Below are 57,671 nucleotides of genomic sequence, written 5' to 3' on the forward strand. Positions count from 1 at the left end.
GAGCTGCTCGTGGCGGCCTGGACCGCCGACCTGCGCCGCACCATGACGCGGCTGCTCGGCCTCGGCGTCGACTCGGTCACCACCAACCGCCTCGACGTCCTGCGCGGACTCCTCGACGGCCCGCCAGGGTCACCGGAGGTCGGGATCACAGGCCGACGATCAGATTCCACCGGTTCTCGAACTCCGGGCGCTCCTCAGGCGTGATGTCGCGGGCCACCACGAGCCGCTTGCGCATCTCGTCGTCCGGGAAGATCAGCGGGTCCTCGGCCAGGGCGGCGGTGTCCTCGTCCTTGGAGGAGGCGAGCACCTCGCGGGCGGCCGGCACCGGGCAGACGTAGTTGACGTAGGCGGCGAGTTCGGCAGCGACCTCGGGGTCGTAGTAGTAGTCGACGAGCGCCTCGGCGTTGCTCTTGTGCTCGGCCAGGTTCGGGATCATCAGGCTCTCGGCCCACAGTTCCGCGCCCTCCTGGGGCACCACGAACTCGATGTCCGGGTTGTCGGACTGCAGCTGGACGACATCGCCCGAGTACGCCTGGCAGGCCAGCACATCGCCGGACGACAGGTCCTTGGTGTAGTCGTTGCCGGTGAAGCGCCGGATCTGCTTGCTGCGCACCAGGGAGGCCACCTGGTCCGTCATCCGGTGGAAGTCGTCCGCCGTCCACTTGGCGACGTCGACGCCCTGTCCCTGCATGAGCAGCGCGAACGCCTCGTCCATCCCGGACAGCAGGGTCACCTTCCCCTTGAGGTCCGGGGCCCACAGGTCCGACACGTGCTTGATCTCGCGGCCCAGCGCCTTCTTGTTGTAGGCGATGCCGGTGATCCCGGACTGCCACGGCACGGCGGACCTGCGGCCCCGGTCGAAGGCGGGGTTCCGCAGCAGCGGGTCGAGGTACTTGGTGACATTGGGCTGCCGGGAGCGGTCCATCTCCTGCACCCAGCCCAGCCGTACGTACCGCGCGGCCATCCAGTCGCTGACGACGATCAGGTCGCGGCCGATGTCCTGGTGGTTCATCAGGGCGGGGCTGATCTTCCCGAAGAACTCGTCGTTGTCGTTGATCTCCTCGGTGTACTGGACCTTGATCCCGCTGTGCGCGGTGAACGCGTCGAGGGTCGGACGCTTCTGCGCGTTCTTCTCGTCGACGTCGATGTAGAGCGGCCAGTTCGCGAAGTTCAGCTTCTTGTCCTGCGCCGAGCGGTCGCGGGCCGCCCGGTCCGCCGCGTCTATGTGTGCCGGCGGTACACCGCATGCCGAGGCGGCTGCCAGCAGCCCTGCCAGCCCGAATCCACGCAGCACCGAACGACGGGAGAGATCACTCATGCGGCACACCCTCCCTTCCACCGGATGCCCGGGGCAACGAGCGATCCGTCAGCCGTACCCCCCAACTGCCTGACACTGTGTCTCGCGGCCGGGACGTGCGACGGCCCCGGACGCGGCGTGCGCGTCCGGGGCCGGGGGCCGCTGGGGCCGGGGGCGGGTCAGCCGTCCAGGGACGTCATGACGTGCTTGATGCGGGTGTAGTCCTCGAAGCCGTAGGCGGAGAGGTCCTTGCCGTAGCCGGACTTCTTGAAGCCGCCGTGCGGCATCTCGGCGACCAGCGGGATGTGGGTGTTGATCCACACGCAGCCGAAGTCGAGACGCTTGGACATCCGCATCGCGCGGCCGTGGTCCTTGGTCCACACCGAGGACGCGAGGGCGAAGTCGACGCCGTTGGCGTACTCGACGGCCTGCTCCTCGTCGGTGAAGGGCTGGATGGTGATGACCGGTCCGAAGACCTCGTTCTGGATGATCTCGTCGTCCTGCTTGAGGCCGGAGACGACGGTCGGGGCGTAGAAGTAGCCCTTGTCGCCGACGCGGTGGCCGCCCGCCTCGACCTTGGCGTGCGCCGGCAGCCGCTCGATGAAGCCGCTGACCTGGGCGAGCTGGTTGGCGTTGTTCAGCGGGCCGTAGAGCACGTCCTCGTCGTCCGCGGCGCCGGTCTTGGTGTCGGCGGCGGCCTTGGCGAGCGCGGTGGTGAACTCGTCGTGGATCGACTCGTGGACGAGCACGCGGGTGGCGGCCGTACAGTCCTGGCCGGCGTTGAAGAAGCCCGCGACCGAGATGTCCTCGACGGCCTTGGCGATGTCGGCGTCGCCGAAGACCACGACGGGCGCCTTGCCGCCGAGCTCCAGGTGGACGCGCTTGACGTCCTTGGCGGCGCTCTCGGCGACCTGCATGCCGGCCCGGACGGAACCGGTGATGGAGGCCATCGCCGGGACCTTGTGCTCGACCATGGCGCGGCCGGTCTCGCGGTCGCCGCAGACGACGTTGAAGACGCCCTTGGGCAGCACCTCGCCGAGGATCTCGGCGAGCAGCACCGTCGAGGCGGGGGTGGTGTCCGACGGCTTGAGGACGACGGTGTTGCCCGCGGCGATCGCCGGGGCGAACTTCCAGACGGCCATCATCATCGGGTAGTTCCACGGCGCGACCTGCGCGCAGACGCCGACCGGCTCGCGGCGGACGATGGAGGTCATGCCCTCCATGTACTCGCCGGCGGAGCGGCCTTCGAGCAGCCGGGCCGCACCCGCGAAGAAGCGGATCTGGTCGACCATCGGCGGCAGTTCCTCGCTGGCGGTGAGGCCGAGCGGCTTGCCGGTGTTCTCGCTCTCCACGGCGACCAGTTCGTCCGCCCGTGCCTCGATCGCGTCGGCGACCTTCAGCAGGGCCCGCTGGCGTACCGAGGGAGTGGCGTCGCGCCAGGCCGGGAACGCCGCCTCGGCGGCGGCCATCGCGGCGTCGACGTCGGCGGCGGCGGACAGCGGCGCGGTGGCGTAGACCTCACCGGTGGCCGGATTGACCACGTCCGTGGTCCGCCCGTCGGCGGCGTCGCGGAACTCTCCATTGATGTAGTTGCGCAGACGCTTGAGCTCGCTCACTGCACCTCTCCTGTCCTGTGTCCGATGGGTGAGACGCTTCCAGAGTAATCGAGCCTAGTCGTATCACTGCCGTGTTCGACATACCCAGATCCCCAGAACGATGGAATCAGTGAGATTCGAGCACCAGAACTACGAATTTCATCGTTCAGGGGTTGCGGGACCGTCGACCTCTCCTGCACAGTGGTGCCCGTGGCCACTCGTAGTACGGATCCGAAGAGCACCAACGGCTCCGGAGTGCTCGACTCCGTCTCCAAGGCGATCATCGAGCAGCTCCAGGAGGACGGGCGCAGGCCCTACGCCGCGATCGGCAAGGCCGTAGGCCTCTCCGAGGCGGCCGTGCGGCAGCGCGTCCAGAAACTGCAGGACCAGGGCGTCATGCAGATCGTCGCCGTGACCGACCCGCTCACCGTCGGATTCCGTCGGCAGGCGATGGTCGGCATCAACGTCGAGGGCGACATAGAGCCGGTCGCCGACGCCCTCGCGGAGATGGGCGAGGTCGAGTACGTCGTCATCACGGCGGGTTCCTTCGATCTGCTGATCGAGATCGTCTGCGAGGACGACGACCACCTGCTGGAAATGATCAACAAGCGGATCCGCGCGCTGCCCGGCGTGCGGACCACCGAGAGTTTCGTTTACCTGAAGCTCCGGAAGCAGACCTACACCTGGGGAACCAGATAGCCATGAACGCGGACCTCTCGAAGACCGCGTACGACCACCTGTGGATGCACTTCACCCGCATGTCGTCGTACGAGAACGCCCCTGTGCCGACCATCGTGCGCGGCGAGGGCACGTACATCTACGACGACAAGGGCAAGAAGTACCTCGACGGCCTCTCCGGGCTGTTCGTGGTCAACGCCGGTCACGGCCGCCACGAGCTCGCCGAGACCGCGTACAAGCAGGCGCAGGAACTGGCCTTCTTCCCCATCTGGTCGTACGCCCACCCCAAGGCCGTGGAACTGGCCGAGCGGCTGGCGAACTACGCCCCCGGCGACCTGAACAAGGTCTTCTTCACCACGGGTGGCGGTGAGGCGGTCGAGACCGCCTGGAAGCTCGCCAAGCAGTACTTCAAGCTCACGGGTGAGCCGACCAAGTACAAGGTCATCTCCCGCGCGGTCGCCTACCACGGCACCCCGCAGGGCGCCCTGTCGATCACCGGCCTGCCGGCCCTCAAGGCTCCCTTCGAGCCGCTGGTCCCCGGTGCGCACAAGGTGGTCAACACCAACATCTACCGCTCCCCGATCTTCGGCGACGACCCGGAGGCCTACGGCCGGTACTGCGCCGACCAGATCGAGCAGGAGATCCTGTTCGAGGGCCCGGAGACCGTCGCCTGTGTCTTCCTGGAGCCGGTACAGAACGCCGGCGGCTGTTTCCCGCCGCCGCCCGGGTACTTCCAGCGGGTCCGCGAGATCTGCGACAAGTACAACGTGCTGCTCGTCTCCGACGAGGTCATCTGCGCCTTCGGCCGCCTCGGCACCATGTTCGCGTGCGACAAGTTCGACTACATCCCGGACATGATCACCTGCGCCAAGGGCATGACCTCGGGTTACTCCCCGATCGGCGCCTGCATCATCTCCGACAAGCTGGCGGAGCCGTTCTACAAGGGTGACAACACCTTCCTGCACGGCTACACGTTCGGCGGCCACCCGGTCTCCGCGGCGGTCGGCATCGCGAACCTCGACATCTTCGAGCGCGAGGGCCTCAACCAGCACGTGCTCGACAACGAGGACGCGTTCTTCAACACGCTGAAGAAGCTGCACGACCTGCCGATCGTCGGTGACGTCCGCGGCAACGGCTTCTTCTACGGCATCGAGCTCGTCAAGGACAAGGTCACCAAGGAGTCCTTCACGGACGAGGAGACCGAGCGCGTCCTGTACGGCTTCCTGTCGAAGGCGCTCTTCGAGAACGGTCTGTACTGCCGGGCCGACGACCGGGGCGACCCGGTCGTGCAGCTCGCTCCGCCGCTGATCTCCACCCAGGAGACCTTCGACGAGATCGAGGGCATCCTCCGCGCCGTCCTCACCGAGGCGTGGACCAAGCTCTGACCGCTTCGCGGTGATCCACCCCCGGCGCGCCGGGCGGCCCTTGCGGGGGTCCGCCCGGCGCGCCGCGGCGTTTCCGGGGCCGGGCTCCTGGGATGAGACGTCATATGCGGCCGTTCGGGCGACCCGGGCGCCGTGGCTCACCCGATCGGGTCCGGGAAATCCTTAGCCTGCCAACGCAGTGACCGGTCTCCCCCGCATTCGTTGACCGAGCCAGGGGGAACGACTCGCGGAGGTAATCGGCAATGGTGGCCCCGCCCGACAACGATGTGCTCTGGGCCCGCGCCCTGCGCCACTCCTTCCAGGGCTCTCCCGCGCTGCTCGGCGTCTCGCTGGGTGTGCGCGAGGGCGAGATCCTCGGTCTGCTGGGGCCGCGCGGCTCCGGCAAGACCACCCTGCTGCGCTGCCTGGCCGGGCAGTTGCTGCCCGACCAGGGCGAGGTGTGGTTCAACAGCGCACCGGTGCACACCCTCCCGCTGGCCGCGCGCGAGCGGCTGCGCCGCGAACGCTTCGGCTGGATCGGCGGCACCCCGCAGCTGCTGCCGGAACTCACCGCCCGGGAGAACGCCGCCCTGCCGCTGCTGCTCTGCGGCGCTCCGCACCGCACGGCCAAGACCACCGCGCAGGAGTGGCTGGACCGGCTCGACGTCGGCTCGGTGGCCCGCAAACGGCCCGCCGAGCTGCTCCAGGCGCAGCGCCAGCGGGTGGCCATCGCCCGCGCCCTGGTCACCCTCCCCGAGGTGGTCTTCGCCGACGAGCCCACCGCGCCGCTGCACCGCGCGGACCGCGCCCAGGTCCTGCGGATGCTGACCAGCGCCGCGCGTTCGCACGGCATCACCGTGGTGCTCGCCACCATCGATCCCGAGGTAGCGGCCGCGGCCGACCGGGTCATCACCCTGGTCGACGGGCGGCCGGCGGCCGCCATGCCCGCCCAGGACCGGGAGGGTGCCGCGTCGTGCTCAGCCTCCGTGTAGCCCGCGGATCCGCCCCCACGGTCCTGCTCCGCCGGCTCCTGGTCGCCGCCGCGTCCGCGGGCACCGGCTTTCTGCTGCTGGCCGCGCTCGGCTACGCCATGGGGCACCCCGGGAACCCGCCGGCGGCCGGCGCCCGGCTCGCCTGGTGCGTGGTCCCGTTCGCCGCCGCCCTGCAGCTCTCGGTGGCCGTCAGCCGGTCCGAGCCCAGCGGGCGGCTGCACTCGGGGCTCGCCGCGGCCGGGCTCGGCCGTGGCGGGGTGCCGCTGCTGGCCGCCGCGACCACCGCGCTGACGTGCGCGCTGGGCAGCGTCGTCGCCCTGCTGGTCTTCCTTCAGGTGCGCGGCGGAACCGCGCTCGGCTCGGACCGCCCGCTGCCCGTCGCGGGCGCGCTGACGCTGCTCGCAGCCGTACCGCTGCTCGCCGCGGCGGCCAGCGCCGCCAGTCTGTGGCCGCGCCGGGCCGCCCCCGCGGCTCCGGCGTCGGCCGACGCGGACGACCCGGGCGCGCTCTCCGCGGTGACCGCCCCCGCCGGCCTGCCGTGGGGCGCCGCGCTCACCGCCATCGGCCTTGCCATCGAGGTGACCGCCGACAACCTGAGCCGCTCGACCGCGACGGACCTGCTGCCGCTGCCCGGCGGCCTCGGCAGCGCCGCCCCGACCGTGCTGGCCGGCTGGGCGCTGACCGCGGCCGGCATGGTCCTGGCCGGTCCCGGCCTGGTCCACGCCTGCGGCCGCCTGCTGAGCCTCCACCGCCCCGGCGCCCTGCGGCTGCTCGCGGGCCGCACCCTCCAGGAGGAGTCGCGCCGGATCGGCCGCCCGATCGGCGTGCTGTGCGCCGTCACGGCCGGAGCGCTGGCCGCGCTGGAGCTCTACGGCACCGGCGACCGTGAACTCGGCCCGCTCACCGGCTTCGCCGCCGCCCTGATCACGGTCTGCGCGCTCGGGACCGTGCTCACCGCCGCGCTCGAAGCCCGCCGCACCCGCGAGCACTCCACCACCGCCCTCGTCCAGCTCGGCGTCCCCGCGAGCCTGCTGCGCGCCGCCGCCGGACTGCGCTGTGCGGTGGTGCTGGTGGTCGTCATCCCGCTGACCGTCCTCATCGCGCAGCTCGCGTCGTCCCCACTGGCGGCCTAGGTCGGGTCGTCGAACTCCCGTCCGCCCTTCCAGCACCCGTCGCACGTGCGGTCCCTGCCGCTAGGGTGCAGCGGTGCTGACCGACTCCACGCCGCACAGCGGCGCCCCTGACCACGAGATCGAATCGCCCGCGGAGTTCGACCGGGTGGCCGCCACCGGTTCGCTCGCCGGATACCGCCTGCAGGCCGTCGATCTGACGGACCGTACGGCCACGCTGTTGGAACTGGACGCGGCGGGGGCGGTGTTCCTGGGCTGCCCCATGGAGCCCGCCGCGCTCGCGCACGTCCGGGCGCACGGGGCGATGGTGTTCCCGCCGGTCCCGTACCTTCCCTTCGATCCGTACCGGGGCACCCTGTACACACCCGAGGCGCTCTACGAAGGGCTGCCCGCGGGGTATGAGACGACTCCGGACGCCCGCGCCTACGAGTGGTTCCAGCGGACCCGGGCCGACGGCGACATACTCGCGTCGATGCTGCGCAGCATCCACGACGACGCCGTCTCGGACGCGCTCGACGAACTGCTCGCCGGCGAGCGGGTGGTCGGCGTCATGGGCGGCCACGCGATGGAGCGCGGCAAGGACGCGTACGCGGGCGCCGCACTCCTCGGCCGGACGCTGGCCCGCTCGGGGCTGACCGTCGCCACCGGGGGCGGCCCGGGCGCCATGGAGGCGGCGAACCTGGGCGCCTACACGGCCCCGTTCGGGGACGAGGTGCTCGGCGAGGCGCTGCGGACGGTGGCGAGGGCGCCGTTGTTCACCCCGTCGATCGGCGACTGGGCGTCGGCCGCGTTCGCCGTCCGGGAGCGCTGGCCGGACGGCGGCCCGTCCGTCGGCATCCCGACCTGGTTCTACGGCCATGAGCCGCCGAACGCCTTCGCCTCGCACATCGCCAAGTACTTCGCCAACGCGGTGCGCGAGGACGGACTGCTGGCCCGCTGCACCGCCGGCGTGATCTTCCTTCCGGGCGCGGCCGGCACCGTCCAGGAGATCTTCGACAACGCGACGCCGAACTACTACGGGTCCCGGGGCGTCCCTACCCCGATGGTGCTGGTGAACCGCGAGCACTGGACTCGCGACCTGCCCACCTGGCCGCTGCTCGAAGCACTGGCGAAGGACCGCCCCATGGCGGCCCGTATCGCCCTGGTCGACTCCGTCGACGAGGCGCCGGAGGCGCTGGCCCGGCTCACCGCCTCCGCCACCGGTCGGTGAACTCGACTAGACGCTGAGGACCACGACGTCCTGGGCGGTGAAGGCGACGCCCACCTCGGTGCCGGCCTCCGGCGCGTCCCGCAGCGAGCAGGCCGCCTCCAGCGGCGGCCCGTCCGCCGGGCGCAGCAGCAGGGTGACCAGGTCGCCGCGGAACGTCCTGGCCGTCACCGTGCAGGGCAGCCCGTCGCGGACGCCGGTCAGCCGCACCCCGGCGGGGCGGACCAGCAGCCGGCACGGCCCCTGGGGCGTGCCGGGCTGCACCGGCACCTTGCCCCACGGGGTGTCGGCCGCCTCGCCGTGCACGGTCGCCTCGACGACGTTGTCGAAGCCGAGGAAGCGGGCCACGAACTCGGAGGCGGGCCGCTGCCACACCTCGAGGGGGGTGCCGGTCTGCGCGATCAGACCGTCGCGCATGACCACGACCCGGTCGGCGAGCGCGAACGCCTCGCCCTGGTCGTGGGTGACGGCCAGCACCGTCGTGCCGAGCCGGCCGAACAGCTGGCGCAGTTCGACGACGAGCCGCTCCCGCAGACCGCGGTCGAGCTGACCGAGCGGCTCGTCCAGCATCAGCAGCTTCGGCTCGGGGGCCAGCGCGCGGGCCAGCGCGACGCGCTGCTGCTCACCGCCGGACAGCGCGGCGATGGCCCGCCGCTGCGCGCCGGGCAGGCCCACCATGTCGAGCAGTCCGGCGACCGTGCGGTCCGCCTCGTCGCGGCGGGTCCCGCGCATCCGCAGTCCGAAGGCGACGTTGCCGCCGACGTCCCGCTGCGGGAAGAGCTGGTGGTCCTGGAACATCAGGCCGAGACCGCGCCGGTGGGTGGGAACGCCCGCCTGGTCGCGGCCGTCCAGCAGCACCCGCCCGGCGTCCACCGCCTGCAGCCCGGCCACCGCGCGCAGCAGGGTGGACTTGCCGCTGCCGCTGGGGCCCAGGACGCACACCGTTTCGTGCGCGGCGACCTCCAGGTCCACGGCGTCGAGCGCCGCGCGCTCCCCGAAGCGGACCGTCACACCGTCGAGCCGCAGCAGCGGGGTGGAGGACTGCGTCATCTAGAACTCTCCTGAACGGTCGGTGCGCAGCCGCTCCAGTGCCAGCAGCGCGCCCGCGCACACCAGCATCAGAACGGTGCTCAGGGCCATCGCCTGCCCGTAGTTGAGCTCCCCGGCGCGCCCGAGGAGCCGGGCCACCGCCACCGGCAGGGTCGGGTTGTCGGGCCGCGCGATGAAGACGGTCGCGCCGAACTCGCCGAGCGAGACGGCGAACGCGAAGCCCGCCGCGATCAGCAGCGCGCGCCGCACCAGCGGCAGGTCCACCTCGCGCCAGGCCCGCCACGGCGAGGCGCCGAGCACCGCCGCCGCCTCCCGCAGCCGTTCGTCGACGGCGCGCAGCACGGGCAGCATCGTGCGGACCACGAACGGCACACCGACCAGCGCCTGCGCCAGCGGCACCAGCAGCCACGTCGACCGCAGATCCAGCGGGGGCTCGTCGAGGGTGATGAGGAAGCCGAAGCCGACGGTCACCGCCGAGGTGCCCAGCGGCAGCATCAGCAGCGCGTCGAAGCCCCGCACCAGCCTGCCGGCGCGCCGGGTCAGCGCGGCGGCGGCGAGGCCGCCCACCAGCAGCGCGATGAGCGTGGCCACCGCCGCGTACTGCAGGGAGTTCCAGACCGCCTCGATGGGCGCGACGACGAAGGTGCCGCCGGTCTCCGGGACCGAGAGCAGCGCCCGGTAGAAGGTGAGCCCGTAGCCGTCGGGCCCGTCCAGCGAACGCGCCACCAGGACGCCGAGCGGCACCAGGATCAGCAGGACGATCACGGCCAGCACCGCCCACAGCAGCGCCCACTGGGCCGCGCCCCGCGGCCGCCGCGAGGTGTGCGCGGCATCGACGAGCTTCAGGGTGCTCTCCCGGCGGCGCACCGTCCACGCGTGCAGCGCGAGGATCGAGGCGACCGCCGCGAACTGCACGAGGGTGAGCACGGCGGCCGTCGGCAGGTCGAGGAACTGCGCGGTCTGCTGGTAGATCTCCACTTCCAGCGTGGAGTACTTCGGCCCGCCGAGGATCTGGATCACGCCGAAGGACGTGAAGGTGAAGAGGAAGACCATCAGCGCGGCGGCGGCCACGGCCGGCCCCAGCGCCGGCAGCGTCACCCGGCGCCACGCCTCGAAGCGGCCGGCGCCCAGCACCCGGGCGGCCTCCTCCTGGCGCGGGTCGAGCTGCGACCAGAGCCCGCCGACGGACCGGACGACGACACCGAAGTTGAAGAAGACGTGCGCGAGCAGGATCGCCCACACGGTGGTGTCCAGCCGGACGCCCCACAGGTCGTCGAGCATGCCGCCGCGGCCCAGCAGCGCCAGGAACGCCGAGCCGACCACCACCGTGGGCAGCACGAACGGCACCGCCACCACCGCCCGCAGCAGCCGCTTGCCGGGGAACTCGAAGCGGGCGAAGACATACGCCGCCGGGAGGGCGATCAGCAGCGTCAGCCCGGTCGAGACGACCGCCTGCCACGCGGTGAACCACAGCACCCGCAGGATCTCCGGGTCGGTCAGCACCTCGCCGATCCGGCCGAACCGCCACCGGCCGCCCTCGCGCAGCCCCCGGGTGACGATGGCGGCCACCGGATAGGCGAAGAAGACCGCGAAGAACGCGGTGGGCACGGCCATCAGACCGAGCCGCACCGCGGCGGCCCGCGGGGCGCGCCGCCGGCCCCTCACCGGGGTCCCGCGGCGCGGCTCCCCGGGAGCCGCTTCCGGAGTCCCTACTTCAGGACGAGCGAGGACCATGTCTTGACCCACTGGTCACGGTTCTTGGCGATCTCGTCGGGCGCCACGGTCGGCGGGGTGTCGATCTTCACGCCGTACTTGGTGAACTCGGCGGGCAGCGCCGCGTCCTGGCGGGCCGGGTTCACGAACATCTGCAGCGGCATGTCCTGCTGGAACGTCTTGCTCAGCAGGAAGTCCAGCAGCGCCTTGCCGCCCGCGTCGTTCTTGCCGCCCTTGAGCAGCCCGGCGAACTCGATCTGCCGGAAGCACGTACCGGTCGCGACGCCGGTCGGCCCCTGCGCCGGCTGCGGCTTGACACCCAGCACCTCGGCGGGCGGGCTGGAGGCGTACGAGACGACGAGCGGCTTGTCGCCCTTGCCCTTGCCGCCGGCCGAGCCGGAGAAGCGGTCGTTGTACGCCTGCTCCCAGCCGTCGACGACCTCGACGCCGTTGGCCTTGAGCTTCTTCCAGTAGTCCTGCCACCCTCCCCCAGAGGCTCCGCCCTGGGAGGTGCCCCCATCGCCGTACTTCGCGATCGTGCCGAGCTGGAAGGCCAGGCCCGGCGAGGACGTCGCGGAGTTCTCGGTGACCAGCAGGTTCTTGTACTCCGGCTTGATCAGGTCGTCGAAGGTCGCCGGAACGGCCAGTTTGTGCGCGTCGAAGTACTTGCGGTCGTAGTTGACGCAGACGTCGCCGGAGTCGATCGGGGTGACCCGGTGCTTGTCCTTGTCGAGCTGCAGCGCCGCCGGGACCTGGTCCAGGCCCTTGGCCTCGTACGGCGTGAACAGGTCGTTGTCGAGGGCCCGCGACAGCAGCGTGTTGTCGACGCCGAAGAAGACATCGCCCTGCGGGTGCCCCTTCGACAGGATCGCCTGGTTCACGGCCGCGCCCGCGTCACCTCCGGCCAGCACCTTGACGGTGTAGCCGGTCTCCTTGGTGAACTCCTTCAGCACCGCCGGCGAGGCGGCGAAGGAGTCATGGCTGACGAGGGTGACGGTCTTCGACGGCGTCGCCGTCTTCGAGCCGTCGGCCTTGTCGCCGGAGCCGCCACAGGCGGCCAGCGCCGTGGCGCCGAGTGCGGTGGCCACGACCGCTGTCGCGGCGCGCCGAAGGTTGGTGTTCATGAGCGGTTGACTCCCTACGCCGGCATTACCCGGATCAGGTCCGAGGGTCTGCGGCCGCACCGGCTTCGCCGGTGGCCGCACTCTCAGCGCTGGTGCGCTCCCCTGTCGGAAATGTTCATTTGTACGAATCTACGAGCCACGATAGCAGCGGGCCCGCCGACACCCGGCAGGCGTCTCAGCCTTCGGAGGCCGCCAGCTGCCCGCACGCTCCATCGATCTCGCTGCCCCGCGTGTCACGGACGGTCACCGGCACCCCGTGCGACTCCAGCATCCGCACGAACGCCCGCTCGTCCTCCGGCCGCGAGGCCGTCCACTTGGAACCCGGGGTGGGGTTGAGCGGGATGAGGTTCACATGCACGCGCTTGCCCTTGAGCAGCCGCCCGAGCAGGTCCGCCCGCCACGCCTGGTCGTTGATGTCCTTGATCAGCGCGTACTCGATGGAGATCCGGCGGCCGGACACCTCCGCGTAGTGCCACGCGGCGTCCAGCACCTCGCGCACCTTCCAGCGGGTGTTGACCGGCACCAGGGTGTCGCGCAGCTCGTCGTCCGGCGCGTGCAGCGACACCGCGAGCCGGCACTTGAAGCCCTCGTCGGCGAACCGCAGCATCGCCGGCACCAGCCCGACCGTCGACACGGTGATCCCGCGCTGCGACAGTCCGAGCCCGTCCGGCTCCGGGTCCGTCAGCCGGCGGATCGAGCCGATGACACGGTTGTAGTTGGCCAGCGGCTCGCCCATGCCCATGAACACGATGTTGCTCAGCCGGGCCGGCCCACCGGGGATCTCGCCGTCCCGCAGCGACTTCATCCCGGCCACGATCTGGTGCACGATCTCGGCGGTCGACAGATTCCGGTCGAGACCCGCCTGCCCCGTCGCACAGAACGGGCAGTTCATCCCGCACCCGGCCTGCGAACTGATGCACATGGTGACCCGGTCCGGATACCGCATCAGCACCGACTCGACGAGCGTCCCGTCGAACAGCCGCCACAGTGTCTTGCGCGTCGTGTCGTCGTCACAGCTGATGTGCCGCACGACCGACATCATCTCGGGCAGCAGCCCGTCCGCGAGCTTGTCGCGCGACGCCGCCGGAATATCCGTCCAGGCGGCCCGGTCGTCGTCGTACCGCGCGAAGTAGTGCTGCGACAGCTGCTTGGCACGGAACGGCTTCTCGCCCAGCTCGACAACCGCCTCCCGTCGCTCGGCAGGGGTCAGGTCGGCGAGGTGCCGCGGGGGCTTCTTGGCCCCACGCGGCACGGCAAAGGTGAGTTCTCCGGGTACAGGCATGGTGCTACCAGTGTCGCAGACGCGCGGAGGTCAGCCGGTCCCGACGAAGACGACCAGGAGCAGCCAGACCATCGGGGCGGTGGGGAGGAGGGAGTCGAGGCGGTCCATGATGCCGCCGTGACCGGGGAGGAGGGTGCCCATGTCCTTGATGCCGAGGTCGCGCTTGATCATGGATTCGCCGAGGTCGCCGAGGGTGGCGCTGACCGCCGCGACCAGGCCCAGGATCAGGCCCTGCCACCATTTGCCGTCGTCGATCAGGTACTGCATCGACAGGGCGCCGGCCGTCATGGCGAAGGCGATGGCGCCGAAGAGGCCGGCGCGGGTCTTGCCGGGGCTGATGCGCGGGGCGAGGAGGCGGCGGCCGAAGCGCCAGCCGACGGCGTAGGCGCCTGTGTCGCTGATCACGGTGAGCAGCAGGAAGACGAGGACCCGCCAGGGCCCGTCGTCCGCGGCGAGCATCATCGACACGAAGGTGGCGAGGAAGGGCACGTAGAAGGCGGCGAAGATGCCGGCGGTGACGTCCCGCAGGTAGTTCTCCGGCGGCTCGGTCATCCGCCAGACGAGGATGGCGAGCGAGGTGAGGGCCATGGCGATCCAGGCGCCCTCGGCGCCGCGCGCGTAGCCCGCGACGACCATGGCGACCCCGCCGACCGCGAGCGGTACGAGCGGGATGCGGATGGACTTCTTCTCCGCGAGCCGGGAGGTGAGCTCCCACAGGCCGACGACGACGGCGAGCGCCACCACACCGACGAAGGCGGCCTTGACGATGAACAGCGAGGCGACGATGACCGCGCCCATGCCGACGCCGACCCCTATCGCGGCCCGCAGGTTGCGACCTGCGGACTTCTTCACGGGCGGGACGGGTTCCGGTGACGGCTCAGGCGGCATACGACGAGTCTGCGCTGCGTCGAGCGCATCCTGCGCGAAACCCGCCGAGCCGTCGCCCGGTCCCCCGCCGGCGTTTCCCAGTGGCCGGAGCGCGGCGTGGCACTCCAGGAGGAGTCGTTCACTGAGTTTCGCCTCGCGTTGTTGTTCCGGACCAGGCGTCCGGCCTGGTGTTCTGGCGGGGGGTGCGGGGGTCACCCCCCGGGAGAACGAACGGTCGTACCGCCGTGTGGCAGCGGTCCGTCAGACCTCGAGCAGCTCGGCTTCCTTGTGCTTGAGCAGCTCGTCGATCTGGGCCGTGTACTTGCTCGTCGTGTCGTCGAGCTCCTTCTCGGCGCGACGCACGTCGTCCTCACCGGACTCGCCGTCCTTGACCAGCTTGTCCAGGGTCTCCTTGGCCTTGCGGCGGATCGCGCGGATCGAGATCTTCGCGTCCTCCGACTTGCTGCGGGCGACCTTGATGTAGTCCTTGCGGCGCTCCTCGGTCAGCTGCGGGAACACCACCCGGATGATGCGGCCGTCGTTGCTCGGGTTGACGCCGAGGTCCGAGTTGCGGATCGCCTCTTCGATGTTGCGCAGCGCGCTGACGTCGAACGGGGAGACCACGGCCATCCGGGGCTCGGGCACCGAGAAGGAGGCGAGCTGGTTGATGGGCGTGATGGCGCCGTAGTACTCGGCCACGATCTTATTGAACATCGCGGGGTGCGCACGGCCGGTGCGGATCGCGGCGAAGTCGTCCTTCGCGACGATGACGGCCTTCTCCATCTTCTCCTCGGCCTCGAGGAGGGTCTCTTCAATCACCATGTGCTCCTGGTTTTCAGAAGGCAGAGCCTGGCCCCTGCGCGCGTCTTTCCTGCACGGTGTCCGACCGGCAGCCTGTTGTCCATCCCCGGGTGCGGGCGGTTAGCCCCGCGTGCCCTGGTCGTTGACGAGCGTGCCGATCTTCTCACCCTTTACGGCTCGCGAGATGTTTCCCTCGGCGAGCAGCTCGAAGACGAGGATCGGCAGCTTGTTGTCACGGCACAGGGTGATCGCGGTGGCGTCGGCGACCTTGAGGTCCCGCGAGATGACCTCGCTGTACTCCAAGGCGTCGTACTTGACCGCGTCCGGGTTGTGCTTGGGGTCGGAGTCGTAGACCCCGTCGACCCCGTTCTTGCCCATGAGCAGCGCCTGGGCGTCGATCTCCAGGGCGCGCTGGGCGGCGGTGGTGTCGGTGGAGAAGTACGGCATGCCCATGCCGGCGCCGAAGATGACGACGCGGCCCTTCTCCAGGTGCCGCACCGCGCGCAGCGGGATGTACGGCTCGGCGACCTGGCCCATCGTGATGGCGGTCTGCACGCGGGTCTCGATGCCTTCCTTCTCCAGGAAGTCCTGGAGGGCGAGGCAGTTCATGACGGTGCCGAGCATGCCCATGTAGTCCGAGCGGGCCCGGTCCATGCCGCGCTGCTGGAGCTCCGCGCCACGGAAGAAGTTGCCGCCGCCGATGACGATGGCGATCTCGTAGCCCTCTTGGACGACGGCTGCGATCTCGCGGGCGATCGCGTGGACGACGTCCGGGTCGACGCCCAGTCCGCCGCCTCCGGCGAAGGCCTCGCCGGACAGCTTCAGCAGGTACCGGCTCCGCGGAACCCCGGTGCCGGACGTGGTGCCGGTTCCGGAGTCGCTGGCCTTGTCGGCGGCCTTGTCGGCGCCCTCATCCATGGAGATCTCCTCATGCGCGTACGAAGAAGGCCATTGCCGTGGGTCCACGTGGGTTCCCTCTACGGCAATGGCCTCCTCGTCACTACTGCGGTCGGCCGGCGGGCGGCCGACCGCGTCCGACCCTAGCGGGGTCGTCGGTCATTCGCTGGCTGGCTCAGACACCGACGCGGAAGCGCGCGAAACGCTTCAGCGTGACACCGGCCTCGTCCAGAACCTTCTGGACGGTCTTCTTGCTGTCCTTCGCGAAGGACTGCTCGAGAACGGAGTTCTCCTTGACGTAGCCCGTCACACGGCCCTCGACGATACGGGCGAGCGCGGCCTCCGGCTTGCCCTCCTCGCGCGCGGTGGCCTCGGCCACGCGGCGCTCGTTCTCGAGCACCTCGGCGGGGATGTCCTCGCGGGACAGGAAGAGCGGCGAGAACGCGGCGATGTGCTGCGCGACGTCCTTCGCGACCTCGGCGTTCTCCTTGTCCAGCTCGACCAGCACGCCGACCTGCGGGGGCAGGTCCGGGCTGGTGCGGTGCAGGTAGGAGGCGACGTAGCCGTCGGTGAACTGCGCGAAGCGGCTCAGCACGATCTTCTCGCCGAGGGTGGCGTTGGCCTCGTCGACGAACGCCTGGACGGTCTGGCCGTCCTTGATCTCGGAGGCGAGCAGCGCCTCGACGTCGGCGGGCTTGCTGGCGGCGACGTGCGCGGCCAGCGCGTCGGCGACGGTGACGAACTTGTCACCCTTCGCGACGAAGTCGGTCTCGCAGTTGAGCTCGAGGAGTACGCCCTCGGAAGCGCCCTCGGCGATCAGGGAGACGACGGCACCGTTGGAGGCCGAACGGCCTTCGCGCTTGGTGACGCCCTTCTGGCCCTTGACACGGAGGATCTCGACGGCCTTGTCCAGGTCGCCTTCGGCCTCTACGAGAGCGTTCTTGCAGTCCATCATGCCGGCGGCGGTCAGCTCGCGGAGCTTCTTGACGTCAGCGGCGGTGTAGTTCGCCATGGTCGTTGCGTCTCTTCCCGATGAGAGTCGGTTGATCTACGGCTGGACGGCGGGGGCCGGAGCCCCCGCCGTCGTCACACGTACTGGAAGGCGGAGCCTCAGGCCTTGTCAGCCTCAGCGTCGGCGGCCGGGGCCTCGACGGTCTCGGCGGCGTCGGCCACCGGGGCCTCGGCGTCGGCGACGGCCTCGACGACGGTCTCGGCGGCGGCGTCGGCGACGGCCTCGGTCTCAGCACCGGTCTCGACCGGAGCCTCGGTCTCGTCCTTGGCCTTCTCGCCCTCGAGGAGCTCGCGCTCCCACTCGGCGAGCGGCTCGGCGGCGCCTTCGGCCTTCTTGTCACCGGTGGCGGCACCGGAGCGGGCGATGAGGCCCTCGGCGACGGCGTCGGCGATCACACGGGTGAGCAGGGTGACGGAGCGGATCGCGTCGTCGTTGCCCGGGATCTTGTAGTCGACCTCGTCGGGGTCGCAGTTGGTGTCGAGGATCGCGACGACCGGGATGCGCAGCTTGCGCGCCTCACCGACGGCGATGTGCTCCTTCTTGGTGTCCACGATCCAGACGGCGCTGGGCACCTTCTGCATCTCGCGGATACCACCGAGGGTCTTCTCGAGCTTGTCCTTCTCGCGGGAGAGGACCAGGAGCTCCTTCTTGGTGAGGCCGGAGGCGGCCACATCCGTGAAGTCGATCTCCTCGAGCTCCTTCAGGCGCTGCAGGCGCTTGTAGACGGTCGAGAAGTTCGTGAGCATGCCGCCGAGCCACCGCTGGTTGACGTAGGGCATGCCGACGCGCGAGGCCTGCTCGGCGATGGCTTCCTGCGCCTGCTTCTTGGTGCCGATGAACATGATGGAGCCGCCGTGGGCGACGGTCTCGCGGACGAACTCGTAGGCGCGGTCGATGTACGACAGCGACTGGAGCAGGTCGATGATGTAGATGCCGTTGCGCTCCGTGAAGATGAAACGCTTCATCTTCGGGTTCCAACGACGGGTCTGGTGACCGAAGTGGACGCCGCTTTCCAGCAGCTCCCGCATCGTGACGACGGCCATGGCCGCGCTCCTTGAGGACTCGGTTATCGCGGCGGCCGGACGGCCGTCGCGCCTGACGCCCCGACGCGCCGTGCCACGAGGGACCGAGGGGCGCGGCCACCCTTCACGAGGAAGTCGGTGGCGGGGCGTGCGAAGTCGACCCGGTGACCCGGATCGCCAGAGAAAGTGTACGTGACCGGCGGAGTGCGGAACGACAGCTTCTTCGGCCACCGGGTTATCCACAGGCCGCATTCATGATCGTCTTTCGGGACCGGAATACGGGACCGTCGGAGCATGGTCGCTTCCCCGGTTCTTCCCCTCGTTCTGCCCCTGTGGTTCTCCCTCCTCGCCGCGCTGGCCTTCGCCGTACCGCTGCCGGTCGCGGGCTACCGCGGGCCCGCGGGGGCGCCTTCGAACGCGGCGTCCGGGGTGCCTTCGCCCGGGGTGCCTTCACCTGGAGTGCCTTCACCCGGCCCCCGGAGCTGGCCGGTCGGCGGCGGCGCGGGTGGGGCTGGAGGTGGGGCCGGGGATGGGGCTGGAGGTGGGGCTGGGAGTGGGACGACGGGTGGGACGTCGGGTGGGCGGCCGGTGGTGGAGCGTGGTTTTGAGCCACCCGCGACTCCGTGGGGCCGCGGGCACCGAGGAGTGGATCTCCGGGCCGGACCGGGCACTCCGGTGCGGTCGGCCGCGCCGGGGAGGGTGTCCTTCGCCGGCCGGGTGGCCGGTGTCGATGTGGTCTCGGTCCTGCTGCCGGACGGGCTGCGCACCACCTATGAACCGGTACGGGCCCAGGTCGCGGTGGGTGACGAGGTGGCCGCGGGCGAGGTGGTGGGGGTGCTGGAGCGCGGGCCGTGGCACTGCCCCGCGGGCTGTCTGCACTGGGGGCTGCTGCGCGGGGACGTCTACCTCGACCCGCTGACCCTGCTGCCCGACTGGATGAAGCACGGCGGCCGGTCCCGGCTGCTGCCGGTGTTCGGCGTTCCCGAGCCGGCGGCCGGAACTGGAACTACGGCTGTTCGACGAGCGGGGCCGGGTCCGAATCCAATACCGGGTCCGGGGCCGAATCCGATACCGGGTCCGGGGCTGGGGTCGAAGCCGATACCGGGGTCGAGTCCAGGTCCGGGTCCGGGGCCGCGGTGGTGGCCGGGCTCTGCACTCCGCGCAGGGCCATGGCCACCGCGGCGTCGACGATCCGCTCCGGGACCTCGGCGGCGCCCAGCTCGATCCGGCGCACCGCGGCGTCCACGACGCCCTGCAGCAGCATGGCCGTCAGCCGCGGCTCCTCGTGCCCGAGGTCGGCCAGCGCCTCGACCACCATGGCGACCAGGCCGCCGTGCGCCGCGCGGATCTTCTCGCGGGCCCCGGCGTCCAGCTCGCCCGCCGAGATCGCCACCACGGCCCGGTGCCGGCGGTCGCCGACCAGGGTGAGCTGACTGCGCACATAGGCCTCGATCTTGGCGGCGGCGCCGTCGGCGGCCTCCATCGCAGCCTCGACCTCGGCGGCCCACACCGGGAAGTCGAACGAGCACAGTTCCTCGACGACGGCCGCCCGGGAGCGGAAGTACTCATAGACGGACGACCGCGCGAGGCCGGTGCGTTCGGCCAGGGCGGGGAAGGTCAGCGCCTCCGTGCCGCCCTCGGTCAGGAGGGATCGGGCGGCGTCCAGCAGGGCGTCGCGCTGCATCGTCCGGTGCTCGGCCACCGAGGCCGCTCGAATCCTGGGCACCCGTCCACTGTAGGCGGTGACCGGCGTCAGCGGCCGACGTCCGCCAGCTTCGCGCGCAACTGCAGCACCGATTTGGTGTGGATCTGGCTGACCCGGCTCTCGGTGACACCGAGCACCTGGCCGATCTCGGCGAGCGTGAGCCCCTCGTAGTAGTAGAGCGTCACCACGGTCTTCTCGCGCTCCGGGAGGGTGTTCACCGCGCGGGCCAGCAGCCGGCGCAACTCGCGGTCCTCCGCGACCTCGACCGGGTTGTCGGCGCCGGTGTCCTCCAGGGTGTCGACCAGGCTGAGCCGGTCGCCGCTGTCACCGCCGACGTGCAGCAGTTCCTCCAGCGCCACCACGTTGGCCAGCGACAGGGCGCTGAACACACCGTGCAGTTCCTCCAGGCCGACGCCCATCTCGGCGGCGACCTCGGACTCGCTGGGGGTGCGCCGGAGCGAGGCCTCCAGGGTGGCGTAGGCGCGCTCCACCGCGCGCGCCTTCTGCCGTACGGAGCGCGGGATCCAGTCCAGCGCCCGCAGCTCGTCGATCATGGCGCCGCGGATCCGGGTGATCGCGTACGTCTCGAACTTGATCGCCCGTTCCGGGTCGAACTTCTCGATGGCGTCGATGAGCCCGAAGACCCCCGAGGACACGAAGTCCGCCTGCTCGACGTTGGCCGGCAGGCCGACGCTGACCCGTCCCGCCACGTACTTCACCAGCGGTGAGTAGTGCAGGATGAGCTGCTCCCGGAGCTTCGCGTCCGCCGTGGACTTGTAGGTCCGCCACAGCGCGTCGAGCGAGGTGGGGGCGGCGGGACGGGGGGCACTGCGCGCGGCGGTGGCCGCCGTGGCCCGGTCCGGCCCGGGGGTGTGCTGGGGCATGCGTCGTCTTGTGCCGTTCTGCCGAGACGTGGGCTGAAAATGGGGTCAATGGGAGCGTAGCGTGACCATAGTGTCGCTTATTGCTACGACTTCCGTGTGGGGCATGCGCAGATACGTTCCGCTGAGGGGTTCGGGGCTGCGAGTCCACCGCGAGTCTCCCGCGAGGGAATGTTGAGCAATCATGCATTCCCCACGCCGACTCCAAACCTCTTCACCCGATTGCCCCAGGTCAACCACCTTCCCCCGAGGTGCTCCGTGTTGACCGGGTCACTCTGCCCGGGGAACCGTCCCGTCCTGGGTGAATCGGGTCAACTTCCATCGTTCGCCGTCCCGTTCCACGAAGCCGAGTGCCTGCAATTCGTAGAGGCGTCCGAGCGTGTCGTCCTTTCCGGTGGCCGAGGCGCGGGCGATCTGCTCGACGCCGGCGCCGCCTTGGGCGGGCAGCGCCTCCAGCACCCGCGTGGCGGCGGCCTCCAGCAGATCCCTGGGCAGTACCGGACCGCGTCGCTCGGGCGCCAGGTCCCCGCCGATCCGGCCGACCATCTCGACGACCTCCGCCGCGTCGGTGACCAGCGCCGCCTCATTGCGCAGCAGTTCATGCACACCGGCCGACAGGCCCGAGGTGCACGGGCCCGGCACGCCCATCGTCAGCCGCCCCAGTTCCCGGGCGCACCGCGCGGTGATCAGCGAGCCGCTGCGGTGCTGTGCCTCGACCACCACGGTGCCGCGCGTGAGGGCGGCGATGACGCGGTTGCGGAGCACGAACCTGCTGCGGGTCGGATGGGAGCCCGGTGGCAACTCGCCGATGACGAGGCCCTGTTCCGCGATCCGGGAGATCAAGTCGGCGTGCCCCGGCGGATAGGGCACGTCCGCTCCGCAGGCCAGCACCGCGATGGTCGCCCCGGCCGCCGACAGCGCGCCCCGGTGGGCCGCGCCGTCCACGCCGTACGCCGCGCCCGAGACCACCACCCAGCCGGCTTCGGCCAGCCCCGCGCCCAGCCGGGCCGCCATATGGGCGCCGTAGTCGGTACAGGCCCGGGCGCCCACCACGGCGACCGACCGCAGGGCCCACATCCGCAGCTTCGGCCGCCCCCGCACCCACAGGCCGTAGGGCCGTGCGGCGCCGAGATCGTCCAGCTGCGCGGGCCAGTCGGCGTCGCCCGGGCAGACGAAGCGCCCGCCGAGCGCCGCCACCGCGGCCAGATCCGCGGCGGGGTCCAGCGCTCCGGCGCGTATCCGGTAGCCGGCCATCCGCCGCTCGCTCGCCCCCGGCAGCGGCGCACCGGCCAGGATCCCCCGCACCACGTCCCGTGGATCGCGCTCCCGCAGCCATCCGCCGACGGTCTCGTCACCGGGATCGGCGATCCGGGTCAGCGCGGCGCGGGCGAGCCGCTCCTCCTCACCGACGTCCATCAGCCACCGCCCACGACGGCCGGTACACCGCGGGCGATGCCGGTGCGCAGTTGCAGGGCCTCCGCCATCTCCTGCGGACCGGGCCGTTCGACCCCGGCGAGATCGGCGATCGTCCAGGCCACTCGCAGGACGCGGTCCAGGCCCCGGGCGGTGAGCAGGCCGCGCTCCATGTCTCTTTCGGCCTCCCGCAGTCCGGTCGGGCCCACCTGCCAGCGGGTGCGCAGCTCATGGCCGGGCACCTCGCTGTTGGTCCGCCACGGGGTCTCCGCGTACCGGACCGCCGACCGTTCCCTCGCCAGCCGCACCCGGTCCGCGACCCGCGCGCTGGGCTCGGCGCCCGAGGCGCCCTCGATCAGTTCCGTACGGGTCACCGCCTCGACCTGGACGCGGAGGTCCACCCGGTCCAGGAGCGGCCCGGACAGTCTCGCCTGGTACCGGCGGACCGCGGCCGATGAGCAGTCGCACCCCAGCCCCAGCAGCGAATGCCGTCCGCACGGACAGGGGTTCGCGGCGAGGACGAGCAGGAAGCGCGCGGGCAGCCGCATCACTCCCGCGGAACGGGCCACCACGACATGCCCGGACTCCAGGGGCTGGCGCATCGCGTCAAGCACCCGGCCGCTGAACTCCGGTGCCTCGTCCAGGAAGAGCACACCGCGATGGGCCAGGGAGACCGCGCCCGGCCTGGGCAGACCGCTGCCGCCACCGATGATGGAGGGCATGGTCGCCGAGTGGTGCGGGGAGCAGTACGGCGGGGTGTCGATCAGCGGTTTGCCGGGAGGGAGGATCCCGGCGACCGAGTGCACCGCGGTGACCTCCAGGGACTCCTGTGCGGTGAGCCGCGGCAGCAGCCCGGCCAGCCGCTCGGCCAGCATCGTCTTTCCGGCGCCCGGCGGGCCCTTCAAGTACAGGTGATGGCCGCCGGCCGCGGAGATCTCCAGGGCGCGCCGGGCGGTGTGCTGGCCCGCGACGTCCGCGAGGTCGGGGAGCACCTCCCGGTCGGAGACTCCGGTGCCCATGCCGGCCCCGGGCACCGCGAGCCCGGCGAGCAGCGGGTCGGGGCGCCCCTCGTCCCGGTCCTCCTCCTCTTCCGGGACCGTCTCGTCGTTGAGGATCGCGACGAGCTGGCGCAGGGTGCGGATGCCGAGCACCGAGACTCCCGGGACGAGCGAGGCCTCGGCCGCGGTGCGTTCCGGAACGACGACGTGCCGGTACCCGGCGTCGGCCGCGGCCAGGACGGCGGGCAGCACACCGCGGACCGGCCGCACCCGGCCGTCGAGGCCCAGCTCGCCGATCATCATCAGATCGGCGATGGCCCGGGGCGCGATCCGTTCGTTGGCGGCGAGGACCGCGCACGCGACCCCGAGGTCGAAGCCGCTGCCGCTCTTGGGGACCGAGGCGGGGCTGAGCCCCACGGTGAGCTTCTTCTGCGGCCAGGTCTCGCCGCTGTTCACGATCGCCGCGCGGACGCGGTCGCGGCTCTCGCTCAGGCTCTTGTCGGGCAGTCCGACGAGGGTGAAGGCGGCGAGCCCCGGTTCGAGGTCGGCCTGGACCTCGACGACCACGCCCTCCACCCCGACCAGGGCCACCGAGCAGGTGCGGGCGAAGCCCATCAGGCCACCCCCCGGACATGCTCGACCCGGGCCGCGCCGCGGCCGGGCAGGACGACCCCGACCAGGTCGATCCGCACCCCGCCGGAGGGCGGGCCGCCGTGCTCGCTGAGCCAGTACTCGGCGAGCAGCCGCAGCCGCTCCGCCTTGCGCGGGGTGACGGCGGCCATGGGGTGCTCGTAGTCACCGCCGGTGCGGGTCTTGACCTCGCACATCACCAGCGCGTCGCCCTCGGACGCGACGATGTCCACCTCGCCGCCGCGGCACCGCCAGTTCCGTTCCAGCACTCTCAGGCCGGCCGTGGCCAGCCAGCGGGCCGCCAGTTCCTCGCCATACCTGCCACGGGCTGCTCGTGCGTTCACGCACACCACCTCCGCCACTCACTGTGACGGAGGTGGTGCACTAGAGATGATCTTGAACTCAGCTGTGGATAACCCGGTCGGAGAGGCCGGTCGGCGGGCCGTCATCCCCACCCGGGGTCAGCTGTTGAAGCCCGCTTCGTCGGACGCCAGATCGAGATCGGCCTTGTTCAGCTCTTCGATGTTCACGTCCTTGAATGTGAGGACCCTGACCTGCTTCACGAAGCGGGCCGGCCGGTACATGTCCCACACCCAGGCGTCAGCCATGGACACCTCGAAGAAAACCTCACCCTGAACCGAGTGCACCTGCATCTCGTAATCGTTGGTGAGGTAGAAACGCCGCTCGGTCTCGATCACATATTTGAACAACCCGACGACATCGCGGTACTCCCGGTAGAGCTTCAGCTCCATCTCGGTCTCGTACTTCTCGAGGTCCTCGGCGCTCATCGCATGTTCCCCTTCAGCCGTACGTCCCCCCATTGTGCGTCAGTCACGCTCCGTCCCCAGCGGGATCGGGAATTGTGGGGGTCCTTCGTCGAGCAGCGTACGCAGCAGCCCGGCGAGCCTGATCGGGTACACCGTCTCACGAGAGGACAGAAGTTCCTCGCAGGTCCACCACCGGAGCCCGGCGACGCTGCGCCGCTCCAGTTCGGTGTGCCCACCGGTGTCGAAGTCCGTGGTCCTGGTGCGTGCCAGGTAGTACCACTCGTCCTGCTCCCACTGGCGCCCGTCGAACGCGAACGAACACGTCCGCTCCCACAGCACCGGCCCCAGTTCCACCGAGGTCATCCCGGTCTCCTCGGCCAGTTCCCGGCGGGCCGCCGCGTCCAGGCTCTCGCCCTCCTCGACCCCGCCGCCCGGGGTGAACCACCAGGTCGTCGAAGGGTCGGCCGGTTCGAAGCCGTGCAGCAGCAGGATGCGGTCCGCTGGATCCAGCAGGACGACCCGGGCCGCGCGGCGCCTGATCACCGGCGGCGGCGCAGTCTGCGGGCGATCGGTCCGTACGCGGCGCCGCCGAGGATCAGCACCGCTCCGGCGAACACCGCGACGGTGATCCAGCGCAGTGGTCCCGGCTGGGAGACCCCGCCGGGCAGCGCGGTGAAGTTCTTGGCCCGGTCCACCATGCCGAGCCGCCCGAGCGGCCACGCCACGGCGTCCACCCGGGCCCGGACCGCGCCGCGCGGCACCGTACCGGTCTCGCCGCCGGTCATGTGCACACGGGAGTCCAGCGACTCGGCCCGGTTGTCGCCGAGGAGGAAGAGCTGCCCCTTGGGAACCGTGGTCTTGAAGGGCGTGATCGACGCCGGTCCCTCGTGCAGCAGATAGCTCTCCTCGACCGGCTTGCCGTTGACGAGCATCCGGCCCTGCTGGTCGCAGCAGGTGATGACGTCACCGTCCACCCCGACGACACGCTTGACCAGCGTCGCGCTGCCCCACAGCTGATCCTGGAAGACCACGATGTCGCCGCGCCGGACCTCCGACCCGTCGACCCGCTGCGCCAGGATCCGGTCCCCCGGCTCCACGGTCGGCTGCATGGACTGGCTCGGCACGGTGTAGGGCCGGTAGGTCACCGCTCCCCAGGCGAAGCCGCCCAGGAACAGCACACACCCCATGGCTACGGCCAGCCCGGACAGTACGTGTCCGAGCCGGCCGTCTTCCCTACGTATCGCACTGCTGCTCGTGGAACTGCTGCTCATGGATCCGCACCCTACCCGGCGGTACCCGCCGAGGTCAGCAGTCCCCGGCAGGCATTTGCGGCCGGTCAGCTCCCGGAGCCCCCGGCGGCATCCTTGCCCTTACGGGTCAGCCGGCGCCGGCGCATCAGCACCAGCGGAACCGCGCCCACCAGCCCCGCGGTGGCCGGCAGCGCGGCACCCGCGGCGTTGATCCCCGGCTGCTCGAAGGTGTCGGGGATGGGCAGCATGCCCCAGCGGGTGACGGGCCAGGCCTTCACGAAGGCACGGCCGACCACGTCGTCGAGCGGGACGTACCCGTTGCCCGGCTGGTCCATGTGGTACCGGGAGTCCAGCGAGTTCTGGCGGTGGTCGCCCATCACCCAGATGTGGTCCTTGGGCACCGTCACCTTGAACGGCTTGTCCATCGTGCACGGAGTGTTGTCCGGGTAGACGTACGGCTCGACGAGCGCCTTGCCGTTCACCTTCAGCGGACCGGTGCCGTTGCATTCGACGGTGTCCCCGCCCACGCCGATGACCCGCTTGATCAGGTCCTTCTCCTGCGCGGAGGGCATCAGACCGATGAAGCTGAGGGCCGACTGCAGCCCCCGCGACACCGCGTTGCCGCTGGGCGGCGGGTTCTCGGGCAGCCAGCCGCCCGGGTCGTGGAAGACGACGACCTCGCCGCGGTCGGGCTCGGAGCCGAACCACGGGGTCAGCTTGTCCACCAGGACCCGGTCGCCCTCCTGCAGGGTGTTCTGCATCGAGTCCGACGGGATGGAGAACGCCTGCACCATGAATGTCTTGATCAGCAGCGCCAGTACCAGCGCGATGGCGATGAGCAGGGGCAGTTCCTTCCAGAACGACCGCTGCTTGCGCTCCGGCTTACGGCGCCGGCCCGCCGCCCCGCCGTCCTCGCCGCCGGCCGCACCGGGTTCCGGCGCGGGTTCGTGCCCGGACTCGTTCTCGTGCCCCGCATCGGGGGCCGAGCCGCCGTCCGCCGTCTTCTGGACAGAGCCCGCCGGGATGTCCCCGTCTTCGGGCTCGCCGGATCCGGATCGTGCGCCGACCACCAGGTCCCCCACGTTCACTCCTCATTCCGCGCTGCCGCCTGCGCCATGACTGACGCAGGCCCACCACTCCGATAACGAGCGGGAGTTCCGCAGGAGTCGGGAGGGGGTTCGTTCCTTGCTCATTGTTGGCCGTGCCCACCTTAGTCGGCGGTTCCAGTGCACTTGCGCCGGTCGACCGCGCGTCGGGCACCGAGGCATAAGTCCCCGGCTCCTCCAGTTTGCGCCAATGACCCAGCGGCCACGCGATGACGAACGCCCGGCCCACCACCAGATCCAGCGGCACCGTCCCCTGACCAGCCTGGTCCATGTGGAAACGGGAGTCGGCCGAGTTGGAGCGGTGGTCCCCCATCACCCACACCCGCCCCATGGGCACCTTCACACTGAACTGCGACTGCGAGGGGATGTCACCCGGATTGATGTACGGCTCGATCAACGGTGTGCCGTTGACGGTGATCCGGCCGTCCTTGTCGCAGCACTTCACGGTGTCACCGCCGACCGCGACCACCCGCTTGATCAGATCCTGTTCGCCCGAGGCCGGCAGCAGCCCGATGAAGGTGAAGAACTCCTTCACCTGCTTGACCACCACCGGATCCGGCTTGGGCTTGGGCTCGTTCGCCAACCAGCCGCCCGGGTCCTTGAAGACCACGACATCGCCGCGCTGCGGCGTGCTGCCGAACCACGGAGTCAACTTGTCGACCAGCACCCGGTCGCTGATCCTGATGGTCTGCTCCATCGAACCGGACGGGATGACGAAGGCCTGCAGCAGGAACGTCTTGAGCACCAGGGCGATCAGCAGCGCGACGACGAGCAGCAGCGGCACCTCCCGCGCCGCCGACCGGCGCCGCTTGCGCTTGACCCTGCGGGCCAGCTTGCGCCGTTCCGCCCGGGTGGGGCCGCCGCGCGGCACGGAGCCGTAGCCGAAGCCGTCACCATCGCCGCCATCGCCGTTGCCGGAGCCGCCATCGCCGTTGGCGGAATCGCGCCCCGGGCCCGTCCCGGCGTCCGAGCCGGCATGCGTACCCGCGCGGGCGGGCCGGACCGCGCCCGGCCGGTGGTGCCCGTACCGCGGCCTGCCGCGGTTACCCACGGCCCCGGCCCGGTTCGGGTATGGCGGCGAAGACGGCCGGACGGTCCAGGGAGCGCATCCGCCCGATCGGCCAGCCGATCCAGTCGGCCCGCCCGATCACCTCGTCCAGCGGGACGGTGCCGCCGCCGGGCTCGCCGAGATGATCCCGGGAATCCCGGGAGTCGCCACGGTGGTCACCCATCACCCACAGCCTCCCTGCCGGCACTTGGATGTCGAACGGTACCTGGGAGGGTGTATCGCCCGGATACAGATAGCCCTCGTCCAGCGGATGGCCGTTCACCATGAGCCGGCCCAGCGGATCGCAACAGGTGACCCGGTCCCCGCCGATACCGATCACCCGCTTCACATAGTCGGTCCCGCCGGTCCGGAGGAACGATCCGTCACCGTCGAAGACGACGATGTCGCCCCGCTCCGGCTCCCGGCCGAAACGGTACGCCAGCTTGTTCACCAGCACCCGGTCCCCGATCTGCAGCGTTCCCTCCATCGACCCGCTCGGAACGAGGAACGGCTGCACCAGGAAGGCGTTCGCCAGGAAGAGGGCGGCCACGCAGGCGACGGCGGGCAGCGCCGTACGCCACCAGCGGGCCACGGACCACCACGGGGGCACGGACGACGGGGACACAGCGAAGCGCGACCGCCGCTTCCCCTGCTGTCCAGCGGGGGAAGAGCGATCGCGCTCCGGGAGTTCTGCGTCCGTGTCCATCGAGCGGAGAGCCTATACGGCCCCGCGATGGGCTCAGTTGTCGCGCTTCTCCTTGATCTTCGCGGCCTTGCCGCGCAGCTCACGGAGGTAGTACAGCTTGGCGCGACGGACGTCACCGCGGGTCACGATCTCGATCTTCTCGAAGATCGGGCTGTGCACCGGGAAGGTACGCTCGACGCCGACGCTGAAGCTGACCTTGCGGACCGTGAAGGTCTCGCGGACGCCGGCGCCCTGGCGGCGGACGACTACGCCCTTGAACTGCTGCACACGCGAGCGGGTGCCTTCGATGACACGCACGTGGACGTTGATGGTGTCACCGGGGCGGAACGCCGGGACGTCGTCACGCTTGGACGCGTTGTCGACGGAGTCGAGAATATGCATGAAGATCTTCTGCTTCCTTCGCCCATGCCACAGGTCATCGGCGGAACTGTCGTGATGATGATTCGGAATGCCGCTCCGTCGGGCGAACGTCGGTCCCCCTGTGGCAGGGGCGCCGCCGGACGTACAGCAGGCGGCTATTCTTCCACGGCGGAGGCCGAGCGCCCAAATCGGCCGTCCGGCATCTCTTCCCAGCCCAGCTCCGCCAGGAGTTTTCGGTCCAGCTTGTCGAGTGCGGCCGGGTCGCAGCGCTCGATCAGGTCCGGCCGGTTGGCGGTGGTGCGGCGGAACGCCTCGTCGCGACGGAAGCGGGCGACCTTGCCGTGGTGGCCGCTCAGCAGCACCTCGGGCACCTCGCGCTCCCGCCACACCGGGGGCTTCGTGTAGACCGGCCCCTCCAGGAGGTCGGCCATCGCGCCGGGCGCGAAGGAGTCGTCGCGGTGCGACTCGGCGTTGCCGAGCACGCCGGGCAGCAGCCGGGCCACCGCCTCGACGATCACCAGGACCGGGGCCTCACCGCCGGCGAGCACGTAGTCGCCGATGGAGACCTCACGGACGTCGAAACGGTCGCCGTACTCCTCGATGACGCGGCGGTCGATGCCCTCGTAGCGGGCGGGCGTGAAGACCAGCCAGGGCCGCTCGGACAGTTCGACCGCCAGTTCCTGGGTGAACGGCAGACCGCTGGGCGTCGGGACGACCAGCACCGGCCGCTGCTCCGCGGCTTCCGCGGTCACCGCGTCCAGCGCCTCGCCCCACGGTTCCGGCTTCATCACCATGCCGGGGCCGCCGCCGAACGGACTGTCGTCCACGGTGTTGTGCCGGTCGTGGGTCCAGTCGCGCAGGTTGTGGATCCGCACATCGAGCTGCCCGCGGGCCCGCGCCTTGCCGACCAGCGACACGTTCAGCGGTTCCAGGTACTCAGGGAAGATCGTGATGACGTCGATGCGCATCAGGCGGTGCCGTCAGCGCCGTCAACGCCGTCGTCGGAGGGGGTGCGGGTGCTGGCGATCTCGGCCTCGGCCTCGTTGAGCAGGCCGGGCGGCGGGTCGATCACCGCGCGCTGGTTCTCCAGGTCGATCTCCGGGACGATCTCGCTGACGAACGGGATCATCACCTCGGTGCCGTCCGGGCGCTCGACGATCAACAGGTCCTGGCCCGGCAGGTGCGAGATCTCCAGGATGCGGCCGACCTCCGTGCCGTCCACCGTCACCACGTCGAGGTCCACCAGCTGGTGGTCGTAGAACTCCTCGGGGTCCTCGGGCAGCTCCGCCGGGTCCACCTCGGCGATCAGCAGGACGTTGCGCAGCGCCTCGGCGCCGGTGCGGTCCCGGACGCCCTCGAAGCGCAGCAGCAGGCGGCCGCTGTGCACCTTGCCGGACTCGATGGTCAGCGGGCCGGCGGTGGCCGGGTCCGTGGCCAGTACCGCGCCCGGTCCGAGCCGCACCTCCGGCTCGTCGGTGCGCACCTCGACGGTGACCTCGCCCTTGATGCCGTGGGCGCGCCCGATCCGGCCGACTACCAGCTGCACTCTGCTTGCCCTTCGCTAAGAATCTGCCACTGCGAATCTGTCACTGCGAATCAGTCACTGCGAATCTGTTCGCCGGGAAGGCCGGGGATCCGTCCCGGAACACGACAACGGGCCGGGGCCGGCAATCGCCGCCCCCGGCCCGTGCCGGTACTGCATTGGTCTCAGCGGACCTGATCCACGTCGACGAGGTCGACACGGATGCCACGGCCACCGAGGGCGCCCACGACAGTACGCAAAGCGCGTGCGGTGCGGCCGTTGCGGCCGATCACCTTGCCGAGGTCGTCCGGGTGTACCCGGACTTCGAGGACGCTCCCGCGGCGCAGGGTCTTCGCAGACACCTGCACATCATCGGGATTGTCGACGATGCCTCTCACGAGGTGCTCGAGAGCCTCCTCGAGCATGCTCAGGCCTCGGTGGACTCGGCCGGGGCCTCAACAGCGGCCTCGACAGCGTCATCGGCCTTCTTCTCGGCCTTCTCCGCCTTCTTGGCCTTCGGGGTGATGGCCTCACCCTTGGGCTCGTTGCCGGCGTCCTTGGCAGCGGCCTCGAAGAGGATCCGCTTGTCGGCCTTCGGCTCGGCGACGAGCATCGGAGCCGGGGCCGGCAGGCCCTTGAACTTCTGCCAGTCGCCGGTGACCTTGAGGATGGCCATCACGGGCTCGGTCGGCTGTGCGCCGACACCCAGCCAGTACTGGACACGCTCGGTGTCGACCTCGATGCGCGACGGGTTCTGCACCGGGTGGTACAGGCCGATCTCCTCGATGGCCCGGCCGTCACGGCGGGTACGGGAGTCGGCGATGACGATGCGGTAGTGAGGCGAACGGATCTTGCCCAGACGCTTCAGCTTGATCTTGACTGCCACGGGAGTGGGTTCTCCTGGAATTGACGAGGTTGGGCACAGCGGACACCCACGTGGGGTTGTGGGATTCGTGCGCCCAGCGGACGCGTCAGCCGAAGGAGAGAGGGTTCCTGCACGGCTGTCGAGTTCTCAGCTGGCTATTCTGCCACACGGTGACACGCCCGGCTAATCCGAGCGGCCCAGCGGCTTCGGCTCACCTCACCCGACGCCGGCGCCGACGACCTCCGGGATCCGAAACGCCTGTCCGCAGGCACCGCACATGATCGGCGCCTGGGCGAGGACCGACGGTACGACGCGGACGTTGCGCCCGCAGTCGCAGACGGCCTTGACCCGCACTCCCCCACCGGACGAGCCGTGCCGCGCCGCCGGACCACGGAAACTGCGTGCCGTGTCCGCGGTGGTCGCGACGCTGTGTGCCTTCAGGGCCCGGTGCAGCCGGTCCATGGTGGCTCGATAGCGCTTCTTGGTGTCGGGGCGCAGACCGACCAGGGAGAAGCCGCTGCTGGGATGCGGCTCCTCGGCATGGTCGAGGCCCAATTCATCGGCGATCGCCAGAAAACGGCGGTTGTGGTAGCGGCCGGCTCGCGACGTGTCACGGACGCCGCGTGCTGCGGCGACTCCGTGCACGGCCTCGTGGAGCAGCCTTTCGAAGGAGAGCTCGGTCCCGCAGGCGGACGAGGACTCTCCGATAAGGGACTCTGGCGCGGCCAGATCCGGCAGTTCGGGGTGGTGCCGTTGAATGTCGGCCCACGCGACTGCCAGCTCGGCGGCGAGAACTGGTGGTGTCGTGCTCACGCCGTGACAACGAGCCGGGGTGGCCCAGTGTTCCGATTCCGGGCCACCCCAAATAATTTGCACTCATCGGTCAGTTCCGGAGGATGCGTCCGGCGCGGGGCGGGAGCGGAGGATAGTGGAGAATCCGAACACCCGCCCCGAAGTCGGGACGTATCACCGAAAAATTACGACCGTTTCCGGCCAGCTACCTTCGGCTACCGCCGGAGAACCGTCAGCGACCAGCGGTCATGGCCCAGCCCGCGAGCGCCGCACGGAACTCCGTACAGAGCTCAGTACGTGGGATCGGTGCGCAGGACTCAGTACGCGCGGGCTACGACCGCGATCGTGCCCGGGGCGTCGTCGGAGTCCGGCACGGTGCCGTCCTCGGCGATCAGGCAGCGCACCGAGACGCTCTGCTCGGCCAGCTTGGCCTCGCCCTCCGGGCCGAGGTCGGCCCACGGGATGCGGGCCCAGCCGGTGGCGGCGGCCTCGGCCGCCTCCCCGATGGTCGCCACGTCCACGGTGCGCGACTCGCGGCGCTCCAGGCTCTCGCGCAGCAGCTGCGCCTGGTCCTCCTCGAGGATCCTGGGGATCAGGGCCTCCAGCGCGTCGAGCGCCACCGGCTCCTTGCCCCCGGGGATCCGGCGGGCCAGCATCGCGGTGCCGTTCTCCAGGTCGCGCGGGCCGACCTCGACCCGCACCGGAACGCCCTTGAGCTCCCAGTCCACGGCCCGGCGGCCGAACGGGGTGTCGGTGCGGGCGTCCACCTGGACGCGGATCCCGGCCGCCTTGAGGCGGGCGCCGATCTCGTGCACCTTGGCGATGACGGTGTCGTCGCCCTTGATGGCCAGCACGACCACCTGGACCGCGGCGAGCCGCGGCGGGACGCGCAGGCCGTTGTCGTCGCCGTGCGACATGATCAGGCCGCCGACCATGCGGGTCGAGACGCCCCACGAGGTCTGCCAGACGTGCTCCTGCTTGCCCTCGCCCGACAGGTACGAGGTGTTGAACGCCTTCGCGAAGTTCTGGCCCAGCTCATGGCTGGTGCCCATCTGCAGGGCCTTGCCGTCGCCCATCATGCCCTCGAGGGTGAGGGTGTTGATCGCGCCGGCGAAGCGCTCCTTGACGGTCTTACGGCCGAGCACCACATCGATGCCGAGGACGTTCACCATGAAATCGGCGTACACGTCCTGGTGGATCCGCGCGGCGTAGGCACGCGCGTCCTCGTAGGTGGCGTGGGCGGTGTGGCCCTCCTGCCAGAGGAACTCGGTGGTGCGCAGGAAGATGCGCGGACGCATCTCCCAGCGGACGACGTTCGCCCACTGGTTGATCAGCAGGGGCAGGTCCCGGTAGCTCTGCACCCACTTGGAGAAGTACTCGTTGATGATCGTCTCGGAGGTGGGGCGGACGACGATCGGCTCGTCCAGCTCCTTGCCGCCGCCGTGCGTGACGACCGCCAGCTCGGGGGCGAAGCCCTCCACGTGCTCGGCTTCGCGCGTCAGGTACGACTGCGGGATGAAGAGCGGGAAGTAGGCGTTCTGGGCACCCGCGTCCTTGATGCGCGCGTCCATCTCCTGCTGCATCCGCTCCCAGAGGGCGTATCCGTAGGGCCGGATCACCATCGTGCCGCGTACCGGGCCGTTGTCGGCCAGTTCGGCCTTGTTGACCAGGTCCTGGTACCAGCGGGGGAAGTCGACCGCCTGAGGCGTGAGAACGGGGGGCTTTGCCATGCCGCAGATGTTACGGGGCGATGACCGCCGGACGTGAATCGGGCCGCCCTCTGGACGCGAGCCCAAAACCGGAGTTGTCTGGCTTTCGGGGACATGCACAAAGCACCGGGGGGCACACGAGGACGGCGACTCGGCTGATTGGGGCGGCTCCGATGACACCCACGCTCGTTCGCGGATCCAGGACACGCGCCGATACCAGGGCGCGGGACTGGGCCGAGATCCAGGAGCGGATGCTGGTACCGCTCTACGAGGCCGTGTACGACCGGCTCGACGTCGGCCCGGCGACCCGGCTGCTCGGGCTCGGCTGCGGATCCGGCCTCGCACTGCTGATGGCCTCCGCCCGCGGCGCGGCCGTCACCGGCTGCGATCCCGACGAACGCCGGCTCGCGCTCGCCCGTGAGCGGCTGCTCCCCGAACCGCAGTGGGGTGCGCCGGCCCGGCGCAGGGCCCGCGCGGAGTTACGTTGCGGCGGTCCCGTACGCCCGGCGGACCGGGAGGGCACGCCGTTCACCATGGTGACGGCGCTGGATCCGGCGTCGCCCTGCGACGAACTGCGGCCGGACCTGACGGCGGCGGCCCGGCTCACGGAGCGCGGCAGTCCCGTGGTGCTGGCCGGCTGGGGTCCCTCCGAGCGGTGTGCCACCTTCCGCGTGCTGTGTGTCGCGGCGCGGCTGGCGGAGCCGCGCGGGCACACCGTCAGCGGCCGGCTCAGCGGTCGCGACGACCTGGAGGAGCTGGCCCGCGACGCCGGGCTGCGGCCGGACGGCTCCGGCCGGGTGGCCTGCCCCTTCGGCTATCCGGACATGGACAGCGCGGTCCGCGGGCTGCTCTCCACCGGCCTGTTCGACCCGGCGGCGGTGGCCACCGACCAGCCGCAGGTGGAGAAGGAGCTGGCGGAGGCGCTGCATCCGTACCGGCGGGCCGACGGGACGGTCCGGATGGAGAACGTCTTCCGGTACGTGGTCGCCCGCGTCTGACCCGGTACGTGGTCGCCCGCGTCTGACCTCCGTGCCGTACGCCCGCGGACCGTGCCCCCGCGAGGGGCGGGCCCGCGGGCGTCGGCGCGTCCACCGGCCGGCCCCTCGCCCTGCCGGCGCCACCGGCTGCCGCTGACCGCCCCGGACGCCGGGCTTCTGACGGGGCGGCACCCGGTTCAGTTCTTCCGCGACAGCACCCTTGGCACCACTCATGGCACTCCGATGCCACTGCCACTCGCCCCAATTCCGGAGTAAATCGTACGATCAGGTCACAACCGGTACCTTCCTGCCGCCGCACCCCCCGATGGGACGGAGAGGAGCCCGATGACCGATCCGTACCTCCGGGTGCGCGGCGCGCGGGAGCACAATCTGCGCGGGGTCGATGTGGACCTGCCGCGGGACGCGCTGGTCGCCTTCACCGGGGTCTCCGGCTCCGGTAAGTCCTCGCTCGCCTTCGGCACGATCTACGCCGAGGCGCAGCGCCGCTACTTCGAGTCCGTGGCCCCGTACGCGCGGCGGCTGATTCACCAGATCGGCGCACCCAAGGTCGACGAGATCACCGGTCTGCCGCCCGCCATCGCCCTGGAGCAGCGGCGGTCCGCGCCGGGTTCGCGCTCCTCGGTGGGCACGGTCACCACGCTGTCGAACTCGCTGCGCATGCTGTACTCACGCGCCGGCAGCTATCCGCCGGGCGTCACCGAGCGGCTGGACTCCGACGCCTTCTCCCCCAACACCCCGGCGGGCGCCTGCCCGGAGTGCCACGGGCTGGGCACGGTGCACCGGGTCAGCGAGGACTCGCTCGTCCCCGATCCGTCGCTGAGCATCCGCGACGGCGCGGTCGCCGCCTGGCCGGGGGCCTGGCAGGGCAAGAACCTCCGCGACATCCTCGACGCGCTCGGCCACGACATCGACGCGCCCTGGCACCGGCTGCCGAGGGAGGCGCGCGACTGGATCCTGTTCACACCGGAGCAGCCGGTCGTCACCGTCCACCCGGTGCGGGACGCCGACCGCATCCAACGCCCCTACCAGGGCACGTACATGAGCGCCGAGCGCTATGTGCTGCACACCTTCGCCGACTCCCGGAGCGAGGCGCTGCGCAAACGGGTCCGGCGGTTCATGACGAGCGCGCCCTGTCCGGTGTGCGGCGGGCGGCGGCTGCGCCCGGAGTCGCTGGCGGTCACCTTCGCCGGCCGGGACATCGCCGCCCTGGCCGCCCTGCCCCTCATCGAACTGGCGCGGCTGCTGCGGGAGACGCCCCATGAGGCGGGTTCCGTGGCCGGCACGATCGCCGGGGACCTCGTGTCCCGGATCGAGGGGCTCGGCGAGCTGGGCCTGGGCTATCTGAGCATGGACCGGCCGACGCCGACGCTCTCGGCGGGCGAACTGCAGCGGTTGCGGCTCGCCACCCAGCTGCGCTCGGGTCTGTTCGGCGTCGTCTACGTCCTCGACGAGCCGTCGGCCGGGCTGCACCCGGCGGACACCGAGGCGCTGCTGACGGTGCTCGACCGGCTCAGGGCGGCCGGGAACTCGATCTTCGTGGTCGAGCACGACATGGCGGTGGTGGCGCGCGCCGACTGGGTCGTGGATGTCGGCCCGCTGGCGGGCGAGCTCGGCGGCCGGGTGCTGCACAGCGGTCCGGTGGCAGGGCTGGCGTCGGTCGCCGAATCGGCGACCCGCCGGTTCCTGTTCCCCGAGGGGCCGCCGGCCGCCGCACGCGTACCGCGCGAACCGTCCGGCCGGCTGCGGCTGCACGGTGTCACCCGGCACAATCTGCGCGGCCTGGACGCGGTGGTGCCGCTCGGTGTCCTCACGGTGGTGACCGGCGTCTCGGGGTCGGGGAAGTCGACGCTGGTCAGCCAGGTGCTGGCCGATGTCCTGACGGAGCACCTGGGGACGTCCGCCGAGGAGGAGCCGGAGGAGGACGGCGCGGACGAGATCCCGGTGGGCGGGGGAAGCGCCGCCTCGTACGCCACCTCGGTGACGGGGCTCGAGGCCGTCGGCCGGCTGGTGCGGGTCGACCAGCGGCCCATCGGCCGCACACCCCGGTCCAACCTGGCGACGTACACGGGCCTGTTCGACGCCGTGCGCAAGCTCTTCGCGGCCACCGACGAGGCCCGCAGGCGCGGTTACAACGCCGGGCGCTTCTCGTTCAACGTCGCCACCGGCCGCTGCGAGACCTGCCAGGGCGAGGGGTTCATCGCCGTCGAACTCCTCTTCCTGCCCGGCAGTTACGCCCCTTGCCCGACCTGCCACGGCGCCCGCTACCGGCCGGAGACCCTGGAGATCACCTACCGCGGCGCGAGCGTCGCCGACGTCCTGGCGATGACGGTCGACGCGGCCTGCGACTTCCTGGCCGACGTGCCCGCCGCCGCCCGGCCGCTGCGGACCCTGCGACAGGTCGGGCTCGGCTATCTGCGGCTCGGGCAGCCGGCCACCGAGCTGTCCGGCGGCGAGGCCCAGCGGATCAAGCTGGCGGCCGAACTGCAGCGCACGGGCCGCGGGGCGCGCTCGCACACCGTCTATCTGCTGGACGAGCCGACCACCGGGCTGCACCCGGCCGACACCGAACTGCTCATGCGCCGGCTGCACGGGCTCGTCGACGCGGGGAACTCGGTCGTCGTGGTCGAGCACGACATGGATGTGGCGGCCGGCGCCGACTGGATCATCGACATGGGTCCGGGCGGCGGCGACCAGGGCGGGCGGATCGTCGCGGAAGGGGTCCCCGCGCTCGTCGCCCGGTCGCCGCTCAGCGTCACCGCGCACTACCTGGCGCCGAAGATCCCCGGCAATCCGCCGGTCTGACCGTCGACGGCCCACCGGTCGGGGGCCGCCGACCCGCACCGACGGTCCCGCCGCGCCCGGTGGCCGCCGGGCCGACCGGACCGTTCCCGCACCATCCCCTCCAGGCAGGAGTACTCGACCATGCGGTTCTCCCCCCACGCCCGCGTCTCCCGCGGACCAGGCGCCGTTCTCGGCGTGCTGCTCGGCCTGCTGCTCGCCCTGGTCATGCCGCTCGCGCAGGGGCCGGCGCACGCCGCCGACGCCGCCGCGCCGCGCACCGTTCCCGCCCTTCAGCAGTGGACCGCGGGCAGCGGTTCGTACACGTTCGGCCCCGCCAGCCGGGTCGTGACCGACAGCGCCTACGGGTCCGCGCTCGGCACCACCGGCCAGGTCTTCGCCGACGACCTGACGCAGCTCGCCGGAAGGACCGTCGGCCATGTCAGCGGCCCGGCCTCCACCGTGCAGCCCGGAGACGTGTTCCTCACGCTCGGCTCGACGGACACCGAGCTCGGCGCCGAGGGATACGCCCTCACCGTCGCCCCGTCCGTCACCGTCCGGGCGCGGACCGACGCCGGGGCCTTCTACGGCACCCGCTCGGTGCTCCAGCTCCTCAAGCAGTCCCCCACCATCGCCGCCGGGACGGCACGCGACTGGCCCGCCAAGCCCGAGCGCGGGCTGATGGTCGACGTCGGGCGCAAGTACTTCACCCTGCCCTGGCTGCAGGGCCAGATCAGGGACCTCGCCTATCTGAAGATGAACTACTTCCACCTGCACCTGTCCGACACCTACGGCTTCCGGCTGGAGAGCACCAGCCACCCCGAGATCACCTCCGCCGCGCACTACACGAAGCAGGAGATCACCGATCTCATCGTGCTCGGCGCCCGGTACCACGTCACCGTCGTGCCCGAGATCGACATGCCGGGCCATATGAACACGACGCTGGCCGCCCACCCCGAACTGCGGCTCGTCAACAGTGCGGGCACCCCGAGCAACCAGTACATCGACCTGTCCAACCCGGCGGCCTACCGCCTCATCCAGGATCTGATCACCGAGTACCTGCCGCTGTTCCCCGCCAAGTACTGGCACCTGGGCGCGGACGAGTACGTCACCAACTACGCCAACTACCCGCAGCTCCTCAGCTACGCCCGCGACCACTACGGGGCGGACGCCACCGCCAAGGACGCCTACTACGGCTTCGTCAACTGGGCCGACGCCATCGTCCGGGGCGCCGGCAAGACGATGCGGATGTGGAACGACGGCATCAAGCCGGGCGACGGCACGATCGTCCCGAACGCGGACATCACCGTCGACTACTTCAACACCTACGGCCTCACCCCGCAGCAGCTCGTCGAGGCGGGCCACATCGTCAACAACTCCAGCTGGAATCCGACCTACTACGTGTTCGGCGGCGGCCGGCCCAACACCCCGTACATGTACGAGACCTGGAACCCCGACGTCTTCCAGGGCGGCGCGACCCTCACCGACCCGTCCCGCAACCGGGGTTCGAAGCTGCACGTCTGGTGCGACAACCCGGACGCCGAGACCGAGCAGCAGACGGCGGCCGGCATCATGACCCCGATGCGCGCGCTGGCCCAGCGGACCTGGGGATCTCCCCCACTGGTGCCGACGCTGGCGGAGTTCCAGCCGATCGTCACCGCCGTCGGCCGGCCGCCCGGCTGGCCCGCCGACACCGCCGCCGGCGACCTGGTCCTCGGCCGACCGGTGACCGTCTCCAGCACCGAGACGCCCGCCTTCCCCGCGGAGAGCGCGGTGGACGGCAACCAGGGCAGCCGCTGGTCCAGCGCCTTCGCGGATCCGCAGTGGCTGCTGGTCGACCTGGGCGGCAGCCAGGCCGTCAACCGGGTCAAGCTCACCTGGGAGGCGGCCTACGCCACGGCGTTCCAGATCCAGCTGTCGGACGACGGCACGTCCTGGAGCACGGTCTACTCCACCACCAGCGGCTCCGGCGGCACCCAGAACCTGACCGGGCTCACCGGCTCCGGGCGGTATCTGCGGATCTATCTGACCGGGCGCGGCACCGACTACGGCTACTCGCTGTGGGAGGTCGAGGCGTACCACGACGCGTAGGCCGACGAGCCGGCCCGGAGCGGCGGGACGGGTCAGGCGCCGGGCCACTCCTCGGCGGTGAGCGCGAAGCGCTCGTGGTCGCGCCAGTCGTCGTTCAGATAGAGCATGCGCGGCGAGAAGCCCTCGTGGCGGAAGCCGAGCCGCTTGGCCATGGCGAGGGAGCGGTCGTTGTCCGGCTGCACGTTGATCTCCAGCCGGTGCAGCCCGAGCCCGTCGGGATAGCTGCTGAAGCAGCGGTCGACGACCTGCCGCAGGCCCTCGGTCATCCGGCCGGTGGCCGCGTACGGGAGGTAGCTGTCGTAGCCGAGAACACCGTTGCGGAACCGGGCCCGGACGATGTTCGCGACATTGACCTTGCCGACGATGCCGCCGTCCTCGTCGTTGATGATCAGAAAGGTGCGCAACGACGGGCCCTGGCGGCGCAGCAGCTCGTGGAAACCGTCCGGATCGACCGGGTTCCACGGGCTCAGATGGTCGGCGGACCGCAGGACGGCCGTGGCGTACGCGTCGGCGTCGCCCGGTCGTGGTTCTCGGATGGATACGCGCATGGCGCCATCATGCCCCGGACGCGAAGAGCGCCCCCTGCTGGGGGCGCTCTTCTGCTGCGGTGCGGGAGGCGTCAGCCCATGAACTTCTTGAACTCGTCGGGGAGTTCGAAGTTCTGCGCCTCCGGGGCGGCTGCCGCGCCGAAGGGGTTGTCGGCCTGCTCGGCACGGCGGGCGGCCTCCGCCGCCTCGTCCGCCTTGCGCTTCATGGGGTTGCCGCTGCGCTGCTTGCCCTTGGCCTGCTTGACCTGCTTCTTCTTCTTGTTGCCGCCGCCCATGCCGGGCATTCCCGGCATCCCGGGCATGCCGCCGCCCTGGGCCATCCGCGACATCATCTTGCGGGCCTCGAAGAACCGCTCGACCAGGCTCTTGACCGCGCTGACCTCGGTGCCGGAGCCCTTCGCGACGCGGACCCGGCGCGAGCCGTTGAGGATCGTCGGGTCCTGGCGCTCGGCCGGGGTCATCGACTTGATGATCGCGGCGGTGCGGTCCACGTCACGCTCGTCCAGGTTGGCGATCTGGTCCTTGATCTGCCCCATGCCGGGCAGCATGCCGAGCAGCTTGGAGATGGAGCCCATCTTGCGGACCTGCTCCATCTGGGACAGGAAGTCGTCGAGCGTGAACTCCTTCGGACCCTTGGCCAGCTTCTCGGCCATCTTCTGGGCCTCGGCCTGCGAGAAGGTCTGTTCGGCCTTCTCGATCAGGCTGAGCATGTCGCCCATGCCGAGGATGCGGGACGCCATCCGGTCCGGGTGGAAGGTGTCGAACTCGTCGAGCTTCTCGCCGTTGGAGGCGAACATGATCTGCTTGCCGGTCACATGCGCGATGGAGAGCGCGGCACCACCGCGGGCGTCACCGTCGAGCTTGGAGAGCACCACACCGTCGAAGCCGACGCCGTCGCGGAACGCCTCGGCGGTGTTGACCGCGTCCTGGCCGATCATCGCGTCGACGACGAAGAGGATCTCGTCCGGGCTGACGGCGTCGCGGATGTCGGCGGCCTGCCGCATCAGCTCCTCGTCGACGCCCAGCCGGCCGGCGGTGTCGACGACGACCACGTCGTACTGCTTGGACTTCGCGAACTCGATGGAGTCCTTGGCGACCTTGACCGGGTCACCGACGCCGTTGCCCGCCTCGGGCGCGAAGACCGCGACACCCGCGCGCTCCGCGACGACGGAGAGCTGGGTCACGGCGTTCGGGCGCTGGAGGTCACAGGCGACGAGCAGCGGGGCGTGGCCCTGGCTCTTCAGCCAGTGGCCGAGCTTTCCGGCCAGGGTGGTCTTACCGGCACCCTGCAGACCCGCGAGCATGATCACGGTCGGCGGCTGCTTGGAGAACCGCAGCCGGCGGGTCTCACCGCCGAGGATGCCGACGAGCTCCTCGTTGACGATCTTGATGACCTGCTGCGCCGGGTTCAGCGCCTGCGAGACCTCGAGGCCGGAGGCCCGCTCCTTGACCTGCTTGATGAACGCACGGACCACCGGGAGCGCGACATCCGCTTCCAGCAGGGCGATACGGATCTCGCGCGCGGTGGCGTCGATGTCCGCCTCGGAGAGGCGGCCCTTGCCCCGGAGGTTCTTGAACGTCGCTGCAAGGCGATCGGAGAGGGTATCGAACACGGTGGTTGCGGGTCCTCGCGTCAGGGGTTGGCGGTGGTCGTCCCCCAGGGTATCCGCTGGTGTGCCCTCCATCGCCGGGCAGGCGGGATTGAGCCTGCCCGGCGACGGACGACCGCGGCGCTCAGCGCAGCGCCCGCTCCACCTCGCGGGCGACCTCCGCCGCCCGCACCTCGCCCAGCGGAGCGCCGTCCGCGCCGACGACGTAGAACGCGTCGACCGCGTTCGCGCCGAGGGTGCTGATGCGGGCGGAGCGCACGTTCACCCCGGTCGCGGCCAGGGCGTAGCCGATCCGGTGCAGCAGTCCCGGTGCGTCCTGGGCGCGGACCTCGATCACCGTGGCGACCTGGGAGCTGCCGGCGGCGACCGTCACCCGGGGCGGTGGCGCGGCGAGCGCGCGGCGGCGCGGATAGGCCGCCTCGCGTTCGGCGAGACGTGCCTCGATGTCGAGCGAACCGTCGAAGGCCCGCCCCAGGTCGGCTCGGAGCCGGGCGGCCTCCGGCAGCGCCCCGTACTCCGCGGCGACCCGCCAGCTGAGCAGCGTCACCGGCCCCTCCCCGATCGGGTCGACGGACCGCAGGTCGGCGGCGCGCACGGTGAGCCGGTGCAGGGCGAGCACCCCCGCGGCCTGCGCGAGCAGTCCCGGCCGGTCCGGGACGGCGAGCAGCAGCTCGACGCCCAGCCCCTCGGGGGTGTTCTCGTCGCCGCCCTCGGGGTCGGGTTCGGCGTGGGCGTGCAGGGCGAGCACCGGGCCGCCGGTGCGGGCGGCCTCGACGGCGAGGCGTTCCTCCTCGGCCGTCGGCTCGGCGGCGGCGGGCTCCGGCACCTCACCGCCCGCGAGCAGTTCCGCGACCCGTTTGACGAGGTCGGACAGGAGCGAGGCGCGCCAGTTGCTCCACGCGGCGGGGCCGGTGGCGAGCGCGTCGGCCTCGGTCAGCGCGTGCAGCAGCTCCAGCGTGCCGTTGTCGCGCACCACGTCGGCGACGCCCTTCACGGTCACCGGGTCGTCGAGGTCGCGGCGGGTCGCGGTCTCGATGAGCAGCAGGTGGTGGCGGACGAGCAGCGCCAGCGTCTCCACGTCGGCGGGGTCGAACCCGATGCGGGTGGCGACATCGCGGGCGATGACCTCGCCGGCCTCGCTGTGGTCGCCCGGCCAGCCCTTGCCGATGTCGTGCAGCAGGGCCGCCATCAGCAGCAGGTCGGGGCGCCCGACGCGGCGGGTGAGGCCGGAGGCGCGGACCGCCGTCTCGACGAGGTGCCGGTCGACAGTCCAGCGGTGGACGGCGTTGCGCTGCGGGCGGCAGCGGACCCGTTCCCAGTCCGGCAGCAGCCGGGTGATGAGCCCTTCGGCCTCCAGCGCCTCCCAGACCTGGACGGTGGCCTCGCCCGCGCCGAGCAGCGTGAGCAGCTGCTCACGGGCCTCGGCCGGCCAGGGCACCGGCAGCGGGCGGGCGGCGGCGGCCAGCCGGCGCACCGCGTGCAGGCTGAGCGGCAGCCCGGCCTGGGCGGCCGCGGCGGCGGCGCGCAGCGGCAGTACGGGGTCGCGTTCCGGCTTCGCGGCCAGTGCCAGGACGGCCTCGCCCTCGTGCTCGACGACGCCTTCGGCGAGCGGGGTGCGCTCGGCGGGGGCGGCGGCCGGGCCGGAGCGGCCGATGCCGAGCAGACCGCGGCGGCGCGGACGCGCCCCGCGGGACCGCAGCACGCGGCCGACCTCGCGCCAGGTGACGTCGGCGGCGTAGCTGATGGTGCGGGCCGCCTCGTAGACCTGGCGCAGCAGCGCGTCGGCGTCGAGCAGGCCGAGGGCTTCGGCGACCTGGTCCTGTTCCTGGAGGGCGAGCCGGTCGGTGGCCCGGCCGGTGACCAGGTGCAGGGCGTCGCGGGCGTCGAGCAGCCGGGTGCGGGCCTCCTCCAGACCGTCGCGGGGGGCGTCGGCGAGCCAGGACGCGGCGACGGCGCGCAGCGCGGTGGCGTCGCGCAGCCCGCCCCTGGCCTCCTTGAGGTCGGGTTCGAGCAGGTAGGAGAGCTCTCCCTGGCGTTCGGCCCGTTCCTGGCACAGCTCGTGCAGGGCGGGCAGCCGCTTGGGGGCCTGGTTGCGCCAGTCGGCCAGCGTGGCCGTCCGCAGGGACGCGGTGAGGGCGGGATCGCCCGCGATGTGCCGGGCGTCGAGCAGCCCGAGCTGGACCTTGAGGTCCTCGGCGGCGGTCTCGCGGGCCTCGGCGGCGGTGCGGACCGAGTGGTCCAGGTCCAGCCCCAGGTCCCAGACCGGGTACCAGATCCGGTCGGCGAGCGCGGAGATCCGGTCCTTGGCGACGGAGCCGTCGTAGAGCAGCAGCAGGTCGAGGTCGCTGCGCGGGGAGAGCTCGCCGCGCCCGTAGCCGCCGACGGCGACCAGGGCGTATCCGGCGACGCCGGTCTCCCCCGCGGCGCCCGCGGCCAGCCCCGCCAGCCATCTGTCGGTGAGTCCCGACAGGGCGGAACGGCGCGGCGGCCCGGACCGCGCCTCCTCGTTGAGGAGACGCAGCCGGGCCGCCGCGTAGCCGCTGGGACCCTCAGGGGTTCCGGCGGCGGACTCGCCATCCGCTTTCGCTTCGACGCTTTCCGTCACTTGTGCTCCAGCGCTGGGCGCTTGTTGCCAGATCCGGTCCGAATGAGCAGGGACCAGGTCTAGAGGGCGTCCGGGCCGCGTTCGCCGGTGCGTACGCGGACCGCTGTCTCGACCGGGATACTCCACACCTTGCCATCACCGATCTTGCCGGTGCGGGCGGCCTTGACGATGACTTCGATCAGCTGATCGGCGTCACTGTCCTCGACCAGGACCTCTATGCGGATCTTCGGCACGAGGTCGACGGTGTACTCGGCGCCACGGTAGACCTCGGTGTGGCCGCGCTGCCGGCCGTAGCCGCTGGCCTCGGTGACCGTCAGGCCGTGCACCCCGAAGGCCGACAGGGCTTCCTTGATCTCGTCCAGCCGGTGCGGCTTCACAACTGCCGTGATGAGCTTCACGCGTCCACCTTCTTGTCCGAGGCGCCGGCCTCGCTGCTCGTGCTGCCGGGGACGGGTACCGCGGTGGTGCGGACCGTGCCGCCGCCCGCTCCCGCGAAGTCGTACGCCGTCTCGGCGTGTTCGATCTGGTCGATGCCGGTGATCTCGTCGTCCTCGGTGACCCGGAAGCCCATGACCAGGTCGATGAGCTTGGCGAGGATCGCGGAGGCTACCAGGGAGTACCCCAGGACCGCGCCGACGCCGACCGCCTGCTTGCCGAGCTGGTCGAGGCCGCCGCCGTAGAACAGGCCCTTGGCGGTCTGGCCGACGCCGCCCGTGGCGAAGAGGCCGATGAGCAGCGAGCCGACGATGCCGCCGACCATGTGGACACCGACGACGTCCAGCGAGTCGTCGTAGCCGAACTTGTACTTCAGGCCGACCGCGGCGGCGCAGAGCACACCGGCGATCACGCCGACGGCGATCGCGCCGAGCGGGGAGACGGAACCGCAGGCAGGGGTGATGGCGACCAGCCCGGAGACCGCGCCGGAGGCGGCGCCCAGGGTGGTGAAGGAGCCGTGCCGGATCTTCTCGTAGGCGAGCCAGCCGAGCATCGCGGCTGCGGTGGCGACCTGGGTGTTGGTGAACGCGACGGCGGCGACGCCGTCGGCACCGAGCCAGGAGCCGGCGTTGAAGCCGAACCAGCCGAACCACAGCAGGCCCGCGCCGAGCATGACCAGCGGCAGGCTGTGCGGCCGCATCGGGTCCCGCTTGAAGCCGACCCGCTTGCCGATCACCAGGATCACCCCGAGGGCGGCGGCACCGGCGTTGATGTGGACCGCGGTACCACCGGCGAAGTCGATCACGCCGTACTTGAAGAGCCAGCCGTCCGAGCCCCAGACCCAGTGCGCGACCGGGAAGTACACGATCGTCGCCCACAGGGTGATGAAGAGCGCCCAGGCGGTGAACTTCACACGGTCCGCGAGCGCACCGCTTATCAGCGCCGGGGTGATGATCGCGAACATCAGCTGGAAGACGGCGAAGACGTAGACCGGGATGCCGTATCCGGGCCACAGCTCGGCGATGCCGATGTTGCGCATCCCGAGCCAGTCGGTGCCGCCCATGAAGCCGTTGCCGGAGTCGAAGGCGAAACTGAATCCGTAGAGCGTCCACAGGATGGTGATGATGCCGAGGCTGATGAAGCTCATCATCAACATGTTCAGCGCGCTCTTGACGCGGACCATGCCCCCGTAGAAGAAGGCCAGGCCCGGTGTCATCACCATGACCAGGGCGGCGCTGAGCAGCATGAACGCCGTATTTCCGGTATCGAGCTTGGGCGCATCAGCGGCAAGCGTCAGGATGGCTGGTGCCATCGGCGTCTCCTCGTCATCCGAGCGGCCCTGCGGGACGGTGCTGGGTGGGCCGGTTATCGCCCAGAGGTTGTCCCAGCCGGGTTTCGCCCGATGCCGCAGGGTGTTTCGACGCGGTGACGAAGAAGTCCTATGTGTTACGTGAAGATGAACCGCTCCCGGCAGGCGCGGGCGCCGTATACGGGACCGGCCGCGGAAGGCACCCGGTTGACCAGGCGTGGGGGAGCCGAGTCGGGCTGATCGGGTGGCCTGCCGCGGCCGGGGTTCTGGAGGAGGGATCCGCCGGTCAGGCGGTTTCGGCCACTTCCGGGAGCTCGACCGCCAGCCGCTCGGAGAGGTCGATGACCTCAGCGATGTCGCCGAAGTCGCGCATCGCGGTGTCGGCGGTCTTGCGGATCCGGGTGTTCACCCGCTCGGAGCGCACTTTTCTGGCCACGGAGATGGCCTTGTGCGTCATGTCGGCAGCCTGTTCCGGGTTCCGCTCCAGGAGGTGCACGGTGGCCATGCCGATGAGGTTGAGGGCGTACGCCCGCTGGTGGACGGAGTCCTGGCCGAACAGCTCGACGGCCCGCTCCATCACGGGGTGGGCGAGCGAGGCGTAGGTGGAGCTGCGGCCGGCGACGTAGGCGAGGTCACGGTAGGAGTGGGCGTTCTCCGCGTTCAGCTCGGCCTCGTTGAAGAAGCTGATCCAGTCCGGGTCCTCGCCCTTGCGGGCGTCGGTGAAGGAGTCCTCGGCCATCCGCACGGCCCGGTGGCACTTGCTGACCTGGCCCATGTTGGCGTAGGCGCGCGCCTCGACGGCGTGCAGCATCGCCTGGGTGGTGGCGGTGGCCGAGTCCCGGCTGCCGTACTGGGCGAGGTGGATGAGCTCCAGCGCGTCGTCCGGCCGGTTCAAGTGGATCATCTGGCGGCTCATGCTGGAGAGGATGAACGCGCCCAGCGGCCGGTCGGCGGCCTCCTTGGCGGCGTGCAGCGCGAGCACGAAGTACTTCTGCGCGGTGGGCTGCAGACCGACGTCGTAGCTCATCCAGCCGGCCAGCGCCGCGAGGTCGCCGGTGACCCGGTAGAGCCGCTTGGCGACCGCTTCCGGGTGCGACTCCTGGAGCAGGTCGGTGACCTCGTGCAGCTGGCCGACGACCGCCTTGCGGCGCAGGCCGCCACCGCACTGGCTGTCCCAGGTGCGGAACATCACCGTGGTGGTCTCCAGCAGCTGCAGCTCCGGCTCGGACAGCCGGTTCGGCCGGTTGCCGGTGTCCCGGGGCACACCGGCGGCCGGCGTCGGGAAGCCGCCGAGAGAGGGGGGCACCAGCCACCGCTGCATCGGCTCGACGAGGGCGGGTCCCGCCGAGAGGGCCAACGAGGCTCCGAGGAAGCCGCGGCGGCCGAGCATCAGGTCGCTGCGGGAGAACTCGTTGATCAGCTGGACCGTCTGGGGTCCCGCCCAGGGCAGGTCCACGCCCGATTCCGACGGTGACTGGTGCGCTGACCGCAGCCCCAGGTCCTCGACCGGGACCACGCAGCCGAACCGCTCGGAGAACAGCTCGGACATGATGCGCGGGATCGGCTCACGCGGCTGCTCGCCGTCGAGCCAGCGCCGCACCCGGGAGGTGTCGGTGCTGATGTGGTGGGCGCCCATCTGACGCGCCCTGCGGTTGACCTGACGGGCCAACTCGCCCTTCGACCAGCCGCTGCGCACGAACCACGAGTTCAACTGCGCGTTGGGCTGCTTGTCCTGTGTGCCGCCCACCGGTAGGCCCCCATCCGAGTCGGCCAACGCCCTTACGGCCAAGGCCCGCTGAGTCCAGGACCTCATGCCTTGCCTCCGGCATACCCGGAAGGGACACATGTCTGGCGCTCACGAACCGAAAGTAATCCTACGATCACCCATCCGGCGAGTGCCACAGCGGAAACGCCACCATTCGCCACCCCTTCGAATGAACTCGTCTGCGGCTGTACACGATTCACTTGACACACCCCGGTCAGGCAGGGGCGTAACCATCGGCGACTGCGATCCGTTGGGGGTGTCATGGGTTTCACGATCGGCGGCATTCGGGATATCCGGGCCGGCTCGCGCCGCCGGGAACGCGCCACGGCGTGCACCACGGTGGCGGAGTACACGGGGTTGTGCGGATGGGCGGTCACGCCGGGAGCGCGCGCCGTCCGGGGCGGTGGAGCCTGCTCCTGCGGTGACCCCGGCTGCAAGGAACCGGGGGCGCATCCCCTGGTGTTCGCCGACGAGATCCCGGCCGGCGCGACCCTGGAGCAGGCCGCCGAGGCATGGGCCCAGGTGCCGGGCGCGGCCGTACTGCTGCCGGTGGGACGGACGTTCGACGTCATCGACGTGGCGGAGCAGTCCGGACGGCGCGCCCTGGTGCGGCTGGAGCGGATGGGGCTGCGGCTCGGCCCGGTGCTCGTCACCCCCACCGGCCGCGCGCAGTTCTTCGTCGCGCCGGGCGCCGCGGCCGAACTCCCGCACCTGCTCTACCGGATGGGCTGGGACGACGCCGACCTCGACCTGCGCTGCCTGGGGCTCGGCGACCACGTCACCGCCCCGCCGTCCGACCTGGGCGGGCTCGGCCCGGTGCGCTGGCTGAGGTCGCCGCTGCTCGACTCGGTGCATCAGCCGCCCGAGGCGCGGTTACTGCTCGGCACCCTGGCGTACGTCTGCCACCGCGACCGCACGCCCGGCCCCTGGCTCGTACGGACCTGAGCCCGCACCGCACCCGGCACGGAGAAAAGCCATCACCCGGGGAGGTGCGTAAGGGGCGCCCTCCAGGGAAGGGCGCCCCTTACGTATACAACCGTTCGCGTCAGTGCGGGTCAGTCGCCGATCAGGGCGTCGACGAACGCCTCCGGCTCGAAGGGCGCCAGATCGTCCGGGCCCTCGCCCAGCCCGATCAGTTTCACCGGAACGCCCAGCTCGCGCTGGACCGCGATCACGATGCCGCCCTTGGCGGTGCCGTCCAGCTTGGTCAGCACGATGCCGGTGATGTCGACGACCTCGGCGAAGACCCGGGCCTGGACCAGCCCGTTCTGCCCGGTGGTCGCGTCGAGCACCAGCAGCACCTCGTCGACCGGGCCGTGCTTCTCGATGACCCGCTTGACCTTGCCCAGCTCGTCCATCAGACCGGTCTTGGTGTGCAGCCGGCCCGCGGTGTCGATCAAGACGGTGTCCGCGCCCTCGGCGATACCTTCCTTCACGGCGTCGAAGGCGATCGACGCCGGGTCGCCGCCCTCGGGGCCGCGCACCGTACGGGCGCCCACCCGCTCGCCCCAGGTCTGCAGCTGGTCGGCGGCGGCGGCACGGAAGGTGTCCGCCGCGCCGAGCACCACACTGCGGCCGTCGGCCACCAGGACGCGGGCGAGCTTGCCGGTGGTCGTGGTCTTGCCGGTGCCGTTGACACCGACGACCAGCACGACGGCCGGGGTCGTCTCGTGGCTCTCGGTCTTCAGCTCGCGGTCCAGCGAGGGGTCGACCAGGGTCAGCAGCTCCTCGCGGAGCAGGGCGCGCAGATCGGCGGGGGTGCGGGTGCCGAGCACCTTCACCCGGGTGCGCAGCCGGTCCACCAGCTCCTGGGTCGGAGCGACACCCACATCGGCGGTGATGAGGATGTCCTCGATCTCCTCCCAGGTGTCCTCGTCGAGGTGCTCGCGGGAGAGCAGCGCGAGCAGCCCCTTACCGAGCGTGTTCTGCGAGCGGGACAGCCGGGAGCGCAGCCGCACCAGGCGGCCGGCGCTGGGTTCCGGCTGTTCGAGTTCGGGAGCCGCGGGTACCGGCAGCTCCTCCACGGCGACCGGCGCGCCAGGCGTCTCGGGGAGGACGACCTCTTCGATCGTCCGGCGCGGCTCGTCCCGAGGGACCTCCGCTTCGTCCCCGACGCGTGGCTCGGCGGGCGGCGCGGTGATGGTCGGCGTGCTCGGCGGCGCGGGCGGCAGCTGCTTCTTGCGGCGGCTGCCGACCACCAGTCCGCCGGCGGCGACGACCGCGACCAGGGCGATGACTACAGCAAGGATGACGGTTTCCATATCTTGCCCAGTATCGGTCACGTGCGCGGGTGGCCGCGACAATGCGGCGCGCCGCGGCTCTCTGCGCCGGTCCCTGCCGGCCGGTGCGGGTCGGGGCCGGGCTCTCCGGCGTGGGGGTCCGAAATCGTATATTTACGAGCCTGGCGGCTCACAAATACACGGCAGCATTTCGGACCCCCACGCCTGCGATCCCGGCCCCTTGCGTCCGAACCCGTTCGCGGCCGGCCCGGTAGCCCGCGTGCAGAACTCTGGAAATCTGACGCCATGTCAGTTAGCGTCCGCGTGGTCCATCACCGGCGAAGGGAAGCGTCCGCCATGCCCGTCACGGTCATCCGTTTCAACCTCGTCGATCCCGCCGCCGAGCCGGCGTCACTGAGTGCCCGCTACAAGGCGGCCCTGGAGATGGCCGCCTACGCGGACGACCGCGGCGTAGGAACCGTCCAGACCGAGGAGCACCACGGCGCGGCCAACGGGTGGCTGCCCTCGCCGCTCACCTTCGCGGGCGCGGTCTTCGGTGCCACCCGGCGGATCGCGGTCACCGTCTCCGCCCTGATCGGGCCGCTCTACGATCCGCTGCGGCTGGCCGAGGACATCGCCGTACTGGACCTGCTCAGCGGCGGCCGGCTCGTCACCGTGGCGGGGATCGGCTACCGGCAGGCGGAGTACGAGGCGCACGGCCGGGACTGGACGCACCGCGGCAAGCTCCAGGACGAGGTGCTGGAGACACTTCTCACCGCGTGGACCGGCGAGCCCTTCGCCTACCGCGGCAGGACCGTACAGGTCACCCCACGCCCGTTCACCCAGCCGCATCCGCTGCTGCTGGTCGGCGGCAGCTCGAAGGCGGCCGCGCGCCGCGCCGCCCGGCTCGGGCTGCCGCTCTTCCCCAGCGCGTACCTGCCGGAGCTGGAGGCGTACTACCGGGAGCGGCTCGCCGAGTACGGCACCGAGGGCTGGTGCATGATGCCGCCGGCGAAGGTCCCGCTGCTGCACATCGCCGAGGACCCCGACCGCGCCTGGGCGCAGTACGGCGAGCACCTGCTGCACGAGGCGCGGATGTACGCCTCCTGGCAGTCGGCGGACATCCGCTCCGCCGTGCGCTCGGCCGCCACCGGTGTCGAGGAGCTGCGCCGCGAGGGGGTCTACCGGATCGTCACGCCCGACGAATGCGTCGCCCTCGCCGAGGCCGGCGGGGACCAGGCGAGCCTGGTCCTGCACCCCCTGTGCGGGGGCATGCCGGTCGACGAGGGCTGGCGCAGTCTGCATCTGCTGGCGGAGCAGGTGCTGCCGCGTTTGAAGTAAGGACGCGGGCTAGCCCATCTCCTCCAGCGTCTTGCCCTTGGTCTCCTTCACGAAGATGAGCACGAAGGGGATCGAGAGCAGCGCGAAGCAGGCGTAGATGACGTACGTCCCGGACAGGTTCCAGTCCGCCAGGCTCGGGAAGCTCGCGGTGATCGCCCAGTTGGCGATCCACTGCGCGGAGGCCGCCACGCCGAGCGCCGCCGCGCGGATCCGGTTCGGGAACATCTCGCCGAGGAAGACCCAGACCACGACACCCCACGAGAGGGCGAAGAAGAGCACGAAGACGTGGGCGGCGATGAGCGCCACGGTGCCCTCGGTGTTCGGGAGCGTCCCCTCGGCGGTCTTGGCGGAAAAAGCCCAGGCCTCCAGCGCCAGGGAGACGGCCATACCCGCGGAACCGATCAGCGCGAGCGGCCTGCGGCCGATCCGGTCGACCAGGAGCATCGCGATCACGGTGCCGATGATGTTCACGATCGAGGTGGTGAACGAGTACAGGAAGGAGCTGCTCGGGTCGATGCCCACCGACTGCCACAGCGTGGACGAGTAGTAGAACGCCACGTTGATGCCGACGAGCTGCTGGAAGACCGAGAGGCCGATGCCGACCCAGACGATCGGCAGGAAGCCCATGCGGCTGCCGAGCAGGTCCCGGAAGGTCGACTTGTGCTCACTGCGCATGGCGTGTTCGATCTCGGCCACCCGTGCGTCGAGGTCGATGTGCTTGCCCTCGACCTCTTCGAGCACCTTCTTGGCGTGGGCGGTCCTGCCCGCGGAGATCAGGAAGCGCGGCGACTCGGGGATCGCGAAGGAGAGCAGCCCGTAGAGGACGGCCGGGACGACCATCACGCCGAGCATGACCTGCCAGACCTCCAGGCCCATCAGCTTTCCGCGCTGGTCACCGCCGGCCGCGTTCAGCAGGCCCCAGTTGACGAGCTGCGAGATGGCGATGCCGATGACGATGGCGGCCTGCTGGAAGGAGCCGAGCCGGCCGCGGTAGGCGGGCGGGGAGACCTCGGCGATGTACGCCGGGCCGATCACCGAGGCCATACCGATGGCGATACCGCCGAGCACCCGCCACATGGCGAGGTCCCAGAGGGCGAACGGCAGCGCGGAGCCCACGGCGCTGACCGTGAAGAGGGTGGCCGCGATCTGCATGACGCGGATGCGGCCGATGCGGTCGGCGATCCGGCCGGCGGTGGCGGCGCCGATGGCGCAGCCGATCAGGGCGATGGCGATGACCTGGGCAAGGGTGCCGGAGCCGATGTCGTACTTGCCGCGGATGCCCTCGACCGCGCCGTTGATCACGGCACTGTCGTAGCCGAACAGGAAGCCGCCCATGGCGGCCGCCGCGGTGATGAAGATGACATGGCCGAGGTGATCCGGATGGGCCAGACGGCCTTCCCGACCGGCCACAGGTTCGGTACTGGTCAACGTGGACTCCTGGGGCTCGGCGGTGAGCCCTCACATGAGGGGCTGGATCCTCCAGTGTCAGCCGCCCCCTGGGCGGCCACCACTCGAAGGTAAAAGTGACGTTGCAGAGACTATGCCTTCAAGTTTCGAAGTCAACAGGGGGTCCATTGGCCCATCCGACATGGATGGGCACAGAGCTCACCCGCTTGAGTTCATCAATTGAATGCATACGGGCTCAGGCAGTCTTGCGCTTGCCCTCACGCAGCCGCTGGCTGATCACTTTGGAGACCCCATCGCCCTGCATCGATACGCCGTACAGGGCATCGGCGACCTCCATCGTCCGCTTCTGGTGCGTGATGACGACAAGCTGTGAACTCTCCTGAAGCTCCTCCATGAGCCCGATCAGCCGCTGCAGATTGGTGTCGTCCAACGCCGCCTCGACCTCGTCCATCACATAGAACGGACTCGGCCGGGCCTTGAAGATCGACACCAGCAGCGCCACCGCGGTCAGCGAGCGCTCACCACCCGACAGCAGCGACAACCGCTTGACCTTCTTCCCGGGCGGCCGCGCTTCAACCTCCACACCTGTGGTGAGCATGTTGTCCGGATCCGTCAGCATCAGCCGGCCCTCGCCGCCAGGGAAGAGCCGGGAGAACACCCCCTCGAACTCGCGCGCCGTGTCGTGGTACGCCGCCGAGAAGACCTGCTCGACGCGCTCGTCGACCTCCTTGACGACCTGCAGCAGATCCAGCCGGGTCTTCTTCAGGTCCTCCAGCTGCTCGGTCAGGAACTTGTGGCGCTCCTCCAGCGCGGAGAACTCCTCCAGCGCCAGCGGGTTGACCTTCCCCAGCTGCTGGTACGCCTTCTCCGCGGACTTCAGCCGCTTCTCCTGCTCCGCGCGCACGAACGGCTTCGGCCGGTTGCGGGGGTGCTCCGGATCCTCGGGCAGCTCCTCGCCCTCGGCGGGCAGCGACGGCGGCACCGGATGGTGCGGGCCGTACTCGTCGACCAGCCCGGACGGCTCGATGCCGTGCTCCTCCAGCGACCTGGTCTCCAACTGCTCGATGCGCAGCCGCTTCTCGGCACCCAGCACCTCGCCCTTGTGGACGAAATCGGTCAGCTTGTCCAGTTCCGCCTTGAGCTCCCGGCCCTGCCGGCGCTCCTCCCCCAGCTGCGCCTCGCGCTCCGAGCGGGCCCGCTCGGCCGCCCCGCGCTCCTCGTCCGCGCGGCCCAGCGACACCGTCACGTACTCCAGCAGGGCGCGCGCACCGGCCAGCACCGCGGCGGCCACCCGGGCCTCGTACTCCAGCCGGGCCCGGCGCTGCTCGGCGCGGGCCCGGGTCTCCCGCTCGATACGGGCCGCGCGGTCCAGCCCGTCCGCCCGCCCGGCCAGCCCCTTCACCCGCTCCTCGTGGGTCCGCAGCTGAAGCCGCGCCTCCATCTCGGTCTGCCGCGCGTTGGCCCCGTCGGCGGACAGCCGGTCCCGTACGGAGGTGTCCGGCTCCTCCTCGCCGGGTGCCTCCACGGCCTCCCCCAGCCGTACCGACAGCTCCTCGAACTCCTCCATCGCCGCGGCCAGCGACTCCTCGGCCCGCCCCACGGCGGCGGCGCTGCGCTCGGCCTCTCCCCCGGCGGCGCGCGCCTGGCCGGCCAGCCGGCCCAGCTGCTGGGCGACCGACGACTTCTCCTTCTCCGCCGCCCGCCGCGCCTGCGCCAGCGAGTCCACGGTCCGTGCGCACGCCGTGCGCCGCTCCTTCGTCTCCCGCTGCTCCTCCGCCAGCGACTCGCAGAGCGCCGCCAGCCGCTCCAGCTCACGGGCCGCCTCGTCCACGGCGGCCCGCACCTCCAGCAGGCTCGGCACGCCCGCCGACCCGCCGTGCGCGAAGTGCGCGGCGAGCACATCGCCCTCGGCGGTGACGGCGGTGAGTTCCGGGTGCGCGGCCACGAGGGCCTCCGCGTCGTCGAGGCTCTCCACGACGACCGTGTCGCGCAGCAGACGGCGGACGGCGGGCAGCAGATCCTCGGGCCCGCCCACCAGACCGGCCGCCTGCCTCGCCCCCGCGGGCAGCGGGGCGGTTTCGGCGCGCGCGTGCGGCACGGAGGCGGCGGCCACGGCGGCCTGCGGCAGCGTCGCCGACTGGGGGCCGGTGGCCGGCTGGTGGGCAGGGGTGCCGCCGGGACCGCCGGACCACACCCCGGACGACGTTCCGTCCGCAAGCAGCAGGGCCGCACGGCCGGCGTCGTCCTTGCGCAGCAGCCGCAGCGCGTCGGCGGCCGCCGCGGGGCCCGATACGGCGATGGCGTCGGCAGCCGCACCGAGGGCGGCGGCGACGGGGATCTCGAAGCCGGGCGCCACGGTGAGCAGTTCGGCGGCGGGGCCGAGCAGCCCGGTGAGCCGGTCGCCCGCGGCGAGCAGCGCGCCGGTGCCGTCCTTGCGGCGCAGGCCGAGCGCCAGCGCGTCGCGCCGGGCGGTGAGGGCGGCGCGCTCGCGCTCGGCCGCGGTGGCGGCGTCGCGGACGGCCGAGAACGCCTCCTCGGCCGCCGCCTGTTCCGCTGTCGCGGCCGCCAGGCGCTCCTCCAGTTCGGAGTCGTCCGCCTCCAGGCCGTCCACCCGTTCCTTGAGCTCCTCGTACTCCTCCTGCGCGGATTCGGCGCGGTCCCGTGCCTCGTCGCGGGCGGTGGCGAGCCGGCCGATCTCCGCCTCGGCGGAACCGGCCCGGCCACGCGCCGCGTTGACCTGGCCCTGCAGCCGCGCCAGCCCCTCCCGGCGGTCCGCGATGGCCCGTGCCACGGTCCGCAGCCGCTGCTCCTCGGCCGCGAGCTCCTGCTCCAGGGCGGCACGGTGGCCGACGGTGTCGTCCAGTGCCCGCCGCGCCGCGTCGAGAGCTTCCGTCAGTTCCGCCTCCTGCTCACGGATCCGGGCCGCCTCACGTTCCATGTCCTCCGGCTCCCGGCCGCGCCGCTCCTCGGCGGGCTGGCCGGTGGCGTGCCGCACCCGCTGTTCGGCGAGCCCGATCGTGCCGCGCACCCGCTCGGCGAGCTGGGAGAGGCCGTACCAGGTGGCCTGTGCGTCGGCCAGCCGCGGTGCGAGTGCCCTGACCTGCTCCTCGAGCGCGGTCTCGCGCCGCAGCGCGGCGGCCAGGTCCCGTTCCACGGCATCCCGCCGCTCCTTGAGCGACGCCTCGTCGGCGACCTCGGCGCTCAGCGCTTCGCGCAGGGTGACCAGATCGTCGGCGAGCAGCCGCAGCCGGGCGTCGCGCAGGTCGGCCTGGATGACGGCGGCCCGCCGGGCGACCTGTGCCTGCCGTCCCAGCGGCTTGAGCTGCCGCCGCAGTTCGTTCGTCAGGTCCTGGACGCGCGCGAGGTTGGCCTGCATCGCGTCCAGCTTCCGCAGCGCCTTCTCCTTGCGCTTGCGGTGCTTGAGCACACCGGCCGCCTCCTCGATGAAGGCGCGGCGGCCCATCGGGTCGGCGTGGAGTACGGAGTCGAGCTGGCCCTGGCCGACGATGACGTGCATCTCGCGGCCGATGCCGGAGTCGGAGAGCAACTCCTGGATGTCGAGCAGCCGGCAGGTGTCGCCGTTGATCTGGTACTCGCTGCCGCCGTTGCGGAACATGATCCGCGTGATGGTGACCTCGGCGTACTCGATGGGCAGCACACCGTCGGAGTTGTCGATCGTCAGCGACACCTCGGCGCGGCCCAGCGGCGGGCGCCCTGTGGTGCCGGCGAAGATGACGTCCTCCATCTTGCCGCCGCGCAGCGACTTGGCCCCCTGCTCCCCCATGACCCAGGAGAGCGCGTCCACCACATTGGACTTACCGGACCCGTTGGGGCCTACGACGCACGTGATGCCGGGCTCGAAGCGCAGCGTCGTGGCGGAGGCGAAGGATTTGAATCCGCGCAGCGTGAGGCTCTTGAGATGCACGCCGTCGGACTCTACCTTCCGTGTTCGGTTTCGCCGGGGAAGGTGCAGGGCACATCAGACGATGACAACAGTGATCGTCGGGGGGCCTGCGGGTGAAGACGGAACGACGAAGGGACGCCGAGGCGTCCCTTGCAAAAAACTCTAGCGGTGCCGTGGCACCCGTCCGGTGATGCGTCCGGATCAGGCGGGTACGGGCTCCGCGCGAGATACATCGATGCTGCTGAGCAGCGACTCTTCGTGCGACGCCACAGTCAGTGCGTCGTTCTCCGTCTGCATCCGAACAAGCTCGGACTCCAGATCCTGAACGCGCTGCTGAAGCCTTCGCATCTCGGCGAGGAGTCGCGGGTCGGGGCCGCCGACGTAACCGAGAAGCGCCTTTGCCATGATTGATGGTCCTCCACGCTGAGTGACCGACCGGGAGCGGTAGGGTCGTGGGTGAGGGGTATGTGCACCCGCGCGGTGCGCTGAAGCCGCCGCTTTGATTGCATTACGGCTACGATGCGCGGGGCTTCCAGCGTCTCACCAAATAGTTGGACGGTCAACACGATCACAGCCCAGCCATCGGGCCAGCCTCAGAAAACACGGCGAAAGAGCGCCGGCGGCTGCCCGTGGGGCGTCGAGATCATCCTCGATGTCGGCAGCCTTGCACGACACTCCGGATATGGCAACTGTCCCGGGCAGCCTTGCCGTAGGCGATTGCCTACCGCATGTACGCGGGGCGTGACGCTCAGCGGATCTCGAACCCGTCGTAGCCGCCGCGCGGCCGGCCCCAGATCTCGGTGACTCCGTCGACGCGGCCGGGCGTGTCCCCGGTGGCCAGCCAGTCGAGCATTTGTTCGCACTGCGCCCGGTCCCCC

General features: G+C 71.0%; 50 protein-coding genes, 2 pseudogenes and 1 riboswitch (2 of these 53 only partly in view). Of the genes and pseudogenes, 12 read left to right on the forward strand and 40 right to left on the reverse strand.

What is annotated here, in order from left to right:
- Positions 1-204 carry the final stretch of a glycerophosphodiester phosphodiesterase gene (locus LNW73_RS08245; protein ID WP_250989497.1) on the forward strand. It extends 555 nt beyond the left edge of the window, so only the last 204 of its 759 coding nucleotides appear in the window; the start codon falls outside the window, past its left edge; it ends in the stop codon at positions 202-204.
- Here the strand turns inward: LNW73_RS08245 and LNW73_RS08250 are convergent.
- Positions 146-1,318 carry a polyamine ABC transporter substrate-binding protein gene (locus LNW73_RS08250; protein ID WP_250989498.1) on the reverse strand — a complete coding sequence of 391 codons (1,173 nt, stop codon included), beginning with the start codon at positions 1,316-1,318 and terminating at the stop codon, positions 146-148. The genes LNW73_RS08245 and LNW73_RS08250 overlap by 59 nt on opposite strands.
- A gap of 158 nt (positions 1,319-1,476) precedes the next feature.
- Entirely contained in the window at positions 1,477-2,913 is a 1,437-nt protein-coding gene (locus LNW73_RS08255; RefSeq protein ID WP_250977980.1) for a gamma-aminobutyraldehyde dehydrogenase, read from the reverse strand.
- Between the two features lie 189 nt (positions 2,914-3,102).
- Here LNW73_RS08255 and LNW73_RS08260 point away from each other — a divergent pair, with 189 nt between their 5' ends.
- From LNW73_RS08260 to LNW73_RS08280, 5 genes are all read left to right on the forward strand, one after another.
- Positions 3,103-3,591 carry an Lrp/AsnC family transcriptional regulator gene (locus LNW73_RS08260; protein WP_250977979.1) on the forward strand — a complete coding sequence of 163 codons (489 nt, stop codon included), beginning with the start codon at positions 3,103-3,105 and terminating at the stop codon, positions 3,589-3,591.
- A gap of 2 nt (positions 3,592-3,593) precedes the next feature.
- Positions 3,594-4,955: an aspartate aminotransferase family protein gene (locus LNW73_RS08265; RefSeq protein WP_138356727.1), complete on the forward strand. Its 1,362-nt coding sequence runs from the start codon at positions 3,594-3,596 to the stop codon at positions 4,953-4,955.
- A gap of 242 nt (positions 4,956-5,197) precedes the next feature.
- Positions 5,198-5,926 carry an ABC transporter ATP-binding protein gene (locus LNW73_RS08270; protein ID WP_250977978.1) on the forward strand — a complete coding sequence of 243 codons (729 nt, stop codon included), beginning with the start codon at positions 5,198-5,200 and terminating at the stop codon, positions 5,924-5,926.
- On the forward strand, positions 5,908-7,059 hold the full coding sequence (locus LNW73_RS08275) for a hypothetical protein (RefSeq protein WP_250989499.1): 1,152 nt from the start codon (positions 5,908-5,910) through the stop codon (positions 7,057-7,059). Before LNW73_RS08270 ends, LNW73_RS08275 begins: the two co-directional genes overlap by 19 nt.
- Positions 7,060-7,132: 73 nt before the next feature.
- Positions 7,133-8,266 carry an LOG family protein gene (locus LNW73_RS08280; RefSeq protein WP_250989500.1) on the forward strand — a complete coding sequence of 378 codons (1,134 nt, stop codon included), beginning with the start codon at positions 7,133-7,135 and terminating at the stop codon, positions 8,264-8,266.
- 6 nt (positions 8,267-8,272) lie between these two features.
- Here LNW73_RS08280 and LNW73_RS08285 read toward each other — a convergent pair whose 3' ends face one another.
- The 9 genes from LNW73_RS08285 to rpsB form a co-directional block, all read right to left on the reverse strand.
- Positions 8,273-9,313 (reverse strand): ABC transporter ATP-binding protein, encoded by a 1,041-nt coding sequence (locus tag LNW73_RS08285; RefSeq protein ID WP_250989501.1) that lies wholly within the window; start codon positions 9,311-9,313, stop codon positions 8,273-8,275.
- Positions 9,314-10,927 carry an ABC transporter permease gene (locus tag LNW73_RS08290; protein WP_250989502.1) on the reverse strand — a complete coding sequence of 538 codons (1,614 nt, stop codon included), beginning with the start codon at positions 10,925-10,927 and terminating at the stop codon, positions 9,314-9,316.
- 95 nt (positions 10,928-11,022) lie between these two features.
- The gene (locus tag LNW73_RS08295) at positions 11,023-12,150 is read right to left on the reverse strand and encodes a thiamine ABC transporter substrate-binding protein (RefSeq protein ID WP_250989503.1); all 1,128 of its coding nucleotides are present in this window, start codon (positions 12,148-12,150) and stop codon (positions 11,023-11,025) included.
- A riboswitch (TPP riboswitch) is annotated at positions 12,145-12,264 on the reverse strand. (Overlaps the previous gene by 6 nt.)
- 61 nt (positions 12,265-12,325) lie before the next feature.
- Positions 12,326-13,432 carry a 23S rRNA (adenine(2503)-C(2))-methyltransferase RlmN gene (rlmN, locus tag LNW73_RS08300; RefSeq protein ID WP_138356734.1) on the reverse strand — a complete coding sequence of 369 codons (1,107 nt, stop codon included), beginning with the start codon at positions 13,430-13,432 and terminating at the stop codon, positions 12,326-12,328.
- Positions 13,433-13,462: 30 nt separating this feature from the next.
- Complete coding sequence (locus tag LNW73_RS08305) at positions 13,463-14,320, reverse strand: phosphatidate cytidylyltransferase (protein WP_250989504.1); 858 nt, start codon at positions 14,318-14,320, stop codon at positions 13,463-13,465.
- A 240-nt stretch (positions 14,321-14,560) separates the two neighbouring features.
- Complete coding sequence (gene frr, locus LNW73_RS08310; RefSeq protein ID WP_250980348.1) at positions 14,561-15,118, reverse strand: ribosome recycling factor; 558 nt, start codon at positions 15,116-15,118, stop codon at positions 14,561-14,563.
- A gap of 102 nt (positions 15,119-15,220) precedes the next feature.
- A complete protein-coding gene (pyrH, locus tag LNW73_RS08315) occupies positions 15,221-16,018 on the reverse strand; it encodes a UMP kinase (RefSeq protein WP_250977972.1) in 798 nt (265 codons plus the stop codon).
- Positions 16,019-16,172: 154 nt separating this feature from the next.
- On the reverse strand, positions 16,173-17,009 hold the full coding sequence (gene tsf, locus LNW73_RS08320) for a translation elongation factor Ts (RefSeq protein WP_250977971.1): 837 nt from the start codon (positions 17,007-17,009) through the stop codon (positions 16,173-16,175).
- Positions 17,010-17,107: 98 nt separating this feature from the next.
- The gene (gene rpsB / locus LNW73_RS08325) at positions 17,108-18,052 is read right to left on the reverse strand and encodes a 30S ribosomal protein S2 (protein ID WP_250977970.1); all 945 of its coding nucleotides are present in this window, start codon (positions 18,050-18,052) and stop codon (positions 17,108-17,110) included.
- Positions 18,053-18,325: 273 nt separating this feature from the next.
- On the opposite strand from rpsB, the pseudogene LNW73_RS08330 reads away from it, so the two are divergent.
- Positions 18,326-18,934: pseudogene (locus LNW73_RS08330) on the forward strand (M23 family metallopeptidase); the annotation flags it as partial.
- Positions 18,935-19,181: 247 nt separating this feature from the next.
- On the opposite strand, the pseudogene LNW73_RS08335 reads toward LNW73_RS08330, so the two are convergent.
- The 18 genes and pseudogenes from LNW73_RS08335 to proS all read right to left on the reverse strand — a co-directional run.
- Positions 19,182-19,733, reverse strand: a pseudogene (locus tag LNW73_RS08335) (TetR/AcrR family transcriptional regulator); the annotation flags it as partial.
- Positions 19,734-19,783: 50 nt separating this feature from the next.
- The gene (gene whiG / locus LNW73_RS08340; protein ID WP_250977969.1) at positions 19,784-20,620 is read right to left on the reverse strand and encodes an RNA polymerase sigma factor WhiG; all 837 of its coding nucleotides are present in this window, start codon (positions 20,618-20,620) and stop codon (positions 19,784-19,786) included.
- Positions 20,621-20,887: 267 nt separating this feature from the next.
- A complete protein-coding gene (gene dprA / locus LNW73_RS08345; RefSeq protein ID WP_250989505.1) occupies positions 20,888-22,033 on the reverse strand; it encodes a DNA-processing protein DprA in 1,146 nt (381 codons plus the stop codon).
- Complete coding sequence (locus tag LNW73_RS08350) at positions 22,033-23,643, reverse strand: YifB family Mg chelatase-like AAA ATPase (protein ID WP_250989506.1); 1,611 nt, start codon at positions 23,641-23,643, stop codon at positions 22,033-22,035. Before LNW73_RS08350 ends, dprA begins: the two co-directional genes overlap by 1 nt.
- The gene (locus LNW73_RS08355; protein WP_250989507.1) at positions 23,643-24,002 is read right to left on the reverse strand and encodes a YraN family protein; all 360 of its coding nucleotides are present in this window, start codon (positions 24,000-24,002) and stop codon (positions 23,643-23,645) included. The genes LNW73_RS08350 and LNW73_RS08355 overlap by 1 nt, the downstream gene beginning before the upstream one ends.
- Positions 24,003-24,119: 117 nt before the next feature.
- Complete coding sequence (locus LNW73_RS08360) at positions 24,120-24,446, reverse strand: DUF2469 domain-containing protein (RefSeq protein WP_250977965.1); 327 nt, start codon at positions 24,444-24,446, stop codon at positions 24,120-24,122.
- A 39-nt stretch (positions 24,447-24,485) separates the two neighbouring features.
- Positions 24,486-24,965 carry an NUDIX hydrolase gene (locus LNW73_RS08365; RefSeq protein ID WP_250992849.1) on the reverse strand — a complete coding sequence of 160 codons (480 nt, stop codon included), beginning with the start codon at positions 24,963-24,965 and terminating at the stop codon, positions 24,486-24,488.
- Positions 24,965-25,696, reverse strand: coding sequence for a signal peptidase I (gene lepB / locus LNW73_RS08370; RefSeq protein WP_250989508.1), 732 nt, complete (start codon positions 25,694-25,696; stop codon positions 24,965-24,967). The genes LNW73_RS08365 and lepB (LNW73_RS08370) overlap by 1 nt, the downstream gene beginning before the upstream one ends.
- A 65-nt stretch (positions 25,697-25,761) precedes the next feature.
- A complete protein-coding gene (gene lepB, locus LNW73_RS08375) occupies positions 25,762-26,469 on the reverse strand; it encodes a signal peptidase I (protein WP_308407647.1) in 708 nt (235 codons plus the stop codon).
- Positions 26,470-26,557: 88 nt separating this feature from the next.
- On the reverse strand, positions 26,558-27,832 hold the full coding sequence (gene lepB / locus LNW73_RS08380; protein ID WP_374118055.1) for a signal peptidase I: 1,275 nt from the start codon (positions 27,830-27,832) through the stop codon (positions 26,558-26,560).
- Positions 27,825-28,535, reverse strand: a complete 711-nt coding sequence (gene lepB / locus LNW73_RS08385) for a signal peptidase I (protein WP_250989509.1) — start codon at positions 28,533-28,535, stop codon at positions 27,825-27,827. The genes lepB (LNW73_RS08380) and lepB (LNW73_RS08385) overlap by 8 nt, the downstream gene beginning before the upstream one ends.
- 33 nt (positions 28,536-28,568) lie before the next feature.
- Positions 28,569-28,916, reverse strand: coding sequence for a 50S ribosomal protein L19 (gene rplS, locus LNW73_RS08390; protein WP_138356441.1), 348 nt, complete (start codon positions 28,914-28,916; stop codon positions 28,569-28,571).
- Between the two features lie 134 nt (positions 28,917-29,050).
- Positions 29,051-29,863 (reverse strand): tRNA (guanosine(37)-N1)-methyltransferase TrmD, encoded by an 813-nt coding sequence (trmD, locus tag LNW73_RS08395; protein WP_250989510.1) that lies wholly within the window; start codon positions 29,861-29,863, stop codon positions 29,051-29,053.
- Entirely contained in the window at positions 29,863-30,441 is a 579-nt protein-coding gene (gene rimM, locus LNW73_RS08400) for a ribosome maturation factor RimM (RefSeq protein WP_250977959.1), read from the reverse strand. Before rimM ends, trmD begins: the two co-directional genes overlap by 1 nt.
- A gap of 161 nt (positions 30,442-30,602) precedes the next feature.
- Positions 30,603-30,842 carry an RNA-binding protein gene (locus tag LNW73_RS08405; protein ID WP_138356444.1) on the reverse strand — a complete coding sequence of 80 codons (240 nt, stop codon included), beginning with the start codon at positions 30,840-30,842 and terminating at the stop codon, positions 30,603-30,605.
- Positions 30,843-30,844: 2 nt separating this feature from the next.
- A complete protein-coding gene (gene rpsP / locus LNW73_RS08410) occupies positions 30,845-31,303 on the reverse strand; it encodes a 30S ribosomal protein S16 (RefSeq protein WP_250977958.1) in 459 nt (152 codons plus the stop codon).
- A gap of 195 nt (positions 31,304-31,498) precedes the next feature.
- Positions 31,499-32,095, reverse strand: a complete 597-nt coding sequence (locus LNW73_RS08415; RefSeq protein WP_250977957.1) for a hypothetical protein — start codon at positions 32,093-32,095, stop codon at positions 31,499-31,501.
- A gap of 296 nt (positions 32,096-32,391) precedes the next feature.
- Complete coding sequence (gene proS / locus LNW73_RS08420) at positions 32,392-33,804, reverse strand: proline--tRNA ligase (RefSeq protein WP_250977956.1); 1,413 nt, start codon at positions 33,802-33,804, stop codon at positions 32,392-32,394.
- A gap of 152 nt (positions 33,805-33,956) precedes the next feature.
- On the opposite strand from proS, the gene LNW73_RS08425 reads away from it, so the two are divergent.
- The 3 genes from LNW73_RS08425 (at position 33,957) to LNW73_RS08435 (ending at position 39,650) form a co-directional block, all read left to right on the forward strand.
- Positions 33,957-34,781, forward strand: a complete 825-nt coding sequence (locus LNW73_RS08425) for a methyltransferase domain-containing protein (protein ID WP_250989511.1) — start codon at positions 33,957-33,959, stop codon at positions 34,779-34,781.
- Positions 34,782-35,105: 324 nt separating this feature from the next.
- Positions 35,106-37,583, forward strand: coding sequence for an excinuclease ABC subunit UvrA (locus tag LNW73_RS08430; RefSeq protein ID WP_250989512.1), 2,478 nt, complete (start codon positions 35,106-35,108; stop codon positions 37,581-37,583).
- Positions 37,584-37,703: 120 nt separating this feature from the next.
- Positions 37,704-39,650 carry a family 20 glycosylhydrolase gene (locus tag LNW73_RS08435; protein WP_250989513.1) on the forward strand — a complete coding sequence of 649 codons (1,947 nt, stop codon included), beginning with the start codon at positions 37,704-37,706 and terminating at the stop codon, positions 39,648-39,650.
- A 32-nt stretch (positions 39,651-39,682) separates the two neighbouring features.
- On the opposite strand, the gene LNW73_RS08440 is transcribed toward LNW73_RS08435, so the two are convergent.
- The 6 genes from LNW73_RS08440 to nsdA all read right to left on the reverse strand — a co-directional run bounded on the left by LNW73_RS08440 (position 39,683) and on the right by nsdA (position 47,970).
- Positions 39,683-40,198, reverse strand: a complete 516-nt coding sequence (locus LNW73_RS08440) for a GNAT family N-acetyltransferase (protein ID WP_250977952.1) — start codon at positions 40,196-40,198, stop codon at positions 39,683-39,685.
- A gap of 71 nt (positions 40,199-40,269) precedes the next feature.
- Positions 40,270-41,811 carry a signal recognition particle protein gene (ffh, locus tag LNW73_RS08445; protein ID WP_138356453.1) on the reverse strand — a complete coding sequence of 514 codons (1,542 nt, stop codon included), beginning with the start codon at positions 41,809-41,811 and terminating at the stop codon, positions 40,270-40,272.
- 121 nt (positions 41,812-41,932) lie between these two features.
- Positions 41,933-44,413: a [protein-PII] uridylyltransferase gene (locus LNW73_RS08450; protein ID WP_250989514.1), complete on the reverse strand. Its 2,481-nt coding sequence runs from the start codon at positions 44,411-44,413 to the stop codon at positions 41,933-41,935.
- 59 nt (positions 44,414-44,472) lie between these two features.
- Positions 44,473-44,811: a P-II family nitrogen regulator gene (locus tag LNW73_RS08455; RefSeq protein ID WP_138356455.1), complete on the reverse strand. Its 339-nt coding sequence runs from the start codon at positions 44,809-44,811 to the stop codon at positions 44,473-44,475.
- A complete protein-coding gene (locus tag LNW73_RS08460) occupies positions 44,808-46,160 on the reverse strand; it encodes an ammonium transporter (RefSeq protein ID WP_250989515.1) in 1,353 nt (450 codons plus the stop codon). The genes LNW73_RS08455 and LNW73_RS08460 overlap by 4 nt, the downstream gene beginning before the upstream one ends.
- Positions 46,161-46,443: 283 nt before the next feature.
- Positions 46,444-47,970, reverse strand: a complete 1,527-nt coding sequence (gene nsdA, locus LNW73_RS08465; protein WP_250989516.1) for a transcriptional repressor NsdA — start codon at positions 47,968-47,970, stop codon at positions 46,444-46,446.
- A 213-nt stretch (positions 47,971-48,183) separates the two neighbouring features.
- On the opposite strand from nsdA, the gene LNW73_RS08470 reads away from it, so the two are divergent.
- Positions 48,184-48,867: a bifunctional DNA primase/polymerase gene (locus LNW73_RS08470; protein WP_250989517.1), complete on the forward strand. Its 684-nt coding sequence runs from the start codon at positions 48,184-48,186 to the stop codon at positions 48,865-48,867.
- A 110-nt stretch (positions 48,868-48,977) separates the two neighbouring features.
- Here LNW73_RS08470 and ftsY read toward each other — a convergent pair whose 3' ends face one another.
- Positions 48,978-50,183, reverse strand: coding sequence for a signal recognition particle-docking protein FtsY (gene ftsY, locus LNW73_RS08475; protein WP_250977946.1), 1,206 nt, complete (start codon positions 50,181-50,183; stop codon positions 48,978-48,980).
- Positions 50,184-50,498: 315 nt separating this feature from the next.
- Between ftsY and LNW73_RS08480 the strand changes: the two genes are divergently transcribed.
- Positions 50,499-51,482 carry an LLM class flavin-dependent oxidoreductase gene (locus tag LNW73_RS08480; RefSeq protein ID WP_250989518.1) on the forward strand — a complete coding sequence of 328 codons (984 nt, stop codon included), beginning with the start codon at positions 50,499-50,501 and terminating at the stop codon, positions 51,480-51,482.
- Between the two features lie 9 nt (positions 51,483-51,491).
- On the opposite strand, the gene LNW73_RS08485 is transcribed toward LNW73_RS08480, so the two are convergent.
- From LNW73_RS08485 to LNW73_RS08500, 4 genes are all read right to left on the reverse strand, one after another.
- The gene (locus tag LNW73_RS08485; RefSeq protein ID WP_250977944.1) at positions 51,492-52,910 is read right to left on the reverse strand and encodes a sugar porter family MFS transporter; all 1,419 of its coding nucleotides are present in this window, start codon (positions 52,908-52,910) and stop codon (positions 51,492-51,494) included.
- A 214-nt stretch (positions 52,911-53,124) separates the two neighbouring features.
- Positions 53,125-56,814: an AAA family ATPase gene (locus LNW73_RS08490; protein ID WP_250989519.1), complete on the reverse strand. Its 3,690-nt coding sequence runs from the start codon at positions 56,812-56,814 to the stop codon at positions 53,125-53,127.
- 180 nt (positions 56,815-56,994) lie between these two features.
- On the reverse strand, positions 56,995-57,198 hold the full coding sequence (locus LNW73_RS08495; protein WP_138356463.1) for a hypothetical protein: 204 nt from the start codon (positions 57,196-57,198) through the stop codon (positions 56,995-56,997).
- A gap of 343 nt (positions 57,199-57,541) precedes the next feature.
- Positions 57,542-57,671 carry the 3' end of an acylphosphatase gene (locus LNW73_RS08500; RefSeq protein WP_250989520.1) on the reverse strand. It continues 152 nt past the right edge of the window, so the window shows 130 of its 282 coding nt (coding positions 153-282); its start codon lies beyond the right edge, outside the window; the stop codon is at positions 57,542-57,544.

The sequence above is a fragment of the Streptomyces sp. RKAG337 genome, from assembly GCF_023701715.1.
Taxonomy (GTDB): Bacteria; Actinomycetota; Actinomycetes; order Streptomycetales; family Streptomycetaceae; genus Actinacidiphila.

Bases quoted from the DNA above. Each gene is read 5' to 3' on its own strand.
- dprA (WP_250989505.1), bottom strand. From the start codon at position 22,033: ATGGACGTCGGTGAGGAGGAGCGGCTCGCCCGCGCCGCGCTGACCCGG.
- rpsB (WP_250977970.1), bottom strand. From the start codon at position 18,052: ATGGCCGTCGTCACGATGCGGGAGCTGCTGGAAAGCGGCGTCCACTTC.
- LNW73_RS08265 (WP_138356727.1), top strand. From the start codon at position 3,594: ATGAACGCGGACCTCTCGAAGACCGCGTACGACCACCTGTGGATGCAC.
- LNW73_RS08405 (WP_138356444.1), bottom strand. From the start codon at position 30,842: ATGCTCGAGGAGGCTCTCGAGCACCTCGTGAGAGGCATCGTCGACAAT.
- lepB (WP_308407647.1), bottom strand. From the start codon at position 26,469: ATGGTGCAGGCGTTCTCCATCCCGTCGGACTCGATGCAGAACACCCTG.
- LNW73_RS08480 (WP_250989518.1), top strand. From the start codon at position 50,499: ATGCCCGTCACGGTCATCCGTTTCAACCTCGTCGATCCCGCCGCCGAG.
- pyrH (WP_250977972.1), bottom strand. From the start codon at position 16,018: ATGGATGAGGGCGCCGACAAGGCCGCCGACAAGGCCAGCGACTCCGGA.
- rplS (WP_138356441.1), bottom strand. From the start codon at position 28,916: ATGCATATTCTCGACTCCGTCGACAACGCGTCCAAGCGTGACGACGTC.
- LNW73_RS08495 (WP_138356463.1), bottom strand. From the start codon at position 57,198: ATGGCAAAGGCGCTTCTCGGTTACGTCGGCGGCCCCGACCCGCGACTC.
- whiG (WP_250977969.1), bottom strand. From the start codon at position 20,620: ATGCCCCAGCACACCCCCGGGCCGGACCGGGCCACGGCGGCCACCGCC.
- LNW73_RS08250 (WP_250989498.1), bottom strand. From the start codon at position 1,318: ATGAGTGATCTCTCCCGTCGTTCGGTGCTGCGTGGATTCGGGCTGGCA.
- LNW73_RS08285 (WP_250989501.1), bottom strand. From the start codon at position 9,313: ATGACGCAGTCCTCCACCCCGCTGCTGCGGCTCGACGGTGTGACGGTC.
- trmD (WP_250989510.1), bottom strand. From the start codon at position 29,863: ATGCGCATCGACGTCATCACGATCTTCCCTGAGTACCTGGAACCGCTG.
- LNW73_RS08435 (WP_250989513.1), top strand. From the start codon at position 37,704: ATGCGGTTCTCCCCCCACGCCCGCGTCTCCCGCGGACCAGGCGCCGTT.
- LNW73_RS08440 (WP_250977952.1), bottom strand. From the start codon at position 40,198: ATGCGCGTATCCATCCGAGAACCACGACCGGGCGACGCCGACGCGTAC.
- LNW73_RS08350 (WP_250989506.1), bottom strand. From the start codon at position 23,643: ATGGGCTTCGCCCGCACCTGCTCGGTGGCCCTGGTCGGGGTGGAGGGC.
- LNW73_RS08270 (WP_250977978.1), top strand. From the start codon at position 5,198: ATGGTGGCCCCGCCCGACAACGATGTGCTCTGGGCCCGCGCCCTGCGC.
- LNW73_RS08470 (WP_250989517.1), top strand. From the start codon at position 48,184: ATGGGTTTCACGATCGGCGGCATTCGGGATATCCGGGCCGGCTCGCGC.
- lepB (WP_250989509.1), bottom strand. From the start codon at position 28,535: ATGGACACGGACGCAGAACTCCCGGAGCGCGATCGCTCTTCCCCCGCT.
- rlmN (WP_138356734.1), bottom strand. From the start codon at position 13,432: ATGCCTGTACCCGGAGAACTCACCTTTGCCGTGCCGCGTGGGGCCAAG.
- LNW73_RS08305 (WP_250989504.1), bottom strand. From the start codon at position 14,320: ATGCCGCCTGAGCCGTCACCGGAACCCGTCCCGCCCGTGAAGAAGTCC.
- LNW73_RS08290 (WP_250989502.1), bottom strand. From the start codon at position 10,927: ATGGCCGTGCCCACCGCGTTCTTCGCGGTCTTCTTCGCCTATCCGGTG.
- tsf (WP_250977971.1), bottom strand. From the start codon at position 17,009: ATGGCGAACTACACCGCCGCTGACGTCAAGAAGCTCCGCGAGCTGACC.
- LNW73_RS08425 (WP_250989511.1), top strand. From the start codon at position 33,957: ATGACACCCACGCTCGTTCGCGGATCCAGGACACGCGCCGATACCAGG.
- ftsY (WP_250977946.1), bottom strand. From the start codon at position 50,183: ATGGAAACCGTCATCCTTGCTGTAGTCATCGCCCTGGTCGCGGTCGTC.
- LNW73_RS08295 (WP_250989503.1), bottom strand. From the start codon at position 12,150: ATGAACACCAACCTTCGGCGCGCCGCGACAGCGGTCGTGGCCACCGCA.
- proS (WP_250977956.1), bottom strand. From the start codon at position 33,804: ATGGCAAAGCCCCCCGTTCTCACGCCTCAGGCGGTCGACTTCCCCCGC.
- LNW73_RS08360 (WP_250977965.1), bottom strand. From the start codon at position 24,446: ATGAGCGCCGAGGACCTCGAGAAGTACGAGACCGAGATGGAGCTGAAG.
- lepB (WP_250989508.1), bottom strand. From the start codon at position 25,696: ATGAGCAGCAGTTCCACGAGCAGCAGTGCGATACGTAGGGAAGACGGC.
- LNW73_RS08430 (WP_250989512.1), top strand. From the start codon at position 35,106: ATGACCGATCCGTACCTCCGGGTGCGCGGCGCGCGGGAGCACAATCTG.
- nsdA (WP_250989516.1), bottom strand. From the start codon at position 47,970: ATGAGGTCCTGGACTCAGCGGGCCTTGGCCGTAAGGGCGTTGGCCGAC.
- LNW73_RS08460 (WP_250989515.1), bottom strand. From the start codon at position 46,160: ATGGCACCAGCCATCCTGACGCTTGCCGCTGATGCGCCCAAGCTCGAT.